Annotated in this window: 50 protein-coding genes, 1 tRNA gene, 1 other RNA gene and 2 pseudogenes; 23 read left to right on the forward strand and 31 right to left on the reverse strand. The window is 39.6% G+C overall.

The window, feature by feature from the left end; translation table 11 throughout:
- Positions 1–501: 501 nt before the first annotated feature.
- The 5 genes from ACFILA_RS05740 to ACFILA_RS05760 all read right to left on the reverse strand — a co-directional run bounded on the left by ACFILA_RS05740 (position 502) and on the right by ACFILA_RS05760 (position 2,649).
- The gene (locus tag ACFILA_RS05740; protein WP_375631469.1) at positions 502–660 is read right to left on the reverse strand and encodes a hypothetical protein; all 159 of its coding nucleotides are present in this window, start codon (positions 658–660) and stop codon (positions 502–504) included.
- A 13-nt stretch (positions 661–673) separates the two neighbouring features.
- Positions 674–955, reverse strand: coding sequence for a DNA gyrase inhibitor YacG (gene yacG, locus ACFILA_RS05745; protein ID WP_273790829.1), 282 nt, complete (start codon positions 953–955; stop codon positions 674–676).
- 21 nt (positions 956–976) lie between these two features.
- Entirely contained in the window at positions 977–1,690 is a 714-nt protein-coding gene (locus tag ACFILA_RS05750; RefSeq protein WP_273790830.1) for a Maf family nucleotide pyrophosphatase, read from the reverse strand.
- A 307-nt stretch (positions 1,691–1,997) separates the two neighbouring features.
- Complete coding sequence (gene infA, locus ACFILA_RS05755) at positions 1,998–2,216, reverse strand: translation initiation factor IF-1 (RefSeq protein WP_004857577.1); 219 nt, start codon at positions 2,214–2,216, stop codon at positions 1,998–2,000.
- Positions 2,217–2,463: 247 nt separating this feature from the next.
- Complete coding sequence (locus ACFILA_RS05760; RefSeq protein WP_375637696.1) at positions 2,464–2,649, reverse strand: hypothetical protein; 186 nt, start codon at positions 2,647–2,649, stop codon at positions 2,464–2,466.
- Between the two features lie 1,338 nt (positions 2,650–3,987).
- Here ACFILA_RS05760 and ACFILA_RS05765 point away from each other — a divergent pair.
- On the forward strand, positions 3,988–4,359 hold the full coding sequence (locus tag ACFILA_RS05765) for a helix-turn-helix domain-containing protein (RefSeq protein ID WP_375637695.1): 372 nt from the start codon (positions 3,988–3,990) through the stop codon (positions 4,357–4,359).
- Between the two features lie 416 nt (positions 4,360–4,775).
- Here the strand turns inward: ACFILA_RS05765 and ACFILA_RS05770 are convergent, their stop codons facing one another.
- Positions 4,776–4,907, reverse strand: coding sequence for a hypothetical protein (locus tag ACFILA_RS05770; RefSeq protein WP_375660805.1), 132 nt, complete (start codon positions 4,905–4,907; stop codon positions 4,776–4,778).
- Between the two features lie 415 nt (positions 4,908–5,322).
- Between ACFILA_RS05770 and ACFILA_RS05775 the strand changes: the two genes are divergently transcribed.
- Positions 5,323–5,727: a hypothetical protein gene (locus ACFILA_RS05775; RefSeq protein ID WP_375660806.1), complete on the forward strand. Its 405-nt coding sequence runs from the start codon at positions 5,323–5,325 to the stop codon at positions 5,725–5,727.
- A 692-nt stretch (positions 5,728–6,419) separates the two neighbouring features.
- Here ACFILA_RS05775 and ACFILA_RS05780 read toward each other — a convergent pair.
- Positions 6,420–6,995 (reverse strand): disulfide bond formation protein B, encoded by a 576-nt coding sequence (locus tag ACFILA_RS05780; protein WP_375631463.1) that lies wholly within the window; start codon positions 6,993–6,995, stop codon positions 6,420–6,422.
- A gap of 10 nt (positions 6,996–7,005) precedes the next feature.
- Positions 7,006–7,158: a DUF5993 family protein gene (locus ACFILA_RS05785; RefSeq protein WP_273790835.1), complete on the reverse strand. Its 153-nt coding sequence runs from the start codon at positions 7,156–7,158 to the stop codon at positions 7,006–7,008.
- 825 nt (positions 7,159–7,983) lie between these two features.
- Here ACFILA_RS05785 and purE point away from each other — a divergent pair.
- The 8 genes from purE (at position 7,984) to ACFILA_RS05825 (ending at position 13,867) form a co-directional block, all read left to right on the forward strand.
- Positions 7,984–8,481: a 5-(carboxyamino)imidazole ribonucleotide mutase gene (gene purE / locus ACFILA_RS05790; RefSeq protein WP_273790836.1), complete on the forward strand. Its 498-nt coding sequence runs from the start codon at positions 7,984–7,986 to the stop codon at positions 8,479–8,481.
- Position 8,482: 1 nt separating this feature from the next.
- Complete coding sequence (locus ACFILA_RS05795) at positions 8,483–9,757, forward strand: 5-(carboxyamino)imidazole ribonucleotide synthase (protein WP_375660807.1); 1,275 nt, start codon at positions 8,483–8,485, stop codon at positions 9,755–9,757.
- 1,167 nt (positions 9,758–10,924) lie between these two features.
- Positions 10,925–11,299 carry a hypothetical protein gene (locus tag ACFILA_RS05800; RefSeq protein WP_273790838.1) on the forward strand — a complete coding sequence of 125 codons (375 nt, stop codon included), beginning with the start codon at positions 10,925–10,927 and terminating at the stop codon, positions 11,297–11,299.
- The gene (locus ACFILA_RS05805; protein WP_273790839.1) at positions 11,292–11,465 is read left to right on the forward strand and encodes a hypothetical protein; all 174 of its coding nucleotides are present in this window, start codon (positions 11,292–11,294) and stop codon (positions 11,463–11,465) included. The genes ACFILA_RS05800 and ACFILA_RS05805 overlap by 8 nt, the downstream gene beginning before the upstream one ends.
- A 776-nt stretch (positions 11,466–12,241) precedes the next feature.
- Positions 12,242–12,367, forward strand: coding sequence for a type B 50S ribosomal protein L36 (gene ykgO / locus ACFILA_RS05810; protein WP_004863016.1), 126 nt, complete (start codon positions 12,242–12,244; stop codon positions 12,365–12,367).
- A gap of 157 nt (positions 12,368–12,524) precedes the next feature.
- Positions 12,525–13,310, forward strand: coding sequence for a tetratricopeptide repeat protein (locus ACFILA_RS05815; protein WP_375660808.1), 786 nt, complete (start codon positions 12,525–12,527; stop codon positions 13,308–13,310).
- Positions 13,311–13,449: 139 nt separating this feature from the next.
- Positions 13,450–13,590 (forward strand): hypothetical protein, encoded by a 141-nt coding sequence (locus ACFILA_RS05820; RefSeq protein ID WP_375660809.1) that lies wholly within the window; start codon positions 13,450–13,452, stop codon positions 13,588–13,590.
- A gap of 136 nt (positions 13,591–13,726) precedes the next feature.
- A complete protein-coding gene (locus tag ACFILA_RS05825; RefSeq protein ID WP_375660809.1) occupies positions 13,727–13,867 on the forward strand; it encodes a hypothetical protein in 141 nt (46 codons plus the stop codon).
- Positions 13,868–14,730: 863 nt separating this feature from the next.
- Here the strand turns inward: ACFILA_RS05825 and ACFILA_RS05830 are convergent.
- Positions 14,731–16,431, reverse strand: coding sequence for a DNA polymerase (locus tag ACFILA_RS05830; protein WP_375660810.1), 1,701 nt, complete (start codon positions 16,429–16,431; stop codon positions 14,731–14,733).
- Between the two features lie 119 nt (positions 16,432–16,550).
- Between ACFILA_RS05830 and ACFILA_RS05835 the strand changes: the two genes are divergently transcribed.
- The 4 genes from ACFILA_RS05835 (at position 16,551) to ACFILA_RS05850 (ending at position 19,129) form a co-directional block, all read left to right on the forward strand.
- Entirely contained in the window at positions 16,551–16,835 is a 285-nt protein-coding gene (locus tag ACFILA_RS05835) for a hypothetical protein (protein ID WP_375660811.1), read from the forward strand.
- A 138-nt stretch (positions 16,836–16,973) separates the two neighbouring features.
- Positions 16,974–17,134, forward strand: a non-coding RNA gene (gene ssrS, locus ACFILA_RS05840) — 6S RNA.
- 549 nt (positions 17,135–17,683) lie between these two features.
- Entirely contained in the window at positions 17,684–18,289 is a 606-nt protein-coding gene (locus ACFILA_RS05845; RefSeq protein ID WP_375660829.1) for a 5-formyltetrahydrofolate cyclo-ligase, read from the forward strand.
- A gap of 18 nt (positions 18,290–18,307) precedes the next feature.
- Positions 18,308–19,129, forward strand: coding sequence for a TIGR00282 family metallophosphoesterase (locus tag ACFILA_RS05850; protein WP_273790841.1), 822 nt, complete (start codon positions 18,308–18,310; stop codon positions 19,127–19,129).
- Positions 19,130–19,496: 367 nt separating this feature from the next.
- Here the strand turns inward: ACFILA_RS05850 and ACFILA_RS05855 are convergent, their stop codons facing one another.
- The 8 genes from ACFILA_RS05855 to ACFILA_RS05890 form a co-directional block, all read right to left on the reverse strand.
- Entirely contained in the window at positions 19,497–19,961 is a 465-nt protein-coding gene (locus ACFILA_RS05855) for a helix-turn-helix domain-containing protein (protein ID WP_375660812.1), read from the reverse strand.
- A 172-nt stretch (positions 19,962–20,133) separates the two neighbouring features.
- On the reverse strand, positions 20,134–20,490 hold the full coding sequence (locus ACFILA_RS05860; protein WP_375660813.1) for a helix-turn-helix domain-containing protein: 357 nt from the start codon (positions 20,488–20,490) through the stop codon (positions 20,134–20,136).
- A 279-nt stretch (positions 20,491–20,769) separates the two neighbouring features.
- Complete coding sequence (locus ACFILA_RS05865; RefSeq protein WP_375660814.1) at positions 20,770–21,354, reverse strand: helix-turn-helix domain-containing protein; 585 nt, start codon at positions 21,352–21,354, stop codon at positions 20,770–20,772.
- Between the two features lie 634 nt (positions 21,355–21,988).
- Positions 21,989–23,896: a Ti-type conjugative transfer system protein TraG gene (gene traG / locus ACFILA_RS05870; protein ID WP_375660815.1), complete on the reverse strand. Its 1,908-nt coding sequence runs from the start codon at positions 23,894–23,896 to the stop codon at positions 21,989–21,991.
- 773 nt (positions 23,897–24,669) lie between these two features.
- A complete protein-coding gene (locus ACFILA_RS05875) occupies positions 24,670–24,936 on the reverse strand; it encodes a hypothetical protein (protein WP_375660816.1) in 267 nt (88 codons plus the stop codon).
- A 111-nt stretch (positions 24,937–25,047) separates the two neighbouring features.
- Positions 25,048–25,191: a hypothetical protein gene (locus ACFILA_RS05880; protein WP_375660830.1), complete on the reverse strand. Its 144-nt coding sequence runs from the start codon at positions 25,189–25,191 to the stop codon at positions 25,048–25,050.
- 666 nt (positions 25,192–25,857) lie between these two features.
- Entirely contained in the window at positions 25,858–27,153 is a 1,296-nt protein-coding gene (gene murA, locus ACFILA_RS05885) for a UDP-N-acetylglucosamine 1-carboxyvinyltransferase (RefSeq protein ID WP_273790844.1), read from the reverse strand.
- A 176-nt stretch (positions 27,154–27,329) separates the two neighbouring features.
- Positions 27,330–27,482, reverse strand: a complete 153-nt coding sequence (locus ACFILA_RS05890) for a hypothetical protein (RefSeq protein WP_273790845.1) — start codon at positions 27,480–27,482, stop codon at positions 27,330–27,332.
- Between the two features lie 176 nt (positions 27,483–27,658).
- Here ACFILA_RS05890 and ACFILA_RS05895 point away from each other — a divergent pair.
- Positions 27,659–27,733: transfer RNA gene (locus ACFILA_RS05895), tRNA-Thr, on the forward strand.
- 2 nt (positions 27,734–27,735) lie between these two features.
- Here ACFILA_RS05895 and ACFILA_RS05900 read toward each other — a convergent pair.
- Entirely contained in the window at positions 27,736–27,897 is a 162-nt protein-coding gene (locus ACFILA_RS05900; RefSeq protein WP_375631455.1) for a hypothetical protein, read from the reverse strand.
- A gap of 1,550 nt (positions 27,898–29,447) precedes the next feature.
- Between ACFILA_RS05900 and ACFILA_RS05905 the strand changes: the two genes are divergently transcribed.
- The 3 genes and pseudogenes from ACFILA_RS05905 to ACFILA_RS05915 all read left to right on the forward strand — a co-directional run.
- The gene (locus ACFILA_RS05905; protein ID WP_273790847.1) at positions 29,448–30,185 is read left to right on the forward strand and encodes a hypothetical protein; all 738 of its coding nucleotides are present in this window, start codon (positions 29,448–29,450) and stop codon (positions 30,183–30,185) included.
- 311 nt (positions 30,186–30,496) lie between these two features.
- On the forward strand, positions 30,497–30,811 hold the full coding sequence (locus tag ACFILA_RS05910; RefSeq protein WP_375660817.1) for a hypothetical protein: 315 nt from the start codon (positions 30,497–30,499) through the stop codon (positions 30,809–30,811).
- Between the two features lie 946 nt (positions 30,812–31,757).
- A pseudogene (locus tag ACFILA_RS05915) lies at positions 31,758–31,994 on the forward strand (DnaJ domain-containing protein); the annotation flags it as partial.
- 763 nt (positions 31,995–32,757) lie between these two features.
- On the opposite strand, the gene ACFILA_RS05920 reads toward ACFILA_RS05915, so the two are convergent.
- On the reverse strand, positions 32,758–33,522 hold the full coding sequence (locus ACFILA_RS05920; RefSeq protein ID WP_273790849.1) for a lambda exonuclease family protein: 765 nt from the start codon (positions 33,520–33,522) through the stop codon (positions 32,758–32,760).
- 328 nt (positions 33,523–33,850) lie between these two features.
- Here ACFILA_RS05920 and ACFILA_RS05925 point away from each other — a divergent pair, with 328 nt between their 5' ends.
- Positions 33,851–34,081: a hypothetical protein gene (locus tag ACFILA_RS05925; protein ID WP_375660818.1), complete on the forward strand. Its 231-nt coding sequence runs from the start codon at positions 33,851–33,853 to the stop codon at positions 34,079–34,081.
- On the opposite strand, the gene ACFILA_RS05930 is transcribed toward ACFILA_RS05925, so the two are convergent.
- The 4 genes from ACFILA_RS05930 to ACFILA_RS05945 all read right to left on the reverse strand — a co-directional run bounded on the left by ACFILA_RS05930 (position 34,076) and on the right by ACFILA_RS05945 (position 35,657).
- Positions 34,076–34,258, reverse strand: a complete 183-nt coding sequence (locus ACFILA_RS05930; RefSeq protein ID WP_375660819.1) for a hypothetical protein — start codon at positions 34,256–34,258, stop codon at positions 34,076–34,078. The two genes, ACFILA_RS05925 and ACFILA_RS05930, sit on opposite strands and share 6 nt — an antisense overlap.
- A gap of 188 nt (positions 34,259–34,446) precedes the next feature.
- Positions 34,447–34,635, reverse strand: a complete 189-nt coding sequence (locus tag ACFILA_RS05935; protein ID WP_273790850.1) for a hypothetical protein — start codon at positions 34,633–34,635, stop codon at positions 34,447–34,449.
- A 2-nt stretch (positions 34,636–34,637) separates the two neighbouring features.
- Positions 34,638–35,027, reverse strand: a complete 390-nt coding sequence (locus ACFILA_RS05940; protein WP_375660820.1) for a hypothetical protein — start codon at positions 35,025–35,027, stop codon at positions 34,638–34,640.
- A 312-nt stretch (positions 35,028–35,339) separates the two neighbouring features.
- Positions 35,340–35,657: an XRE family transcriptional regulator gene (locus ACFILA_RS05945; RefSeq protein WP_273790852.1), complete on the reverse strand. Its 318-nt coding sequence runs from the start codon at positions 35,655–35,657 to the stop codon at positions 35,340–35,342.
- Between the two features lie 416 nt (positions 35,658–36,073).
- On the opposite strand from ACFILA_RS05945, the gene ACFILA_RS05950 reads away from it, so the two are divergent.
- On the forward strand, positions 36,074–37,144 hold the full coding sequence (locus tag ACFILA_RS05950; protein ID WP_375643494.1) for a YdaU family protein: 1,071 nt from the start codon (positions 36,074–36,076) through the stop codon (positions 37,142–37,144).
- A 125-nt stretch (positions 37,145–37,269) separates the two neighbouring features.
- Here ACFILA_RS05950 and ACFILA_RS05955 read toward each other — a convergent pair whose 3' ends face one another.
- A complete protein-coding gene (locus ACFILA_RS05955; protein WP_375660821.1) occupies positions 37,270–37,428 on the reverse strand; it encodes a hypothetical protein in 159 nt (52 codons plus the stop codon).
- 109 nt (positions 37,429–37,537) lie between these two features.
- On the opposite strand from ACFILA_RS05955, the gene ACFILA_RS05960 reads away from it, so the two are divergent.
- Both ACFILA_RS05960 and ACFILA_RS05965 read left to right on the forward strand, forming a co-directional pair.
- Positions 37,538–37,846 (forward strand): hypothetical protein, encoded by a 309-nt coding sequence (locus tag ACFILA_RS05960; protein ID WP_375660831.1) that lies wholly within the window; start codon positions 37,538–37,540, stop codon positions 37,844–37,846.
- A 101-nt stretch (positions 37,847–37,947) separates the two neighbouring features.
- Positions 37,948–40,317: pseudogene (locus tag ACFILA_RS05965) on the forward strand (toprim domain-containing protein); the annotation flags it as partial.
- On the opposite strand, the gene ACFILA_RS05970 reads toward ACFILA_RS05965, so the two are convergent.
- Genes ACFILA_RS05970 through ACFILA_RS05995 form a run of 6 tightly spaced genes read right to left on the reverse strand, consistent with a single transcriptional unit; the run spans position 40,311 to position 42,676 of the window.
- Positions 40,311–40,883, reverse strand: coding sequence for a hypothetical protein (locus ACFILA_RS05970; RefSeq protein ID WP_375660822.1), 573 nt, complete (start codon positions 40,881–40,883; stop codon positions 40,311–40,313). The pseudogene ACFILA_RS05965 and the gene ACFILA_RS05970 sit on opposite strands and share 7 nt — an antisense overlap.
- Positions 40,862–41,545, reverse strand: a complete 684-nt coding sequence (locus ACFILA_RS05975; protein ID WP_375660823.1) for a hypothetical protein — start codon at positions 41,543–41,545, stop codon at positions 40,862–40,864. Before ACFILA_RS05975 ends, ACFILA_RS05970 begins: the two co-directional genes overlap by 22 nt.
- A 56-nt stretch (positions 41,546–41,601) precedes the next feature.
- The gene (locus ACFILA_RS05980) at positions 41,602–41,727 is read right to left on the reverse strand and encodes a hypothetical protein (RefSeq protein ID WP_375660824.1); all 126 of its coding nucleotides are present in this window, start codon (positions 41,725–41,727) and stop codon (positions 41,602–41,604) included.
- A 58-nt stretch (positions 41,728–41,785) separates the two neighbouring features.
- Complete coding sequence (locus ACFILA_RS05985; RefSeq protein WP_375660825.1) at positions 41,786–42,109, reverse strand: hypothetical protein; 324 nt, start codon at positions 42,107–42,109, stop codon at positions 41,786–41,788.
- Positions 42,110–42,133: 24 nt separating this feature from the next.
- Complete coding sequence (locus ACFILA_RS05990; RefSeq protein ID WP_375660826.1) at positions 42,134–42,295, reverse strand: hypothetical protein; 162 nt, start codon at positions 42,293–42,295, stop codon at positions 42,134–42,136.
- Positions 42,296–42,352: 57 nt separating this feature from the next.
- Positions 42,353–42,676, reverse strand: coding sequence for a hypothetical protein (locus ACFILA_RS05995; protein ID WP_375660827.1), 324 nt, complete (start codon positions 42,674–42,676; stop codon positions 42,353–42,355).
- A gap of 301 nt (positions 42,677–42,977) precedes the next feature.
- Here ACFILA_RS05995 and ACFILA_RS06000 point away from each other — a divergent pair, with 301 nt between their 5' ends.
- Positions 42,978–43,547, forward strand: a complete 570-nt coding sequence (locus ACFILA_RS06000) for a hypothetical protein (RefSeq protein WP_273790862.1) — start codon at positions 42,978–42,980, stop codon at positions 43,545–43,547.
- 2,191 nt (positions 43,548–45,738) lie between these two features.
- On the opposite strand, the gene ACFILA_RS06005 is transcribed toward ACFILA_RS06000, so the two are convergent.
- A partial coding sequence (locus tag ACFILA_RS06005; RefSeq protein ID WP_375660828.1) for a hypothetical protein occupies positions 45,739–45,997 on the reverse strand: 259 nt, incomplete at its 5' end.

Below are 45,997 nucleotides of genomic sequence, written 5' to 3' on the forward strand. Positions count from 1 at the left end.
CAACAACTTTCACGCAACAAAGCACCAACAAGCGATTTTTTATTGCCCCACCTCTTTGCACCAAAACACGCACCCCTTCTTTTTCGTTAGCAATACTGATTGAACTATCAATTTTTTCTTACACCCTAAAAGCACCAACAACTTTCACGCAACAAAGCACCAACAAGCGATTTTTTATTGCCCCACCTCTTTGCACCAAAACACGCACCCCTCTTTTTCCTTAGCAATACTGATTAGATGACCAATTTTTTCTCACACCCTAAAGGCACCAACAACTTTCACGCAACAAAGCACCAACAAGCGATTTTTTATTGCCCCGTCTCTTTGCACCAAAACACGCCCCCCTTCTTTTTCGTTAGCAATACTGATTAGATGATCAATTTTTTCTCACACCCTAAAAGCATCAACGACTTTCACGCAACAAAGCACTATCGACCTTCCTGTAACAAGGCAATTTATAATTATCCATGGAAACCACTGGGGATAAGTCTTAGATATGTATTAAAACTTCCATCGTTGATTGAACTTAATCTGCGTCTTTGCGAATGACGACAATAACCAAGCCGTTAATCCAGCTCTTGAATCCATTGATATAGGATAATCCCGCGCGCCTTCCTTTAGCTCCCACACAAAAAAACGCTCTGAGCGTCCTCTTCTCAAGAGGAAGACCCCTTTATTCTTCTTCATCACTTTTCTGTGGAGGAGGCGGTAAAATATAAGAGCCTGAAAGCCAACGATTAAGATCAATGGCTCGGCACCGTGTGGAACAAAAAGGATATGAAGATTTTTGTGACATTTGACCACAAATAGGACAAGGATGCGGAGGACGGGTCTCTTTTTGCAAATTTAGCTCTTTTTGTTCTTGGCGCACCTTTGTCTTCTGCTCGTTCATTAACTTTTCTTCTGTTCCTTTTTTTTCATTTTTTTTCTCTTTTTGTTGCTTTTCACCTTGCATTGAACTTGCCTTACAGTTTTTCTAATGCGTTTCTTCAGCCCAGTGAGTGAAAAGTGGATAGTGATAAGCGATCAAGAGATCGGCTGTTTCAGCCAAAGGCAATCCCACAACATTAGAATAAGACCCCCTGATATAGACAACAAAAGCACCGGCTTTTCCTTGGATAGCGTAGCCACCCGCTTTCCCTTGCCATTCTCCTGAAGCAAGGTAAGCCTTCATCATGGCAGAGGTTAAGCGTCTAAAACGGACACGACTTTCAACCAATTTTACGGTTATTTTTCCATGTTCATTGAGCGCACAAATGGCGCCATAGACCTTATGCGAACGCCCAGAAAGGTATCGTAAACATTCATAAGCCTCATCCTCGCTTTCTGGTTTGGGGAGAATGGTCCGCCCCACAGCCACCACCGTATCAGCCGCTAAGATAATCATTTTCTGTCCAGGTAATTTTTCTTGACCATTCTGCAACTCGTCTTGACCATTCTGACTGTACCAGCGCAAAATCTCTTGGGCTTTCAGCGCTTTTTCTTTTGCCAAACGTTTGGCAAGCTTTGCAGGATGTTCTTTTAATTTTGGTGTTTCATCAATATCACTTGCATAAACCTGCTGCGGATCAATCCCTATTTGTGCCAAGAGCGCTAAACGCCTTGGCGAAGCGGAGGCAAGCACCAAATGAATTTCTTCTGTAAGAGTATCTGCCAAACGTTTTTCCCCCCACTCTCTTATATTTCTCATTTCCACCCCTTCACAATTGACTTCCCTCTCACCCCCCTTTTTAAGCACCCCCTTTTTAAGCACTCCCTTTTAAGCGCCCCTTTTAAAGCACTCCCTTTTAAGCACTCCCTTTTAAGCACCCCCTTTTAAGCGCCCCCTTTTAAGCACCATTAATCTCCTTATCCTTTTTTTGCATTGATTTTACAGTTTTTCAAGGACCTTCAAATACTTCCCTTTTCTCACTCATGAAAAGCAAACTAAAAAACTGTTAAAAAATAATAGAAATAATATGATAGCTTTTAGAAAAAAGCACAAGCCACCCACGAGGCTACTTATAGCGATATGTAATACGCCCTTTTGTCAAATCATAAGGTGTCATTTCCACCATGATTTTATCACCGGCCAACACCCGTATACGATTTTTCCGCATTCTACCAGCGGTATGGGCAATAATTTCATGATCATTTTCCAGTTTCACACGAAACATCGCGTTAGGTAAGAGTTCAGTAACGATACCAGAAAATTCTAAAACTTCTTCTTTTGACATAAACAAACATTTCCTTTACAGTGCACATATTTTGTTAAGCTGCGCGTTATTTCCAGCGTTCATACCCTATTTTCTTAAGTTTGTGAATAAAAATTCCACAAAAAGGGAAAGGTTTTTCAAGTTTACTCTCTCATGTTCTCAAAAAACATCACCTCACACCTTAAGAATCAAAACTTTCTCTCCACCAATTTTACCCGCTAATTTCCTTCAATTTTTATGATGATTTTGGTTTCAGTATGACAAGAAATTACGCTAATTTTTCCCCTAAAGCATTTTCCCAATACCTCTGACTAATCCCTCCACAACTTACAAACAATCCTCCTCCCTCCAACTTTTCCTCACCTTCCGCCTTCCACACCTTAAACATGCGCCCTTCAGATAAACACCACTCCCCACACCAAAAGCCCCCTCCTTTTTTCAAAACCTTGTCCATTCTTCACACACCATTCACAACATGCTTCACCGCCCCCCTCCACACTCTATGTATTCCCGTACACCCTTGCCCCATTTTCCCTCTCTCCACACATTTCCTCTAAGCCACTCCTTTCATTTATGTTGCTCTCCCTACCTTCGAAAACACGATCCCCATACATTGCGTATCATTAACCACAACGCCCCTAACAACATAAAGCCTTTCCTTTTTCACGAATATACGTTTTCACGCTTTTACAGATTCACAGAATAAAGCCAAATGAAACTTCCACCCCACGCCACTCTATAAACAATAGTATTAACCCAGCTTCTTGCCTAGCCAATCTCCCCCAAGCACTTCAGATCACCCACCCTCAAACGAGCTTATTTCATCAAACGCGACAAAAAAATCCAGCCTAAAATATTCATCACACTCTAAAAAAACACGTTGATAAATTGATATGCCGGATATCACCACCCCTATAAGCTCCCCTTCTAATCATGATTTCGGAGCCGCGTGAGAGGGACAAAACAAGCCGTTAAGTTCTTGGGTCAAGGACGCCGTTAGGCGCCATGTAATGGTCTCCTTGACCTTAAGAACCTAGGATTGTTAGTCCCCTCATTAAACGCGGGTCTGATCTCATGATTTTGGTGAGCGTTCCGGAGAGTTTGAGAGGCGGAAAGCCTCTCATTAAAAAATAAAGTTTATAAATAAAAACTATTTTTATTTGCCAATCTTCTGAAATTACTTTATCACTTAAAGTGTAAGTTTGGTCGTATACGCAACGACCAATAGGGAGCTAAAAGCCCGAAAGCTTAATACATAAATTTATCCCGCATTGCGAGTATCCCGGAATTCCGGGAGATTTTGCTATGTCCAGGTGCGTTTCCGCACTAAAAGCAAAAAGCTGATTTAGGTTCAGTATTTCAGACTCCCGGAATACCAATGCGAGGGCGCTCGCAACCGGAGGGGGGCTTGAAGTGCAAACTAAAAATCCAAATTTTATCGATATTTTGATAGCAAAAAAACGCGATTTATAATCCATATTTCGCACTTTTTTAAAAAGTACCCAATCTTATAGTCTTTGAGATTATTTTGATTTTTCTTGCCAATCTCCTGAAATTACTTTATTGATAAGCACGTGTTTTTGATCGTCCACGCAACGATCAAATAGGGAGCTAAAAGCCCGAAAGCTTAATACATAAATTTATCCCGCATTGCGGGTATCCCGGAATTCCGGGAGATTTTGCTATGTCCAGGTGCGTTTCCGCACTAAAAGCAAAAAGCTGATTAAGCTCAGTACTTTTAGACTCCCGGAATACCAATGCGAGGGCGCTCGCAACCGGAGGGGGGCTTGAAGTGCAAACCAAAAATCCAAATTTTATCGACATTTTGATAGGCAAAAGAATTCGTCAAAGAAGAATTGCCATGAGGCTTTCTCAAAAAGCATTAGGAAACTATTTAGGCGTCAGTTTCCAACAAATCCAAAAATATGAAAAAGGCTTCAATCGTGTAAGCGCAGGATGTTTACTCAAAATCGCCCAAAAACTACAAGTTCCCATGAGCTTTTTTTATGCAGACATTGTGACAAAAGAAGATGTCTCAGTAGAAAAAAATGCCTCACACTATGATCAAGAAACATACAGCGAAAAAGAACATTCACTTTTGAAAAATTTTAGAGAGCTCCAGCCGAAAAAACAAAAAGCAATCTTATGGTTGATTTCTGATTAAGCAAAAGCGCACACAAAGCATAAATCCTCCGCATCATTTTACATTTTACGGATCAACGTTTTGATGCTTCTCCACATTTACAGAAAGCAGCCAAATGAAACTTTCAAATTCCCCTCGCACCACTTTGTAAACATAGGTTTGTCAACAATACAGCTTCTTGCCTAGCCAATCTCCCCCAAGCACTTCAGATCACAACACCACAAAGGATAATGTTGCATCAAACGCGACAGATACGTCCTATTTTAAAATATTCTTGCCCCTTCGCTATCCTAAAGTAAGATCACACAAAGCACCGGTCAATCTCACTTCAAAAGCAACTTTCCCCACCCCCACACCCTCTCTCCTCTCTGGTCAACACACCCGCCTCTTCATCCCAACTTCCCCTCCCTCGCTTCATCCCAACTTCCCCCTTCCCTTCATAAACTCTTCACCCCCACACCCTCTCTCCTCTCTCCTCTCTCCTCAACAACCCACCTCTTCACCCCCACACCCTCCTCTCTCGTCAACACCCCCGCCTCTTCATCCCCCACACCCTCCTCTCTCGTCAACACCCCCGCCTCTTCATCCCCCCCAATCTTCTCTCCACATTCCATACCATGATAAAATCATACACCACGCATAAAGTCCCAGCTTCCTTTTTTACATATTTCCGTTTTTACGCTTTTACGCATTTACAGAAAGCAGAAAATCTGTAAAAAATGCATTACACAATAACGTATTCAACAACTGTCATTAAAATCTCGCCTCCCTTTTCATCTAAATCCCCCCTATTTTCACTTAAATCATAGATATAAACTGCCCTATTATTTGTATTGACCAGCATAAAATTTTTTGACAAATTCTAGCCATCAAAAGGGGTTGTAAGAAGCATTTTACGACTTTTAAAAGAATTTTTATTTACATCCAGTGCTTTTTGTAACGTAGAAGAGTACATTTAATTAATTGACTATAAGAAAGTTTGAGATGAGAGAAGCTTTTCGTTTTTCTCATTCAACATTCGCAACGATAACTTATCCTTATAAGTCAATATTTTTTCGTAATACAAAACGCACCAAAAGGAATAGACTTGCGTTGCATATTCACACGCTTATTTTAAAGAAAGATCTCTCAACGCTCATCACACCCATTTTGCAAAACGCCGCCCGTAAAGGAATGGTTAAAGCCCCCATGAAGTGTATAAAATCCATTCAGCCCCCTTATCTTTACGCTTATGGAGAAACAAGTTTACGCTTATGGAAAAACGAGGCTGGCATCATCACAAAAACTCTGCCAGCTCCCAATGTTGCAGACAGCCTTCGGTTCAAGAGACTCTTCATTAAAGGCATGCCTTTCTTGTACAGTTTTGCCCTACATGCCCCCCGCTTATGATGTACAAGCAAGTAATTTTAATTGATTTAATATAAGAGAACTGGTGATGAGAAATTTTTATTATATTCAGCGAAGTGCTTTATGTTAAGAATGGTTATTTATCATTATAAATCAATATATTAATAAAAAAAGAGGCATCATCAAGACGCTTACCTTTTTCTCAAAAAAGGCTTCACACTGAAAGAAAACATCTAAAAGTTAGATAAAAAAAAAAGGTTTGCCTCTAATAAACAAACCTCTCCAGAAAATTATTCACATAACTTTCAAAATTTTAAATTAATCCCTCTAGAAGCAATAAAAACGCTTTAGAAGCACCAAAATGAATACAAAAACTTATTTAACACAATGTTACGAAAAATCAAGAACAAAAATTTTTTATCGTTAATGCTCTAAAAAACGAGGCTTCTTAACCCACGTGGCTCAGCAGTCCGGGGCTTCTCTACAAACGCCTCCAAGCCAATCAATCCCTTCATCTCTCTCAAAAGACAGCATAAAAGGTGCACAGTACAAGTCTTCGCTAAAAAAAATATCAATCGCCAGCGCTCATAAAAGCCAGCGTTAGTATAAAAGATCAGATTATCGAACAATCTTGCTAAAATGTCTTCCCAATAAATAAAAAAGAAGCGGATTTTTAAATATTCCGCCTCTTTAACAATAAAAATTACGATGAGGATTATTAAACAAATTCGAAACTATGAAGGGAACCAACTTGATAACAACTCATACCTTACAGGATCATCGGCACATTGCCCACCACCACATTCCAGTATGGTAGAAATCAAATTTGCCGCAATCAAAAATACAAATAAGAAACTTGCTGCTTTACTCAAGACTGGAAAAGGAGAAAATTCTTTGAACTTGTGTGCCAATTCGCCTAAAATCATGACAAATGAGACAGCAAAGATACAAAGGACAGAAATAATGAAAGCCCAAGTATAAAAATGCAATCCAAAGAACGTTGAACCGTATCCTAAATCATCGGGTGTGATATGCAAAAACACTTGTCGTGCTGCCACAGCACTGGTTACCATACAACCGAGAATAACCATACCATAATGGGTATTTTTCACCTTATGGTGAATATTGAGCAAGAACCCACAACCTGCCAGTATCAATCCAACGCGCTGCAGCAAACAAAGGGGACAAGGTAACTCAAACTTTACCAATTGATAATAAAAAGCCACCACCAAGACAATGGATAACCCAAAGAGTCCTAGCGTATTCATAAAGATGACGAAGTGAGGGTTTTTTTGTTCAACATGTTCCATGGCTATTCTCTCAAAAAGATAAATTTAAAGTAGAAGTTGCGTGATGATTGAAAGTGAGAAGAATGACAACGAATAAAATTGCCCACAAAGCATAACTTATATTTTTTTTACCACACATAGTCGTTACAGCAGTACCTAAAGCGATTAAAAATGGAAGAAACATAGCTTTTAAATCTCCTTTACATCCGTTGTTTAACTCTTATTTATTTCAGCGTTCACCATATTACAAAATTGGGCAAAAAAGAGACCATGGATTTATTATTCACAATTCGTCATTCGCGATTGATATTGCCATTATATTTAAGGGAAAAAACGATATAATCGCTAAGAAACAGATCGCAACAAAAGCGTTAAAAGCACAAAAGCGTTGATTATTCGCTTCCCCTTAATATCAGCCATTGTTAAATATATATTGACAATTATAAAGATTATATCCCCCCACTCACAAAAGAATCACTTGAACAACAAAATAAATAGGCTTTGAAATCGAGAGATATACATCTCTTTATTTCTCAAAAGAATATCCTTATTTCTCAAAAGAATATCCTCACTTTGCAACGCATTTCCGCCATAAAAATCTCTTTTTCTCATAAGCAATGTTTCAAATTGCAACAGATTTTATATCATATGGTGATCTTGTTTATTTTAGCAAATAAAAAGTAAGACATTTTTTTAAAAAACTTATAATCAATGTATTTTTCCCAATATATTTTTCCCTTTTACAATGCCGCAAGCTTAACAGCCTCATGGATCCAACACCACCCCTTAACACCTCTCCTCAAAATTCATCTCCCCCCAAAAAAAGAAGTGCTTCATGCCTTCAATACTTTAGTTTTTCATCTCTTGGTCTCCCCCTTTAAATTTTTAGCTTTCCACCTTATTTGAAAAATAACTGTTTCTCTGTCATCAATTGGCTTTGCAAAGAGAATATAAAACTTTAAAAAAATAATGATAAAGAATCGCATTGAACCTTTGAAAAGGATAGTGAATGATGAAAAAATCATGTGATGTCGCGATTTTAATGGGGAGCCAATCGGATTGGCAAACGATGTGCCATAGTGCAGATATTTTGACGAGTCTTGGTATTTCTCATAGTTCGCATATTGTCTCAGCACACCGAACTCCTGAACGCCTTTATCAATTTGCAAAAGAAGCAAAAGAAGCAGGGTTTAAAGTTTTAATTGCCGGAGCGGGGGGTGCAGCGCATCTTCCAGGTATGTTAGCAGCCCTTACTCCTCTTCCTGTTTTTGGCGTTCCAGTGCATTCTCATTCTCTTTCTGGTCAAGATTCTTTGCTTTCAATCGTGCAAATGCCAGCAGGGATACCCGTTGGCACATTAGCAATTGGCAAAGCAGGCGCAATTAATGCAGCACTTTTAGCCGCAGCCGTTATGGCCGTTTATGACCATGATCTCGCCCAACGATTAGAAGATTGGCGTCAACAACAAACAGCCAATGTTGCCCAAACGCCTGTAACGGAGGTTTAAAATGGCACCGTTTTTCAACGCCCCCTCAGCCAACACTACTCCCTCAGCCAACACTGCCCCTTCAGCCAACGCCGCCCCCTCAGCCAACACTACCCTCTCCTCCAACGCCACCCCTTCAGCCAACGCCACCCCTTCAGCCAACGCCACCCTCTCCTCCAACGCTACTCCCTCAGCCAACACCACTCCCTCCACCATGTTACCTCCAGGCAGCGTCATTGGTTTAATCGGGGGCGGACAATTAGCACGGATGCTCGCCATAGCGGCCGCAGAATTAGGATTTCGAACCGTTATTTTTTGCCCTGAGGCCGATTGCCCAGCCGCTCAAACAGCAAACAACCATATTGTTTCCTCCTATGACGATACATCAGCTTTAGATCATTTTATTTCTCAATGTGATGTTGTCAGCTATGAATTTGAAAATCTTTCTCTTCAAACGGTTCAATATGTAGAAAAGAGTAAGCCTGTTTATCCTTCTTCCAAAGCATTAGAGATCACACAAGATCGACTTTTTGAGAAGCAATTTTTGCGTGATCAAGGGATTGGCACCGCGTCATGGCACGCTATTGACAATTCTTCTTCTCTTCTTTCCGCTCTTGATACTTTAGGCGGACGTGGTCTTTTAAAGACGCGTCGTTTTGGTTATGACGGAAAAAACCAGATCAAGCTTGATCACCCCAATGAACAAACCCTTGACGAAGCCTTAAGGACTTTTCAGGAACAGCCTTGTATTTTGGAAGAAATAGTTCCTTTTTTATCGGAAATTTCGGTTCTTTCTGCCCGCACAAAACAAGGGGAACATATTTTTTATGATTGCCCTGAAAACCAACACAAACACGGAATTCTTCATAAATCCTTTGTTCCATCCCATATTCCACTTGACGTGCAAAAAGCAGCTCAAGAAATCAGCTTAACAGTCATGGATGCCCTCGATTATGTTGGTGTTCTTTGTATTGAGTTTTTTGTCTTAACGGATGGTCATCTTTTAGTGAATGAATTAGCGCCGCGTGTCCATAATTCTGGTCATTGGACACAAAAGGCATGCATAACTTCACAATTTGAACAGCATATCCGTGCTATTTGCGGACTTCCCTTAGGCAGTCCCTATCGCCATAGCGATTGCCAAATGACCAATCTTCTTGGTAACAATTTTAGCACGTTAAAATATTTTCTAAAGCAAGAGCACACCTCGATCCATTTATATGGCAAAAGCACTGTTCACCCCCACCGCAAAATGGGGCACGTCATCCAATTATTGGGACCAGCCAACAAATCTTAAGCCCACATACATACAAATGCTTTTTCACACTATCCCCCAATGAACTGAAAAAACAAAGCTTCACCCCACACCGATATCCAGCGGCTTCAACAGCGCCCCTAACCTTTTAATTCGCCCTGAAAGGGCGTGAAGCCCTCCTACAAGCTCCTTCTCTTCCATGCCCCCACCCTCAAAGATACAAAACCACACCAATCAACAATCCAACAGCTCCTCCTCCTTTTCTCAAAAAAGTCCCCCCACGACTAAAAGCAATTCGCCAGCCCCCAAGTTCATCACCCCTCCACCTTCCACCGCATAAATATTCCCCCATAACATACGCTGCCCCTTCATTTTTCTTTTAATGCCAATCTTTAGGCCTTTTAATTCCAACCTTTAGAGGATAAACTTACCTCTTGCAGCCTATAGAGAGCATTCTAACAATGCGTTCTCATTGCCTCTAGTCTCCCTTCTTGTGTTCATTCTTTCACAAAAGTGCCAAGCGCCGCTCCGCACCACCCCTTGAGTTTCATGTCAAAGATATAATTACAGTACTAAGCTTATCCATCATAGCAATATCCTCTCTCCCCTCATAAGGCGATATTACCTGTGTCGTATTTTCTAGAGCTTGAAGCGTCTCTCCTTATTTCATTTCGCAATAAAGCTTAAAATAGCAGATAAACATACAACTACACACCGAAAGAAAACCGTAAATTTAGCTTACACTCTAAAACAACAACCGTTTAAAATATCACTCACTTTAATATCTGTAATATTTGTCACCTTCGTTATGTCTATCGCCTTCGTTCTTTCCCCTATAAAATTACGTTATTCAAATTTGAGCGCCTAACCGCGCTCAAGGACGAAGATTCCTGTGCCGATCTGTCAACAATCAAGCTTTTCTTAAGTAAATTCAACCGGCTAAACACTTCAATATTAAATGCCTCTTCGCCTGTAGTTTAGTGATAAAATATAATTGTACTCACAAAACGAATCTTTTATACAGCGGCACGAAAAATTGTACATGCCTCATAATAATAAAGGGAAGATGCGCTACAGACGTAGCAAGTCATTCGTATTATCATTTTAACAAGTACAGAAATCTTTTTTCATTTCATAAAAATAGTCTGAGAAACTGAGTTATTCGCTTTATCAAAAAACAAAACCCTCAAGAAACAAACGAATATCAACATGACAAAACCAAACCTATCAAATGCATCACCAAAAGAACAAAATGATACATCTTCTCAATGGGACTTAGTCCTCGATATCCAAAAAGAAGTTAAGGAAACATTAAAGGCTGGTGTTGTTTCACTGAGAGAGTTTATATTCATAATTTTTATAAGCGTCTGTTTATACATTTTCCTCTCAATATTAGGCAGTGCGGATAAACCTCAGATGAATGTAGCAACTGCAATCGGGCTGATATGCGCATTAATTCTGTACGGTTCGATACCAATCTTTTTGGTGCTACGGATCATAGTAAAGAAGAAACTGAAAAAAGTAATGAAACAACTAGACGAAGCGGTTGCTAATCAAAATACAATAAGGAGAGAAAATGACTGAAGCTATAATATTAGGACGCATTCTAGGGATCATTGTCGGTTGTGCAATAATAACATTATCCGTTTGGCTTGTTTATTCTACCATTAAATATCGAAAACTGTACCGTAAAGCGCTTACAGGACTAAACTTAGCAATTCAAAAATGGAATAAAGAAATTAATAAATAAAAAAAATCGTGAAAAACGTGGTATTAAAATACCATAATTCTTATTTTCATATTTCTAGACGTATTTAATGTGATTCCCAGTTATTGAAGGCCCATATTGAGGGTATGAGATTTTTCATAAGGGGACGTTTGAAACTATAGGCACGGCGTACACAAATACAAGAAACAATTCCAACGGCGCCCCCTCTTCCCCCACTTCAAGCATTTCAGCCGGCGCACGTACCTGACAGGGCTTCACGAGCCCCCACAAACAAGCCTCTTGCGTTTTAAGAAGCCCCCGCCCTTAACGACAAAAAAACCACACCAACTTCAACAATCCAACGGCTCAACAGCGCTCCTGATCTTTCAACACTCCCTAACAGAGCTTATTTGTTTAAAGCTGAAAAGGCTTTTACTTTTTTCCACTCTTTGTGCTTTTTTGTGTCCTTTTTTTACGAGAAAATTTTTACCTTCAAGGCAACCATTAACACACCCTAAGGAATTTGTAAGGGATATACCCTTGACAAGAATAAGACTTCTTGTTAAATCTCTCCTACTTTTTTTGCAATTTTCACTTATCGTTGTGCTAATGAAGTGGTTAGTGCGTACCTTAAGAGTGCGCTTTTCTTTTTGTGATCACAGTGAAAAAGTGTATCGTGTGATGTTATAATGCAAGTACGATATCGCAATGCAATGCTCATAGAGTAAGCAGTCTATTGGGGTTGTGGTATTATATTTTAGTGTTGTATTATAGTATTATAGTGTTGTGTTACGTAAACTATTTAAACGGTGAATATGATGAAAATTAAAAATTCGCTTAAAGCACTAAAAGAGCGCCACCGTAACAATCGTTTGGTGCGTCGTAAGGGTCGTGTTTATATTCTGAATAAAACGAACCCACGTTTTAGAGCACGTCAGGGCTAATTCTTTTAGGGCTAATTTCTTTAAGGTCAATGTTTTTATGCCTACTTTGATTGTAGGCTTAAAAATTTTTTCTTGCGTTTTTTTGGTTATAAGTCCGTTGATTACAAGTCTAGTATTTGATAATATTTGGTGATTTATCTTTTGGGGGCTTGTTTTTATGGATTCTTTTATTTTTTTTAAAGCCTTTCGATTTTTTCAGCTGCGTTTTTTCTGTATTTTTCAGCGCGCGTTTTTTCTTTTTTTTGTTGGCGTTTTTTGTTTTGTTCCCTCGAGCTATGGGCAAAGTCCTCCTTCTCTTCCTGAAGATCGGCCTTCTCCACAATCGCTTTTACCGTTAGATGATCTTATTCCCAATTCTCCTCCCCCTTCCTCAACGCCCTCCGATTCTGATTCCTCGGCGGTTATTCTTGAAGATCTTGACAAAGAGCAGCTTTCCCATGTTGACAGAGTTAAGCAACGCAAAGAAGCAGAAATTTCACGTTTACTCAAAGAATTGAAATATTGTGCTGATGTTGCTAAAGCGAAAAAGATCAGTCAACAACTTCAACATTTATGGTCCCAATCGGGGAGTGAGACGATTGATCTTTTAATGTCATGGGCTGAAAATGCACTCAACAGCGATGATTATGGACTTGCGCTTGATTATATTGACAATGCTCTTGCACTTTTACCTACTCATTCTGAAGCTTGGGTAAGGCGTGCTTGGATTCACATTCAACTAAACGATTTCAAGCTTGCCCTGCTTGATCTCAACCATGCTCTTGAACTTGAGCCGCGCAATTATAGTGCTTTTTTTGAACTTGGCGTTGTCATGGAAGCAACGGAGCGTCCAAAACTTGCTCTTAAAGCTTATGAAACAGCATTGGATTACTATCCACAAATGCGCAGAATTCAAAAGCGCGTGCAAGCTCTGTTAGACGAACAATCACCCCAAGCTCTTTAAAACCATTCAAGAACGAGACACTTTACGGCATGCTTTCAAACCTAGATAAGACGCAAGCCTGCTTCACATTCCACTCAATAAACTAAAAGCCCCCTGCTTATAACCACACCCCCACACACACAATTGACAGTGCCTTTTTTTGAAACTTAGCCAGCAACAGAGCGTCCAAAACTTGGCTCTTAAGATTGATGAAACAGCATTGGATTACACTCCACAAATGCGCAGGATTCAAAAGCGCGTGCAAGCTCTGTTAGACGAACAATCACCCCAAGCTCTTTAAAACCATTCAAGAACAAGACACTTTACGGCATCCTTTCAAACCTAGATAAGACGCAAGCCGGCTTCACATTCCACTCAATAAACTAAAAGCCCCCTGCTTATAACCACCCCCCACACACAATTGACAGTGCCTTTTTTTGAAACTTAGCCAGCAACAGAGCGTCCAAAACTTGGCTCTTAAGATTGATGAAACAGCATTGGATTACACTCCACAAATGCGCAGGATTCAAAAGCGCGTGCAAGCTCTGTTAGACGAACAATCACCCCAAGCTCTTTAAAACCATTCAAGAACGAGACACTTTACGGCATCCTTTCAAACCTAGATAAGACGCAAGCCGGCTTCACATTCCACTCAATAAACTGCCCCTGCTTATAACCACACCCCCACACACACAATTGACAGTGCCTTTTTTTGAATTTGGACTTTTTTTGTATTACAGGCAGCGTCCAAACATTTCCAATATACTTCCTTCAGAATTTCTTCTCATAGCAAGCAAACGCTTCACGCTTGAGTCCTCTTCAGCCGTTTCTTCTTTTCACACCTTCCATCATGGATAAAAAAAATTTGTAAACACGATCCTCAAAAAATACTTTTTTAAAAAAGCTTACAACATCGCTTAGCGCCTCTGATAAACTATCATCATCTGTTTTTTATTTTTAAGCTTCAACCATAGCAGCACATACCGTATCGGCTCTCCTCCAACCCTCAAAGTTGATAAAACAGCCCTGAAATACTCCCCACGAGGCAAAAACTTCAAAGAAGCAATATCAATTGAACAAACATTCTTGAATAAGAAATATTCCCTTCAAAGCTCCCCGAAACATTCCCCCCGAAACATAAAAATCAAGCGATTGCCAATGCATATCCTCCCCACACCTTAAAGCACGAAGTCTCTTAACCCACTTCGGACTGTAAACAATCCGAATTCTAGTAGACTTCACTTGGTTTCCCACATATGGGATTTTCTTAAACTTAAGGACATTGACCACACACATAAAAACATTGAACCTATCAAGGATAGCAACCTTATATTGCCAGTAAATAACAGTATGTTACGCCATAACAGGATAAAATTTGATACCATCACGCCTTTCTATGCACGTTTTCATCTCCCAGTATACTCACTTTTCCTATTTTCCTTTAAATTGAAACAAATCTTTCTATTGGGTATAGACCACCAACACCCATTTTAAAATCTGTCATTTTAACGCTTTTACCAAGTTGAAAATCATCCAATGACTTGATATGAGGCGTTAATTTGTCAGAAGGTATATATGGGCAAACTGCTTGAAAAGTATTATCTTCAAATTGCAAACAATACCGACGACGAGCTAAATATTTAGCTGCTATAATTTTCTTTTTATTTTCTAATTTCCAAGCCCCTATTTTAGAGGGATGAATATCTAATTTTTTAGCATTTTCAGTTTTGAAACAATGGATACTATCAGTGTCACAATAGATAAAATTTTCAAGTCCAATTTTGTAAATAGACTCAATTAAAAACATACGAGCATAGCTTCCAGCAAATAAAGAAATTGGCAAATAACCACATTTTTGGAATATTGTTTCACCCCAAATAAATCTAAGAACATCATTTTCAAATTCGATATATCTTTTAAATCTATGAGGACGTTCAGCCATTTTTCCACATAATGAATTAAGAAACATTTTTCCTATTCTGCTGATTGTTTTATCTGAAGAATTTTTCAATTCAAAAAATTCATCAATATAATCAGTAAAAAGGTCATCTCTTGCTTGAAAGAGATAACCATCTAATAATTCCAAATTTTGGTAGTGATAAGATTGTTTAAACAATTCAAATTCTTGTAATGTTAACATGAATATTTTTTTATGTTCACATTCGTGTTCAGATAAAATTTGTAAATATTCAACACCCCCAGATGATGATTGTCTGTTATTATTTAAAATAGGTATTTTGTTTTCTCTTAATTCTGCTGAATTTATATAAAATCTTTGAAGACCTAGAGGGTGTAAGTCATTAGTTTCAATTTTACCTTTTTTATAAAGAGGTGCCCCTATAGGTAATTGTTTTAACATCATAGCAGGGCCCATACTATTGACATCATAAATTTCAATTTCTTTATTTATGAATTTACCCATATATCTATTAAAAAAACAAAAACCACCGTCATTTGCTTTTCTAAAAATATAATCATCACCTTCTTCTAAAGATGGGAATAAATATGTTTCTACTTTAATTTTTGTAAATTTTTTAAACATTTTTTCTGACCATACAGCTTTAGCATCAGCTGCAAAAGTCATTTTATTTCTTCCCCATTGGAGTCTTTTTTTGAGAGCAATGGCTAATCCCTTGCTTTCATTCACACAGCAATCGATATCATTTTGATGAATAATAACATCATCAATGCACTCAAAGAGAGAAGATTCACTTTGTTTTAAATCGGTAAAAGCTGTTATTATGTCTTGCAAAGGAACTAAAAATAACTCTAATGAATCGAATAGATAAACTCTTTTTGATTTATTTGATTGAAATGAAAATTCCGATCTAAGAACTCTATCATTTTGCGAGATAAAATCATAAAATTTAGGTGTTATAAGATCATTTTGATTAAAATGACACCATGATCGAATAATAGCATAATCATAGTTTAGGTTATAAGCATAAAATCTTGTACTGTTTTCTATTTTTTTCACAAATTCTAAAAAAAGTCTAACAGGATCACCATCGTTTATTGTAAAAACAGTGATATCTGTTAGATCTTCAACATTAACAATTGAAACCATATAGGGCTTAACAGGTTCTTTAATTGTCGCCTTGAAAGTAAAAGTATATAATTTTCTAAAGTTGATAAGTCTCATGTTTCCTCCCTTTTTAGATTTTATCACCTCTTTATTGTGTTTGCTTCATTCTAAAGACAAAAAATATTTATCTTTTACTATATTTCGCTCTTCACGAACACTCTCATAGCCTTCACCCCATGATTGGAGATACCTTTTTACACTTAGAAAATCATAGAAACGAAAAGCGTTCACAATTTGCCCTCAAAGTTGATAAAACAGCACTGAAATATTCCCTACAAGGAAAAAACTTCAAAGACGCAATATCAGTTAAACAAACATCCTTAAATAAAAAATATTTCCCCTTCAAAGCTCCCCAAAGTATTCCCACAAAACATAAAAATCAAGCGATTGCCAATAAACCGTTCTGCGTCACTCAACTACCCGCCCCCACTCATATTTTTTGCTTTTTTTACTTTGAATAAGCCATCCATCATACAGCTATTTTCAACAACCACCACCAGCAAGGTTATAAAAACTCTCCTGAAAAACTTTATGAAAAAGAAGAGATCGAGGTTATTTTATCTCTAGCAGAAACTCTGAAATTGTTTTATATTAAGGAGGGTGTTCTGCGCTTCTCGACAGGAAATAACGTATTCCTGAGACCTTAATGATCTCCAAGGGAGCTGTCCCTGATCAAGCCCGTGGGCTTTTTCATATGGCGCCCACCTATTTGTATAGGTTCCCGGGATCAGCTTTTTCCATCGGCTGTTGTGGATCACCCTTTATTTGTATAACTTTTTTGCATAAAAATTTTTCCAGCTAAAATTGAGAGCGTCCTTTTACATAAGACCAATGACGATACTCTCTTTTCAAGAAATAAAAATGACGAGGGGCTTTATTTTATAAAACAGACAGCACTGACAAAATAATCCCCTCTGTGAATCTGCTTCATCCCTTCGCACGCAAGCAACGCAAAAGCGGCTTGTTGCACCAAGATACCCCCTAAAGAGCACACACTTTTTTTCATGCTTTTTTTCATGAGCACAGCTCTTGTCCTAACAGAGATTTACAAAACGCCAACAATGGATAAAATATCAGCATCTTATAAAACAATTGACGAGACAATGACACAAAATCCCCTCTGTGAATCTGCTTCACCCCTTCGCACGCAAGCAACGCAAAAGCGGCTTGTTGCACCAAGATACCCCCTAAAGAGCACACACTTTTTTTCATGCTTTTTTTCATGAGCACAGCTCTTGTCCTAACAGAGATTTACAAAACGCCAACAATGGATAAAATATCAGCATCTTATAAAACAATTGACGAGACAATGACACAAAATCCCCTCTGTGAATCTGCTTCATCCCTTCGCACACAGCAACGCAAAAGCGGTTTATCGCGTCGTGATGCTCTTTTAACAGAAGAGCGTGCACTCTTTTCGCAACGTGCTTGTTGCCACTTTATTGAATACCTTGAAAAGAAGGGAACCGATTTTTCACGCCTCATTTTAGCAGGCTATTGGCCCATTAAATCGGAAATTGACCCGCGTCCTTTACTGGATGCTGTAGCGTTACGCGGTGGGCATTTAGCCTTACCAGCAGTTCTTGATTCCACCACCATGATTTTCCGTGCATTTTCGCCCAGCACGATTTTAGAGCCCATGCGTTTTGGCACCTTTGGTCCCAGTGCAGACAATAGCGTTGTTGTCCCCAATAATATTATTGTTCCGCTTTCTGCGTTTGATCGTCACTGTCACCGTCTTGGCTATGGAGGAGGATACTATGACCGTGCTGTTGAAGCTCTTGAAAAACAAGGGCATCAAATGACATTATGGGGCATAGGGTTTTCATGTCAGGAGGTTTTCTCTATTCCCGCAGCAGAACATGATCTACAGGTACAAGGAATTTTTACAGAAAAAGGTTTCTTAAAATGTTAAAGTGTGATTAAAGCGCCTATGCGTTTTTTATTTTTAGGTGACATTGTTGGTAGCACAGGCTGTAAAGCTGTTTTTGAACACCTTCCTCAACTGATTGAGAAATGGCAGCTTGATTTTGTTGTGGTAAATGGTGAAAATGCCTCTGGTGGTTTTGGTCTTAAGCAAGAGACATATCAAGATCTTTTGATGACCGGTGTTGATGTTGTCACCACGGGCAATCATGCTTTTTCTCACAAAGAAGCATTGCAGTATGCCCATGAGAGTGATCGTTTTTTACGCCCTGCCAATTTTTCGAAAGAAACTCCCGGAAAAGGTGCTGGTGTTTTTACGGCAAAAAATGGCGCCCGTGTTCTTGTCGCCAATCTGTTGGGCAACGTTTTTATGCCGTGCAAAGTAGAAGATCCATTTGAAACAGCGGAAAATATTCTTCTTGCCTGTTCGTTGATGGAGCAAGCCGATACGATTATTTTTGACTTTCACGCAGAAACGACAAGCGAGAAGCAATGTTTAGGCCATTTTCTTGATGGTCGTGTGAGTGTTATCGTTGGCACACATACGCACATTCCCACGGCTGACGCGCAGATCTTAGAAGGTGGGAGCGCCTATTTAACAGATGCAGGCATGTGTGGAGATTATAACTCCTCTCTTGGAATGGATAAAGAAGAACCCTTACACCGTTTTCTTTATAAGACGAAGCAAGACCGTTTTGAACCGGCGTGTGGTCCCGCCACCCTTTGTGGTTTAGCGGTTGAGATTTCAGATCGCACCGGTTTAGCAGAAAAGGTCTCAGCGGTACGGATTGGTCCTCATTTAAAGCCTGAAGTTCCGGATTTTTGGTAGCTTCTTTTAAGCCGCCCCTTTGATGATCGCTCTCCACTGTGCGCCCTTTGGATGATTGCTCTCCAAGATTTCCTTTTGAGAACTCTATTTGGCAAGATGATTTTTCAAGCCCTTCCCAAATCCTAAAAACACCCCGCCCTCCAATTTGCCTAATACAGCAACTTTTCTAGCACAAATAAGTCACTCTTTTTAAAAGGATAAAAGATAAAGGATAAAAATTTTCGTGATTTTTAAAATGATGAGAAGGAGGTTTTATTTGGACATTTCTGCGGGGGGGGGGGAGGAGAAATGTTAACCCCCTTCTCTAGAAAAAGCTTTATATAATAATTTATTATTTAGCAAGAGCCTCTTTAATTTTTTTTTGATTCTAACGAAAATTTAATCTTAAAATTGCTTTCTGCTTTTTAGGTTTGAGCTCTCTAAAACTTTTCAAAAGGATATGCTCTTCTTTACTTCCGATTCTTTCATCACAGTAATACAAAGCATTTTCTTTTGTTGAGAGATCAGCGTAAAAAAAGGCAATAGGAACATTGAGAATATCGGCAATTTCTTGTAAACGCCCAGCTCCTATACGATTAGAGCCTTTTTCATATTTTTGGATTTGTTGAAAAGTCACACCTAACTGACTGCCTAATTTCTTTTGCGACATTCCGATCATTGTTCTTTTAAAGCGAATTTTTCTGCCTATCGAAATGTCGTTAAAGTGTGGATTTTTAGCTTTCACTTCAAGCTCCCCTACCGGTTGCGAGCGCCTCTTATGCGTATTCCGGGAGTCAAAAACACTGAGTTCAGTCAGCTTTTTTGCTTTTAGTGCTAGAGCGCACTTGGACATGGCAAAAACTCCCGGAATCTCGCGATACTTATAAAGCAGGCTAATGTTTCATCTTGGATTTTCAGGCTTTGGGTTCCACCATTCAACCACACTGTACGACGAGAACCCTGGTGCTTGTTCATAAAATAATTTCTGGAGACCAGCAATAAAATTTAAAACAGTGTTTCTTATCTCATGAGACAATCAAACACAAAAATGCCTTCTGTTTCTTAGGTTTGAGCTCTCTAAAACTTTTCAAAAGGATATGCTCTTCTTTACTTGAAATCCTTTCATCACAGCAATACAAGACATTTTCTTTTGTTGAGAGATCGGAGTAGAAAAAAGAAATAGGAACATTGAGAATATCAGCAATTTCTTGTAAACGCCCAGCTCCTATACGATTAGAGCCTTTTTCATATTTTTGGATTTGTTGAAAAGTCACACCTAACTGACTGCCTAATTTCTTTTGCGACATTCCGATCATTGTTCTTTTAAAGCGAATTTTTCTGCCTATCGAAATGTCGTTAAAGTGTGGATTTTTAGCTTTCACTTCAAGCTCCCCTGCCGGTTGCGAGCGCCCTCGCATTGGTATTCCGGGAGTCTGAAAGTACTGAGTTCAGTCAGCTTTTTTTGCTTTTAGTGCTCATCGCACCTGGACATGGCAAAAACTCCCGGAATCCTGGGAAACCCACAAGAGTAGGCTAATCTTATGTACTGAACTTTAGGGCTTTCAGACCCTACTGATCGTTGCGTAGACGACCAAAGTTACAGTGTTATTTATAAAGTAATTTCATGAAATTAGCAATAAATTTAAAACAGTGTTTTTATCTCATGAGACAATCAAACACAAAATTGCTTTCTGCTTTTTAGGTTTAAGCTCTCTAAAACTTTTCAAAAGGATATGCTCTTCTTTACTTGAAATCCTTTCATCACAGCAATACAAGACATTTTCTTTTGTTGAGAGATCGGAGTAGAAAAAAGAAATAGGAACATTGAGAATATCAGCAATTTCTTGTAAACGCCCAGCTCCTATACGATTAGAGCCTTTTTCATATTTTTGGATTTGTTGAAAAGTCACACCTAACTGACTGCCTAATTTCTTTTGCGACATTCCGATCATTGTTCTTTTAAAGCGAATTTTTCTGCCTATCGAAATGTCGTTAAAGTGTGGATTTTTAGCTTTCACTTCAAGCTCCCCTGCCGGTTGCGAGCGCCCTCGCATTGGTATTCCGGGAGTTGAAAGAGCTGAAACTTGACTCAGCCTTTTGCTTTTAGTGCTAGAGAGCACCTGGACATAACAAAAGCTCCCGGAAATCCGGGATATCCATAAAGCTGGATAAATACGTGTCTCAAGTTTAGGGTCTTTCATTCCCTGTTGATCGCTGCGTAGACGACCAAAACATTCTCTTACCAATAAAGTAATTTCATGAAATTAGCAATAAAATTTAAAAACAGTCTTTATTTGTATTTTTATCAGAGGCAGATAACCTCTCATTTTTGATTAAATTATGTGTGAACGAAGTGAGCTCTATTTATTGAAATAAGTATAAGATCATTATCAGGAGATGCTAGACGTAGTAAAAACCTTTCATAGGCATCATGAGCAAACAAGCAAAGAAATATCATGATGATACCATCAATGACCATTGCTGTTTGGTGTTCATAGGGAGCAACTCTCGCTGTGTATCCGAAAAAAAGAAAAAATAGGAATAAAGCCAAGCCACCAGCAAAGAAGTTTAAGAAGGCAAAAACTGGTTTACGAATGAATAATAAAATAAGGAAGATTGCGTAAAGCAACCTTTTAAATATCACAGCCAATATTCTACGTATTATCTTGAACACCCCCACGCATTATAATTGATAAGATACTCTTTTTATGTCTTGATTTTTTTGGTGTTTGTATTCTTAGCAGAAATATCGTTTATGACTTTCTCCCATTTTCAAGCCACTGTACTATAAAAATGTACTATAAAAATAATTTATCTCTAATTATATCATCCAAAAATACAACAATATTTTATTCATTTTAACTAAAAACAAGTGCTTTATTAAGAAGAAAAGCTATTTTCATTAGTAAGAGCTGTTAAATCCTTACGTCTAAAATAGATAGAGCGTCCACAACGGATAGGGAGCTCTCCTTGCACGAGAATAATCTGTTCGTCTTTTCGCATTTCTTGTATTATTTCATGTGGATATATTAAGGGTCTTTGTCGCAAACTTAAATGCTCTGTTCCTTCTATACCTGATGTTCCCAGAGTTATGCTTGAATCTTTCACTTCAATGGTCATTTGACCACATGCCTTAGATATATTTTCAGCAGTTTTAATATCTTTTATTGCGGCATAGCTTACAAAAGCACAATTTTCAAACCACGTCATAACGCCTAACGAACCGAAATAACGTTCTATTTGCTCTACAGACTCGTAAAAAAGCATGAGAGATATGCCATATTTGCGTCCACGATCACGTGCTTCTTCTAAAATGTTCATATATCTTAAAAGATCAGCATTATCTAAAATAAAGAGCACTCTTTTTGCATAATTACCATTAGCAGCCTCCATAGCTCTGAGAAAAGAGCCAACAAGGACACGCCCAACACCTGGATAAGATTTTAAAATTTTTGAGGGGATATTTAGAAAAATATCAATATTTCCCTTTGTTATATCGGTAGTTTTAAAGTCATAACCACTGATAAGATCTGCATAATTAGAGAGGGAAAGCCATTGTATATCTTTTGCAGCAGTAGAATAGACATCTGAGAAAGTTTGCGCCGCCATATTTGTAAAAACGCCAAGGGTTTCACGAATAAATTGGGATGAAGAATTTGATCGTATAGATTGCAATTTTCCAATCACGGACGGTTCTGGCATTGACATGATCGTATGAAGGGTTTTTAAGTTTTTTTCCTGTAATGTGTATTCATCAGAAAAGACCACATGCGCAAGTATTCCTGTTAACAAATTATGTGCGTGTGATACAAAGAATTGGTCTGTCGAAGTTGATTTGTAGTTTTCAGAAAGAAGGAGTCTAGCAACTTCAACCACACCCGCTTCTCTTTCATAAAAGGGGAGATTTTCATCTAACAGCCAATCTAAAGGATTAAAAGTTTCTGTTAAAGAACCATGGGGGTCAAGAACGTATACTTTTCTGTTTGACAGCTGCCTTGTTTTTTTTACCATTGGAGCGATTTCAGTTGAAGGGTCAAAAACGACCAGTGGACCGGAATATTTGAGACAAGTTGGAATAACATTACTGGTTGTTTTATAACCACCAGAACCAGCAAAAAATAACATATGAGTTGAATCAAAATTAAGTTTGTATGTCAACAATGGCTGTCTACCACCTTTTCCCCATGTTGTTTTGTCTTTAGGATTAAAAGGGACATCTTTAACAATATCTTTGTCGACTCTATAGCGCTCTCCTATGACGACTTCACCATCACGAGGAAAAATCTCTTCAATCTTTTTCATACTCATCCATTGAACACCACCAAAGATCGTATTTTTTGAAATTTTCAAAGGTGAAGCTTTAGGTAATGATAGTTTTATCGTGTAACCAAGGATAACAATGCCAACAATAACACCCCCTAAAACCATCCTATCAAAGAAAGGAAAAACATCCGCCCATGTCATATTATTTTGACCTACATAGGGACTAAGTCTGATATATTCATTTGCACTATAATAAGTTGCAAACAAACCAAAGATGATCATGGACGAAATAGTGATATTTTTTCTGGTATGCCTTTTTTGTAATAAGATGAATGAAGAACATGAAAGTGCAATAAGGATTAAAATATCCAGTGGCTTTGATCTTACAAACCAATAAGCATCAGGCGTCGTTCCATTTTCTGTAATGTTATTGATGGTTATATTGACCAAAAAAGCTACAATGATTGAAAAGATGAGTGGCAATGCTAAAAATATAATCTGTTTTTTGTCTAATTTATTGACCATTTTCCCCCCTGCATACCAGAAAAAGCTTCTCTTCCTATTTTTTTCGAAGTTTTTATATTTTTTGAATTTTTATCAAGTTTTGAAACGTAAAGCAAACCATCTTAAGATGAAAGACTTATCTGCCTCTCTAAGACAGGCTTTTATAAAAAGCTCTCCTAAACTAATTTTTTCAAAAATTTTTCCAAAGTTTCTTTGATGCTTCACGCGCTATTTAAATTTCTTACTTAACTCTTTTACGACACTGTATACGCTTCTTAACAGAAAAAAAACCCAATAACAATACGCATTAGTGTTCACTGAAAAAAAGCGCGGTTTATCATGTTGTGCCGTAAAACATCGTTGTTCAGAGCCCTGATATAAGGCATGTAAAACTTCACATATTTAAGTGTTTTTAGAGTGTGTAATAAATGGGCGTGACTTGCCCCGTAGAGCCTTGTAAAGTGGACTACATGAATGGTCAGGAGTAGGTCAAACCGCGCCAACAGAATCCGAACTTTTTACAAAACAGACCTTAAGTCAAGAATATGCATCCTTTAGAGCGGGAGAAAAACAAAGACAAGAAAAAGCACGCAAATCAGGCGTCATGACAAGCCCTCCTACTCTGTTTTATGAGATGCATTTGCCTCTAGTCCATGGAGTGCTTTATCGGCACCCCATTAACAATGCCATCCTCAGCTTTTAAAGAATGAAGCTACTTTTTTGTTATGGTCGTCTTTTATAGGTTTTCCATGTTCATTTTTTCATCAATTAAAGAGATTACATCGCCCTTTTCATCAATACCCGTGCCCAAGAGTTCTACTAAACTTCCATGGATTGCGAGATTTTAAAGGATTACACTCCGGATTCTTGTCATGTACTATACACCATTCTATGTAAGCAGGGCCATTCTGAAAATCTTCAGGATCATTATAAAGAACTTTTTTTTCAAGTTGATTTGCACCAGACTTTTTCCATGTACCTGCAATCGTTTGAGGCAATTGAGCTTGATAACATCCAATCATAATCAATAAAGCACTCAATAATTTAAAAGTCTTCTTCATTTCAATTTCCTTGAATACTATAAAAGTACATAAATTATTTTATTACCATATTTTTATATTAAAAAACAATAAATACTTTGAATATTTACTATCATTTTGAATATAAATTATTTAATACATTGCTTTGACAATGATAATACAAAGAACACAAATACGAGAGAAACAACAAGCACGAAAATACAAATCCGTCGCCATAACGGGAGCCCCTTGCAAATTCTCTGTTCCAAATTCTCTGTTGCAAATTCTCTGTTCCATGAGACAGTTTCCCTCTCGCCCATGGAGTGCTTTATCGGCACCCTCAAGCGATTGAGTTCTTGAACATGCATAAAACGATTTTCGAAAACCGTCTCTGTAATTTCGTGCGGTTCCCTCAACCCCGTGTTATAAGCGCCGTAAACGACACTGAGAACAATAATCTCTACCCCCTTGTTAGAGGGGCAAAATTCTTCAAAAAAGACAACCATTACGAAAAGAAAAAAGCCGCCACAAAAGCCATCCCCTTGACATACCCTTGAAAGGTGGAGGTTTGAAAGAGCTATTTAGAAAACCATCAAGAATATACGGCTCCAAAATTCCACAAACAAGAGAGTAAATCATTAAAAATGCGCCAGCAAAGCCCAAGCCTAACAAGCCAAGCCCAGCCTAACAAGCCAAGCCCAGCCGCCCCTAAAAAAGCCAAGCATTGTGCTAAAACACCCCCACACAAAGCGCAACCTTAAAGCATGGCCCGCCCAACACAACAGCTCCCCCCAAGCCCAAGCCCAGCCCCACAAGCCAAGCCCAGCCGCCCCTAAAAGCCAAGCATTGTGCTAAAACACCCCCACACAAAGCGCAACCTTAAAGCATGGCCCGCCCACACAACAGCCACCCCCCCCCAAGCAACCTCTCAAAGCCATTCTTTTGGGCATATCTTTGAAAGCTTTACACTGTGATACGTTGGATTTTTGCGCCACAACGGACTAATTTTTCTTCTAATCTCTCAAATCCACGATCAAGATGATAGACACGATTGACGATTGTTTCCCCCTTTGCCGCCAACGCTGCAATCACAAGAGAAACAGAAGCACGCAAATCCGTCGCCATAACGGGAGCCCCTTGCAAATTCTCTGTTCCATAGACGGTTGCCGTCTGCCCATCAAGCTTTATCTGTGCTCCTAAGCGATTGAGTTCTTGAACATGCATAAAACGATTTTCGAAAACCGTCTCTGTAATATGCGCGGTTCCTTCAGCCCGTGTCATGAGCGCCATGAATTGGGCTTGGAGATCGGTTGGAAAAGCAGGATAAGGTCCTGTTTTAATATCAACGGGCATAATTTTGGTGTTCTTTGGATTTCGCTTAACATGAATTCCTTGAGGTTCTATTTGAATCTCGAGTCCTGTTTTTTGGAGCACCTTAAGCACTTTTGTGAGATGATTAGGATTTGCATTTTTAAGAAAGACATCTCCTCCTGTCATAGCAACAGCCATTGCATATGTCCCCGCTTCGATTCGATCAGCAATAACGCGTATTTTTGTCCCTTTAAGTTTTTTCACCCCTTCAATTGTAAGCGTTGTTGTTCCTTCACCGGTTATTTGAGCCCCCATAGCATTCAGGGTTCGAATAAGGTTTGTCACTTCTGGCTCACAAGCCGCATTCTCAAGAACGGTTGTTCCCTTTGCCGTTGTCGCCGCCATCAGCAGCACATGGGTTCCCCCAACAGTGACTTTAGGGAAACGATAGTGAGCACCTTTTAAGCCCCTTGGCGCTTTTGCATGAACATATCCATTTTCGATCGAAATCTGTGCGCCTAAAGTTTTGAGTCCTTCAAGGATAAAATCGACAGGTCTTGTTCCAATAGCACATCCTCCAGGAAGCGAAACATAAGCCTCTGCGCATCGTGCAAGCAGAGGTCCGATAACCCAAAAGCTTGCACGCATTTTTTTCACCAGTTCGTATGGCGCCCGTGTTGTGGCTATTTTTTGCGCCGTAAAATGAATTGTTCTTGAATTCACACATTCATCGTTAAACTCTTGTCCATCAACGGCATATCCCACACCATGATTATTGAGAATACGAATAAGCAATTCGACATCGGCCAGATGAGGAATATTTTCTAAAGTAAGCGTTTCTTCTGTCAAAAGCGCCGCAATCATAAGAGGCAAGGCAGCATTTTTTGCTCCTGATATAGGAATTGTTCCTTTAAGTTTTTCTCCCCCAACAATTTGAATAGAATCCATAGTGTTTTCCCTCTTTTCCTTTGTGCCTGCCCTTCCAAAGGATTGTCCCCCTTCGGGAAGTTATGCTTTATTAATCGTTTTAGAACGCATTCTAAATATGAGAACAAATTATTGAGAAGTTTGGTTGCAAAGCTTCACTAAAAAACATTTTTTTGCATTTTAGAGCTTTTTGCATTTTAGAGCTCTGTTTGTGCTCTTTTTCGGCATTGTTCTTTTCGACGTTTCAGGTTTTGACGCAATTGTTGCGCCAATCTTTCTTGACGTCGTTTTGCTTTTTCATCTTGATGATTCATTTCATTTTGTTTTTGTTTTTGATACATTTGTGTCATTGCGCAACCTTTTAAACAGTGTTGAGCTTCTATCCAAGCAACTCATAACCTTAAATATTTAAGCATATAAGAAACATATGTCATGACATAAGATACGTTTTCTTGCAAGAATATACAAATGTTCTCTTGCCTATTTTCTGACAATATGGCACAAGACAGCGCAAAGATTGAAAAGGGCTGCGGTAGCTCAGTGGTAGAGCACTCCCTTGGTAAGGGAGAGGTCGAGAGTTCAATCCTCTCTCGCAGCACCATTTTATTCTTCTTTTGCCTCTCTCTTCTTTCCCCTATAAGCCTTCTCTATAAGCCTCAATTTTTTCCCCCAGCCTCCATTGGCTTCATCACATCCTCCATCCTTTAAACCATGCGCTTCAATGGCGTCAAAATCAATGGCTTCAATGACGCACTTAATCTCCAAAATGCTTTATGAGCGGCTTTTGAAATTGACACACCCCAAAGAATAGCCCCCCTCCCATTGGCTTCCCCCTTTTTCCTTCCTGTAAGACACCCCCCTTATCCTTCTCTTTGCCAAACCTCACTGTTGCATCTTCTTAACACTTGAGACGGTATAGGCTTTTTTATTTCTTGAATATTTTTCCCCACAAGCTCACCCCACTTATAATATGCAGACAAACGATTTTACTTGTTTCAATATAAGAGCGTTTGAATAAGAAGGTTTGAAATAAGAACATCTCACACTATTTCGGGCTCTCATTGAAATTCAAATTAAATCTCAATAATGAATTATTATAAACTCATTGTTTGAACATATCCCATTGATACCTTTATCCGCCCCAAAACGAATAATCTTATCTTTCTAGCCTCTCTATCCACCTCAAGCAACACAAGTATTCCCTCTAAAAATTAGAATAAGCTTCATCGATCCTATTCGTCATTTACAACAAATCTAACAGAGCCATTTCCAGAACCTCCTCTCAACTCAATTCCTTCCCCATTCTCCCCACCCCTTACCAAAAGAAAAAAACCAAACAGTGATAAAGCCCCCCCTCAATAAAGCTTTCAATAAGTCACCCCACGCTCCCATATGGCAAACATCTCATATGACAGACATCCCCATATACTAGGCATCCCATATACCAGAAAATTGATAGCCCGCCGTTTCAAAGAAGATCCCTCATTACCAATTTTATACACTATGATTTTCCACGTGCTCTAAGCCATCCCTCTTTCAAGACGCTCTTTTTTATACGAATACTTTAATTTATACGGATAGCGTTATTCCTCTTGCAGAAGAACCCTAAGAGCGAAGAATTCTCTTCCCCTCTATTCTATTGAAATCAAACACCCCTCTTCGCTTACAGTTCACAAGGCTTACAGTTCACAAGCAGAAAGATCCGTATGGCATAAAACTTTTCAAGAAAAGCCTACCTTTTATGAAAAGTCCCCCCCACAGTGAATGAGATTATGAATCATCCCAAGAGCTAAAGCCCATGTCGCAATCTTGAGAACGAGCTCAAGATGATACCAACTTACTTTTTCATAAAGTAAAGATGAGGTGTGTAATATTTATAATCTACGAGGTTTTATCGTTACCTCTCACGATACCATTTACAAGCCCCAGCATGAAGTTCACGAACGCCGGTATGAAATGGGCATGAAATGAGTATAAAAAGAGCTTGGAGCAAGATGTCTCTTTAAAACAAGCGCATGACTATGCACAACAAGTATATTTCGTTTAGAGCATTTTGGATATTCCCCACTCCCGCCCTAGAACAAACATTTTGGTGACAGGACCTCCCTTATATTTTCTACTGTCCTTGTCTCCTCTGTCCTTGTCTTCTTCAGCGAATAAAACCCCGCATGTGCGGGGTTTTATCCTGTACTACACCCTTATTTAGATACAGTATGATCACTATCGCTGTTTTCATTAAATACATTTTTTACATATATTTTCAACACAAAAATAACACATATTGATTTATTCAACAAAAATCATTAAACGTTAAAATGATGAAATTATTATTCAAAACGTACGTCATAATATTTATAACGTTTTTTTCTGTATCCCTATTATTGGGTTGTACTCAAGTAAGCGATCTCGCTGAATACGATAGGCTTTACCAAAAATATGTCCATGAAAATTACACTCCTTTAGCATATTCTCAGAAATTAGAAAAAGCAAAAAAAGAGGTAGAATATTTAAAAGCGTATATGGAATGGACTGTAGACATACCCCATGACAAAAGTCAATTTTGGAGGCATTTAATAACATTGCCCAGTAATCCTCCAGAATTCAATATTTTTAAACATTATCACATATTGCTTGTTTTTTGTGGACGTTTTTTTGATTTATGGCAAGGTGATAAAACAATGCCCACACTTACCTTTAACGACTTACCAACAAGACTTAGGGCTTTTAAAGCTAACGGGATGAAATACAGGAAAAATTGGGATTATATAGAAAATATTTTCCTCAACGCAAAGTTTGAAACAAACTTTGATGATCCAATGTTTGCGTACGCAGAAAAATTTTTGGATTCCCCTAATGGCATTAGTCGAAAAGAACAAACTCTCCAGACAGAGCTGCTCATAATAGGCAATGAACTCACTCGTTTTAGAAACACAGCAACAATGTGCGTTATGGCTAGAGAGGTATACCTTGCCATGATGCCCAAAGAAAATGTAAAACCGCCCGTAAGATATAGCACTTTTGAAAAATGGAAGCAGTATTTAAAAAATCTTTAAACGGATAATAAAACGCCTTTCAAAATACTTCTAAAGAACCATTAAGCCCTCTCACAATGACTATAATCAATCACAAAAAGGGTATAAAAAAAATGTTAATTAAACAGTCTTTATTGAGAAACGTCTTAATTATCGCCCTTTTAACAACGCATCTTTTTTATTCTTCAAAGGGATATACTCATTCGAATGAACTATTCTCTTCAAAAGAGATTACAGAAAGAGAGAGATTGTTCCGCATTTTCCTCGTTAATGGAAGTAGTTGATGGTCAGAAAAATTCTACCAAATTCTCTGGATAGAAAAAACATTTTTTTTGGAAAACAAGTGGCGGTTATCGCAACCTCTCTATGAAAAACATGTCAATATAATAAAAAAATGGCAGAATATAATCAAAAAACGACATCATGTATTTAATACTCTGTGTAGCCTTATAGAATTAGAAATAGATGCAATGCGACATGTGAATGAAGCAAAACACTCTAATGAGCATACCCGTCTCTCAAACAGTATGAAACACATAGAGACATATCAAGAGCGTATAGCTAAAAACAAGAAAGAACTTGAGAAACTTGATCATGAAATTGAGATCTTATACAGAGTTATCATAGAGTATACAAAATTACCATAAACTTTGATCTATTCATTCCATAACTTTATGAAAAGTGCTTCTCAAAGGGTATTCTGCATTTTCAAGCATTTTGAACTATCTATCGCCATCTTTAGATACAAAGTGCCAAAGTACATACAATTTGTTTTATTTTACCAACATAAAAATAACATATATTGATTTATTCAATAGAAATTACTTATCAAAGCTCGTTAGAAACAAAAGACAATAAATACCCTATGTTTAAACACTTTATTTTATTTGCTATAGCAATAAGCGCTGTTTTTATTCACGCATCATACAACCCGTGGATGTAGAAAAGACGAATTTTTTGTTGGGAATACTTCTCCGATCAATTGTATTTCCAAAGAATATATAAAACAAAAAATAGAAAAGAAGATATTGGAAAAAGAACGCGAAAGATAATGGTTAGAGCTTGAAAAATTTGCTGTTATTGCTTGTCCAAGTAGAGAGTTTCCTGTTTACCCTGTTTTTTCTATTATCGATTGTATTTCAGAGGAAGAACTCAAACAAAATCGTTTTAATAAAGATAAAATCAATATAATGTACTTATTCATGCAATGGTTTATCGTAGGATTCATCATAACAACGATAACGTCCGTTCCCATTAGTTTACTTTGGCGTTTTAGATTTAAGGTTCCTGCCTGTTTATTTACAATAATGACAACCTTGGCTATTATTGCCGTCCCTTTATATTTGATTTATCGTCTCTCTTTTAATCTATTTTTTTAAAAAATATTTCTAAAATATTAAAAACACCCTGCATTTTTAAGCGTTTTGAACTGTATCTCCTCTCATTTAGAGACAATAGCCCCAAGTACAGCCATGCCATTCAATACAATTTTCACCATACTTTAAACATAAGATAATACCCATTGATATATTCAACAAAAATCAGTTAAGCTATCCTATAAAAATAAGAGCAATACACAAGTAGCAGTATTTAATGATATTAAATGAAGACGATTATTATGGAATTCTTGATGTAAGCTACGCATGCAACGATAAACAGATAAAATCTGCTTTTCGTAAATTAGCTCTGCAATACCATCCTGATCATAATCCTAGTACCGAAGCTGAACAAAAATTCAGAAAAATTCTTGAAGCCTATGAAGTTCTTAAAGATCCTCGAAAGAAAGCTGCTTACAATCAGTTCTACCATAAAACCTTTGAAAACAATCACAAGACCTCTGAAAGAAGTAGAAACCAAGAGAACAGAATAAGAGATAATATAAATATAAATAATATCAAGCGTGTAATTTTCATTACTTGTGGAATAACGCCTCTAATTTATGGTACAATTTCACTCTTTACGTAGAATATACCACTAGGAATAATAAGTATAGGGTTATTAATTCTCATCAGTATAAAAGGATATTTGGTAAAGATTGGTAAATTGATATTCTGGCTCATACTCATACAACAATTTTTAATGTTTACCAGATTTATATTGAAAATTATCTCATGAAAATGCTTTTGAAGAGTATTAAGAGCGACCCACAGTGAATTCATAAAATGTGGTCATTTTTGATTTTCTATAACAAGGTAATGTAGAGAAACATAAAGATTATAATATCTCTATCCGTTCTTTCCCTATTCTCCCGTTTTCCCCACCCCTTTATTTTCTTCCACAATCCGCCCGCCACCCTTTCCCCCAACAAGCCCACTTGACTCCACACAGACTTTTTCTCATGCTCCTACATTCTTTTCCCCATATCGGCTAAAAAACTCCCCCCCCTTAATCTTCCCCCTTATCTCCCCCCCTTAACACGCAACACAAAAGCTCCCAGCCCCCTCGGATCTCGACGTCTAAACATCTGTCTCACTTCTCCCGTAAAACATCTCCTTCCATTTTCCAGCATGCTTTACCTATCACTCCAAGCTCCCTACTTGCGTGCCCAGAAAACACAAAAAACCGGCTCTTTTCTCCCTCTGCTCTTTCCTTTTTATAGAACTTTGCCTCTCCTCAACGCTGCACACGATCCCTTTCTTGCCCGCCTCATTCTTGTTTTGCCCTCCAGCAGACGCTTTGTCTTCATTCCAAGCACCCTTTCTTCCCCCTCCTTCAAAGCAATTTCTGTCCTTAGATGAAAACCTGTCCCAACACTCTTAATTTGCTGTACCATCTTCTCCAAAGCCTCATTAAAACGGCTAATTTCATTTTCAAGCTTGCAAATATACGCTTCATCACGATAAGCCCGTTTAATCAAAGGAGGCATATCCGGCCAATAGAGCATTAAATCCACCCATTCGCGTTGAGAAATCCATAATCCCCCTTGACATTGTGCTTTATGTTCTGCTGGAAAATTCTTTTGCATGAAATGAGGGATCAAAATTTCAGGTTTTTTTGTTTTAATTTCTAATAAGCCATTTTTTCCCACAAAAGCATCGGGGGAAAATCCTTGTCCGCGATCATCAGCCAAAACAAAGCCAATACATTCAGGTTCTGTATGTGTAAGTTCCCCATAAAGCTGTCGTGCGATTGGTTCTAATTCTGTTCCACGTCGCTGAGAAAGCGTTGTTCCTTCCTCAACGGTTTTTCCTGTAATTCTTTCTCCCGCCAATTTCATCATCACACTCTGATAGCGTGAAGTTTTTTGCCCCTGTTTTTTTTGTGCCATAACCATCTCAAACAAAGAAGCTGTAATCAAACCATTACGCACTTTCTGCCATTCTTCTGTTCCTTGAATACAATCGATAATAATTGGCATGACCTTTCTCCCCTTCATCTTTAAAGTGTTTTTTGCAATATATCCTCTTTGAAACATTCATATTTTTAAAGCCTGTGTCCCTCACACGGACTAAAGGCGACAACATCCTTCAATGCATCCTTCAATATTGTGCCGCTGAAAACACAAAAACTGCTGCCCCCCTCAACATCCCCCCTCCGCAATTTCTCATATATAGGCTCTTTTTTTCATGCCCCCCTTTCCCATGTCGGCTAAGAAAACCCCCGCAAAGCTCCCCCCTAAGCTCCCCTAAGCTTCCCCTAAGCTTCCCTCCAAGAACGAAAGCATAACGCACACCATTGTCACCGCAATGAAAAAGCACTTGGACCCTTTCATTGCGGCGCTCCCCCAGCACGCACCACAAAAAACTCCCAGCCCCCCCGTTTGTCCCAATACGTCTAAACAAGCTTTAACGACCTCCCCCGTCAAACACCTTCTTCCATTTTCCAGCATGCTTTACGTATCATTCCAAGCTCCCTACTTGCGTGCCCCGAAAACACAAAAACCGGCTCTTTTCCCCCTTGAACGTGCTTTTTTATAGGTTGGAACCTGTCTGTACTGCTGCTTCTCTTCCCCCTAAGCCTTCATTTTTATTTTCCAGCATGCTTTCCGTGTCACTCCAAGTCACTGAATGACGACCTTGCCCCACCATTGCCTTATCCCCCAATGAACCAGCCAACAACTGCCCCCCCACACACAAGCGCCCGCAATTTCTCATATATAGGCTCTTTTCTTCATGCCCCCCTTTCCCATGTCGGCTAAAAAAACCCCCGCAAAGCTCCCCCCTAAGCTCCCTTAAGTCCCCCCTAAGCTTCCCTTCCAAGAACGAAAGCATAATGCACACCATTGTCACCGCAATGAAAAAGCACTTGGACCCTTTCATTGCGACTTCCTTTTTTAACCCTGCTATTGCACGACGGAAAAATCATGGCGGCAATATTCTTCCTCCAATTTTTTTGCCATAGACTGAGCCACCTCTTGCGATATAAAAAGTATAGCGTTGTGTTTTTGTGGTTCGAGTCTGATTAAATTTCGCATATTTCCAGCATAATAAAGTGGAATCCCTTGATAAGAAGTCTTGAGATAACTTGGCATGTTTACCACCAATAATCTGTCAAGACATCACATGGGCGTAAACGATGTTGTTTTTCATAAGAGCCATAGAGATTATCTTCATAATCGCAAGCCGCTCTTTCATTTAAACAAGCATGATAAGCTTCACTATTCAAAATGAAGGGCTGCAATTGTGTATTTTCTTCATTCATTTCATGATTTTCGACATAAAAATCAGCGATTTGTTCCGTAACATCTTCAGCATGAGAAGTTGTCAGATCGAGTCGTAAAACTCTATAAACAGTTTCACATTCTTCAATCAGTTCGAGCACCTCTTCGATTTCGTCGATTGGTCCTTCATAAGTACCAGGATTTTCCTCTTCGCATAAAACGATAATGATTTCATCCTCTTTAACGAATGAAATATTTTTCATGATTTCCCCCTTTAGATAGTTGATAAAGCATAGCCTTGTCTTGACAAGACTAAATATAGCGTTAGTCTTATCTCCTCTATAGGAGAGATGTCAACCATTTTATCCTTCATAAAAGATATATTTTAAATATCTACGGGGTTCAAATGACATATGTAAATAAAAATCTATTATTCTTTGTTCCTCTCATGCCCCTTTGTTGTTCTCTATTTGTTCTTACAAAATTGCAATTATAAACACACAGGAGAGATAAAATGAGTGACATAATATTAATAAAATACTGGAGTCGCCTTGATTCAAAAGCACAGAAGGAAGTTATTTTGAAGCTTCGTCAATTGGCCGCCGCAAAAGAGTCAAAATCGCCTGTCTCTCTTGCGGAGAGAGTTTCGAAATAAGCTCTATAAATTCTTTATCTTCAGGGCTAGCCCCTTTACCATAAAGAATATAATTCATACTGATATTAATTTCGTGACAAATTCGCGAGAGAGATTCGATTGTTGGTTCTTTTCCTTCAGAAAGAATAGAATGAAGGTACCCCGCGCCTTTACCGGCAGCGAGGGAGATAGATCTTTTTGACCGCCCACTTTTTTCCAAAGCGATTCTTAATCTTTGACGCCAACCATCGATATTCATAATTTCACCATATAGCGCGTCTTTTTAAAAAAACACGTCCTTTTTATAAAACGAGCTTGCATTATCCTCTAAAAAGGATAAAATTAAGGAAACAAATTTTACTTTTTCGGGGGAAATTTTTTTATTTTTGGATCATAAAAACACTTTAACCACCCTACAGGATATAAAAGACCACTCTCCAAAGCTTCTGCCCAAAAGCAAGTACGTTGAGAATGTGTGGTATTCTTTATTTTTTCCATCACCGCAATCTTAAATCGTAAGTTTGCATGCTCTTCAAGCACAGCCAATCATTTATAAGCGTCGTAAAGAAGCCTCTAGTCATCATCGAACAGAGCCAAAAGCAACACAAGTTAAATCCTTATTTGAGCTTTTATCATCAATAAAAATGTATAAAAAAGAAGAAAGTAGATTGCAGTATGAAACACGCTAATCAACAAGAAACTCCTCATTATGAATCGTCTAGGCTTCCATATGTTTGTTGGTATCAAAATGACTTTCTAGGAGGTGTACGTGGGATGCGCGCACACGAAATTGGAATCTATACGATTCTTCTCAATGAAATGTATGCCCGTGGACGACCTTTAGAAATATCGAAAGAACGTTTAGCGCGTCTTTGTGGTTGTGACAAGCGAACTTTTGTTAATGTTTTAGAAATGCTCATCCAAGAGGGTAAGATTTTAAATTTAGCCAATGGATTATGGAACAAGCGTTGCGAAAATATTTTTCAAGAGCGTGAAAAATTGCTTGAACAAAAATCCTTTGCGGGTCGTTCTTCGGCAAAAAAACGCAAAAAAATCAATGCAGAGATGCAACAACTGCTTAACGAAAGTCCAAAAGATGCTGCACAAAGCTCAGAAGCTCAAAAGACAGAAGAAAAGGAAACACCTTACGGTGTTTTAGAAAAGAAAATTTTGTTTGATGAGACAGAGCCTTGTTTTTCCTTCGAAGAGAACTTTGAACAAAGCGATCATCCATCCCCCTCATCGGCTCTTGATTCACCTCTCTCTTCCCCTCCACAAGAAGAAGCGGAGCAAAAAAACGCCCCCTCTTTAAACGCTCCCCAAGCCGAGTTTACCTCCGCCCCTATCGCGCAAATTGTCACGGGGGAAAAAACAAAATCCGCCACCACTCTTCCCCCCAGCAATCTTTCTGCCTCCATCCCGCTTTGCACCAACAAAAAAACCACTTCCTCAGTTGCCAAAGGGCACCGTCTTCCTGAGCATTGGCAAGCAGACATCAAGGCGGCAGTTTCAGAAGGTTTGAGTGAAAGCCAAGCCCATTGGCAAGAAAAGAAGTTTCGCGACTATTGGCAAGCCAAGAGCGGCAAAGAAGCTCTCAAAGTAGACTGGCAAGCCACATGGCGCAACTGGTTTCGCCGTGAGATCGAACGGCAAGAACAGCAAAAACAGGGAAGCTCCTCATCTTTCATCTCTGAGAACAACGACACCCTTTACCGCAGTTTGATCAACTATAATGACAATTTTTGACATCACAAAAACAACGTATTTTTCAAGCACGCGCGGGGATAAAAATGTTTCAAAACCACAACAGCATCGGACAAAATAACACAGAACAAAACAAAGGGCGGCAAAACAACACTTGGATAGGCGATTCACACAGCAAAACGCGTCAACATCGACCATTTTGCTCTCATCACAAAAGCCGTTTTCCCCACACAAGGACATCCACAGGCACCCCAACACAAGGCACTCCAGCAGGACACTCCAGCATGCACCACACCCTCACAGGCATCCGCCCCACCTTCTTGCATCCTTCCTCCTTTCCCCTTCCTCCTTTTTCTCAAGGCACCACTTCCCATGCTCTTGGCAAACAAACACCAACACAGCCATTTCAGAAAAACTCAATGAAAAGCAAACTCTTTGGCAACAAACCCACCCCCTCCACACAGACACCCCAACACATGCCACCCCAACAGGACACTCCAGCATGCACCACACCCTCAAAACAGGCATACCCACCCCGCCCTTCTTGCATCCTTCCTTCTTCACCCCCTTCCTCCTTTTTCTCAAGGCACCACTTCCCATGCTCTTAGCAAACAAACACCAACACAGCCATTTCAAAAAGGTTTGAGTGAGAGTCAAGCCCTTTGGCAAGCCAAGAGGTTTCGCGACTATTGGCAAAAAAAGAGCGGCAAAGAAGCTCTCAAAGTAAACTGGCAAGCCCCATAGCACCACGGGACTTTACGATCAGATCGAATGGTGAGAACAGCAAAAACAGAGTCCTCACCTCCCACATCTTGAGAAAAACGACAATAATATCACGAATGATCATGAGCACAATTTTTGAAATCAAACAAAAACTTATCTCACAAGCCGATAAAATAGTAGAAATGCTTCTTCCCCAAGGGCACAAACGAGGCAACAATTGGATTGTAGGCAACACACGTGGTGAAGCGGGTCAAAGTTTATCGATTTGCTTAAGTGGTAGTAAAGCAGGACTTTGGTATGATTTTGCAGAAAGCACAGGAGGAGATCTTTTAGACCTTTGGTGTGAAGTCAAAGGCATTAGCCTCTCTCAAGCCTTAGAAGAAGCACGCGCGACTCTCAATTTGACACGCCCCAAACCCTTTATGGCGCCCCATCGTTCCTATCGCCGTCCACCGGTTCCTACAGGGCAGAGCCCGCAGAATCTTGTAAAAACCTATCTCCATGAAGAACGCCGCATTCCTCTAGAGATTATAAAGCGTTACCGCATAGGAGAAAATGGCGAAAAAATCATTTTCCCCTTTTATAAACCCGACGGCACCCTTGCTTTAGTCAAAGAACGGCTTGCGCAAACGGGAGCAAAAACCAAACCAACAGCCTCCCAATGTGAACCGATTTTATTTGGTTGGCAAGCCCTTTACCCCACAAACCACCCCTCCACGCACACATCCCAGCAGGCAACCCAGCACACATCCCAGCAGGCATTCCAAAACACACCTCAGCAGGTACCCTCAACCAACCCCACCTCCACAAAGGCACCCCAAAACACCGCCACAATCAACCCCGCCTCCACGCAGGCATCCCCGCACACATCCCAACAGGCAACCCAGCACGCACCTCAGCAGGCACCCCAAAACACACCCCAGCAGGTACCCTCAACCAACCCCGCCTCCACGCAGGCATCCCAAAACACCGCATCAACCAACCCCACCTCCACGCAGGCATCCCAAAACACCGCCTCAACCAACCCCACCTCCACACAGGCACCCCAAAACACACCCCAGCAGGTACCCTCAACCAACCCCGCCTCAACCAACCACGCCTCCACGCACACATCCCAACAGGCAACCCAGCACGCACCTCAGCAGGCACCCCAAAACACCGCCACAACCAACCCCACCTCCACACAGGCGCCCCAAAACACCGCCTCAACCAACCACGCCTCCACGCACACACCTCAGCAGGCACCCACGCACGCGCCCCAACAGGCGCCATTCCCCAATTTTTCTTCAACAAACCGTACCATTGTTATCACTGAAGGAGAAATTGATGCGCTATCCTTAGCCGCCTATGGATATCCGGCGGTTTCTGTTCCCTTTGGAGGAGGCAGTGGAGGAAAACACAACTGGATTGAAAATGAATTTGATCATTTAGAATCTTTTGAAACGATTTTTTTAGCCACCGATATGGATCCGCCCGGAGAAGAAGCAGCCCGTGAGATTGCCAGCAGGCTTGGACGCCACCGTTGCTACCGTGTCCGTTTACCCCTTAAAGATGCCAATGACTGTTTAACCGCAGGGATCGATAAAGCCACCATAAAAGCTGCCTTTTCCTCAGCACAAAGCTTTGCACCAGAAGGTTTACGGCGCGCCTCAGACTATAAAGATCAAGTGATTGGGCTTTTTTGGCCAGAGCCTGAAAAACATCTTGGTTATACGGTTCCCTATCCTAAACTGAAGGACAAATTGCATTTCCGCCCAGCAGAATTAACGCTCTGGAGTGGTGCGAGTGGTGCAGGTAAAAGCCAATTATTATCAGACTGTATTCCCCATTGGATTGCACAAAAGAGTCGCCTTTGCTTAGCTTCTCTAGAAATGAAAGGAGAACAATCACTTCGCCGTTTAACCAAACAAACGGGCGGCTTAGAACAGCCTACAAAAGAGACAATTGAACGGATTCTTCATTTTTTAGACGAAGGGCTTATTCTTTATGAGCATGTTGGCAAATCGAGCGTAGATACCTTGCTTGAAGTCTTTGACTATTGCCGTGCGCGCTATGGCTGCGATCAATTTATCATCGACAGTTTGATGCGGCTTGGCATTGCCTCTGATGATTATGCAAGACAAGAACAAGCGGTTTATAAAATGGTTGATTGGGCTGTTTTAAACAATGTGCATATTCACCTTGTCGCCCATGCTCGCAAAGGCGGTCTGGATAAAGATATCCCCAGCACAGAAGACATTAAAGGCGCCTCAGAAATTGGTGCCAATGCCTTTAACATCATCACCATTTGGCGCAATCGGTCGTTGGAAGATAAAATCTTTGCCGCCTCTCTAGCACAAGAAAAAGCAGATTTAGCAAAACGCCCAGGCGTTATTATGAATATTGCCAAACAACGTTCTGGTGATTTTGAAGGCAAAATAGGGCTTTGGTTTGATCCCCAAACCTACCGCTATCGCTGTTCTTTTGAACAATCATTCCCTCGACGTTATCTGTAATACCCCATAAACCCCACTCTCTTAAAAAACGCCACCGCCTTCACACGCGCACGCCTTGCTCCCACAGAAACAACAGGAAGGATCAATCCACAAATAATGAAAAACACCCAATCCTTCGCAAACCAAAGCCAGCTCAACCCCATATACTCTGCTCCCAAAGGCAAACAAAAAAAGATCGCTCCAGCAATGGCGCAAAACACCAACCCCTTCAATAACCACAAACAACGCGTCACCACTCCATTTTGTCGCCCCCTCATATGCAAAATCAAGAACCACTCCAACAGTACAGCAAACACGATCCCCATCAAGGACAATAGTCCCCACGGTATGTCCATACTCTCCATCCCCAAAAGAGCTAAAAAAAGGACGACTCCTAAAATACCGTAAAACAGCACTTCCTTCAAAAAGAGGAAAACACCAAAAATACAATAAAACGCCGCCCGCCACCACGGAATATCGAAGCGCTTGGAAAGCCTATAAGTACAAATAACGACAACAATAAAAAGGTAGGAAACCACCAACAACAGCAAAAAAACACCCCCTACCTCAAGAACCAAGCCCATAGAACACGCGCACACCTTGCTCCCTCACAAACAAAAGGAAGGGTAAATCCAAAAATGAATAAAAACACCCAATCCTTCGAGAACCAAAGCCAGCTCAACCCTAGATTCTCTGCTCCCAGACGGGTAAAACAAAGGAGAGTACCCAAAATGCAGGAAAACAGCACAAAATTCAAAACACGCAACGACCTCTGTAACACCGTATCACCTTGCTCGCGTATAAAGAACCCCAAGAGCACTTTCAACAATACAGACAAGAGCAAAACCTTTAAGAATACCGCCCTTATGCTATCCATATCTCTGACACCCACAGCAGCAAACCACAGGATAAAGCCCATCATGCAACAAAACATAACCGCCTTTAAGAACACTTGCCAAGCAACAGGCATGCTCTTGACGCCCAGATGCACCAAACCAAGGACAGTTGCAAAAATGCAAGAAAACACCGCCCCCTTCAAGAGCAGCTCCCCGTCAACAGCGCGCCTGCCCACGCCCACATAAATAAAACCAAGGTAGGTGGCAACAACGCCATAAAGCACCACCCATCTCCAAAACATCCCCCCTGTAACAGAGCGACGCTTTGCTCCCACATAAATAAAAATCAAGGCCAGAGCAAAAAAGCAGAAAACCCCCAACAACAGCCAAAACATCACATCGTTCGACATCAAATACCCCTCACAGAAAGAACATCAAAGACCAAGCCCGTGGGACAGAAAAATGCTCATTTTTTTAAGCCCCCCAACAGTACACGCACACACCGTACCCCCTCCAGAGCAAAAAAAGGAAAAAGTCCAACAACGCCGCCAAACACCAGAAACTTCAAAAACATGTCCCGCGCAACCACCATACGCCCCGCTCCTTTATTAAGTAAAAATCAGAGACCATGCCAAAAATGCAGCAAAAGATCAATCCTTTGCAAAGAATGAAAGCCTAAACCCAAGACGTTTTGCCCCTAGACAAATAAGCCCAAGGATAAGACCAAAGACAACGCCAAAAAGAATGTAAAAGACCCACTTGTTTGAGAACCACAACCAAGTCAAACCAAAGTGCTCAGCTTGCGCATAAACAAACTTAGAGGTCACGCCAACAAAGAATGCAAGCACCCCACCCTTAAAAAAGTCCTTCCTTGTAAACCCGAAAAACCTTATTCCCGCATAAATAGAAACAAAGGCGAGAACCAAAGGACAGAAAAGTGCCAACCACTGCAAAAACATCAAATCGTTCGACATCAAATACCCCTCACAGAAAGAACATCAAAGACCACGCCCGTGGGGAAGAGAAATGCTCATTTTTTTTAAGCACCACCCCAACAGTACACGCACACACCGTACCCCCTCCAGAGCAAAAAAAGAAACAAGTCCAATAATGCCCGCAAACACCAACCCCTTCAAAAACATGTCCCGTGCAACCACCATACGCCCCGCTCCTTTATAAGTAAAAATCAGAGACCATGCCAAAAATGCAGCAAAACATCAATCCTTTGCAAAGAATGAAAGCCTAAACCCAAGACGCTTTGCCCCTAGACAAATAAGCCCAAGGATAAGACCAAAGACAACGCCAAAAAGAATGTGGAAGACCAACTTGTTTGAGAACCACACCTGAGCCAAACCAAAGTGCTCAGCTTGCCCATAAACAAACTTAGAGACAGCGATAATAATGAAGCTCAACGCCAAATTTTTTAAAAAAGCCTTCCTTGTAACCCCGAAAAACCTCATTGCCGCATAAATAGAAACAAAGACAAGAGCAACAAAGCAGAAAAACCCCAACCACAGCAAAAAAACCAAATCGTTCGGCATCAATATCCCCCACAGCAGTAAAATTAAAGGTAACGCCCATCATGCAAAAAAATGCCAATCCTTTCAAGAAGCAAATCCACGCGAGACAACACACTTTTCCCCCATACAGTCTCCCCTATAAACCCCTCTCCTATAAAACAATGACAACACCCACAGAAAGCGACCCCTCACCCTTTTTTTGAAACTTCCCCTCACGCAAAAAGCAGACATAAAAACGTATCCCTCAACAAGCATACAACAGCACAATCCCGTTTCTTTGCATAAACATAAAGAAGCAAACGATAATTTTTAAGGAGATGCTATGACCCATAAGCAGAAAAAAAATATGCAAACCTGCCCGCTTGATCATCAAAATCAAGAAAAGCACATTGGTCATTTAAAGACGCAAGAAATCCCTGTTGAAACGCGTAATCCTTATTTTAAACCCAATCATCGAGAAAGTTCCAGCAACCCGCGCACCATCAATGCCATTGCCAATGCACAAAGCCATCCCATTGCACTTTTATATGCGAAAGGACATCTCAGCAAAGCCCAATATAAAGCGGCAGAACGTTTTTATTTTTACTGGCGTCAAAGCCAAGCCGATCTCCACATGAGCCTTGACTACACCCGTGAAAAGGTTTCCTGTAGCCAAGGGTACATACACCCCATTGAACGTCAAATAGAAGCCTCCAATCATTTAAGAACAATCAAAGTTCAACTGGGTATTCTTGGCTATTCACTGCTTGAACGCGTTATCGGCCATGGACAAGCGATAAAAGAATTAAGTTCTTCAAAACGCAAACAAAACTCCCTTGCCGATCATTTACGAGATTGTTTAGACTTGCTCGCATTTCATTGGGGATATGCAAACCATAAACATTTTGAATAATCCCCCTCCTCGCCATTTTAAGCGGCCTCCCATGTTGCCCCCGCCCCTCTAAAGAAACCTCCCCCACACAGGCTCAAGCATTGAGCAGCTCTCGCCCCCATTTTCATTACCTTGCCCCCCACACCCAAAAGGACAATACTTCACCCCCCACACATACTTAAGATACACCCCACACTCTTAAAAACAAAAAGCCTTCCCCATATCAGTCCTATAATCATGAGGGGCTCTTAATTCGTTTTTGATTGAAGAATATTATCAAGATGCTTGCATGCATCATAATATTTTTAAATATAGTTTAATTAATATCGAGTCTTAAAACAAATATTCAATTGAAAAAAGTATTAAGTTTTAATGCAAAATGACAAAATTTTTTGTAAAAAGTATTTTTTATATTGCTATTTTTTCAATTCTCTGCTAATTATAATGCGGTAGGTTCTTTAAGTATGATTTTTTGTATTTAGTACGGCCTTTTGAATTTATTCTTTTTTGACACGTCCTGCGAGTCAATGTTAAAATTCTCCTGCTCTTTGGTCCTCTAATTGCGACGGAGGACTTTTTTTTATAACTGTACTTTTTTATGACTGTATTGTCTTAAATCACTTCCTTATGAGCTTTGTTATATTCCTCCATAAGGTCTACCCGCAAAATAGATCATTCTTTTGTCAAATTGACTTGCGTTTCATTCTCAAAGAACAAAGATTCTTAACTCAATCTGATTTACAAACAGCTTGGATACACTTCTCTCTTGGCTTCCATTCACTCTTGGCTTCCATTCACTCTTGGCTTCCATTCAGGGATTTTCAGCTAAACTCAAGGCGCAACAGAAGCTTGCTCTGTCTTAAAGATTCACCACGCCCTTAAAAAAACACTTAAAACATATCCAAAGAAGCCTGCTTCATATCACCAAACTTCAAATGACAGTGTTTTACGACATAACAGAATGACTTAACTACTGGATAACTTTCTTTATCGCATAGTCCACCAACAGGTTGATGTATCACGGTAATAGTTTGATTTATAATAATAATTTCCAGTTATCCATATAAAATTTAAGAGACCCGGATATCATAGGGATTCTCTCATTTTAAATTTATTTCATGTTGCATCAATCAACACCTTGTCTTTTCCACATTACAAACATGAGAGACATATGAAATAAAACACTAGCAAGATAAAGAATCAAAATGCCTCTTATGAACACGCTCAAGAGCCAAAGGCTGTCATCACATGAGGCGCGAATAGTATGATAGTGCAGGCTTTCCCCTTATGAGATTTTAAAGAAGGGCTTATCCACTTCGCAAGAGATTTCTCCATTATCCCATTCATCAATATCCCCATTCATCAACATCCCCATTCATCAACATCCCCATTCATCAACATCATTGTGATGATAAGACAACATAATGTTTTTTAAACAAGTACGTAAATGTGCAACACAAATATATTCTATTTAGAACATTCTGTTTTACATGATTCGCGTAAAACCCCATTAAAAACAAAATCTCTATGAGAAAAAATCTAAAGCGTGAGGATAAAAACATGAAGCAAGCGTGATTCCATTCAGCTATTGCTCTTTAACCGTCAAACCAAATAAAAATAGATCCGGCCAAATAAAAATAGATCCAGAAAGTATGTTAATCTTCCTACCTTAAGAGATAAGCTAAGAATATAGACAACATCTCTCCTAACATTCCCCTTTTTCTAGCATCGCGTAAGAATCAAAAGTTATACAGCTTATTTTGTCATATTATAAAGCACTGTTTTTTTAAGGCGGTATTGAAGCAGTTAAAACAATTGAAGTGTTTAGCCAACGCCATTAGCAAAGCTAAAAAAAACAAACTGTTGAAAAGCCGTGCATATCTTGTGTAAACACAAAAAAAACAAGAAAAAGGCACAAAAATATCTTAATTTTTATAAAAATGCTCAGCGTCTTTTACGATTGTATTGACGAACAACCCTTATCACATAATCATCTTAAATATTGAGAATAAAGAATGAATAGCCCTCGCAAATACAGCAACCTATCAATAAAAATATAAAAACAAATCTTTTGGTTATCTCTGTTTCTTATGGAATATGCCTTTCCCTATGGATGCACTTTAGCCTCCAAAGAGTGCGTTCAATCCATGGAAAGGATGCACTCCAGCCCTTAAAGAGTGCATCCTTCCCCTCAACGGAAACTGCCGAACCCTCATAAAGGCAGTATCCAATCCATGAGAGGATGCACTCTAGCCCTCAAAAAGAGTGCATCCTTCCCCTCAACGGAAACTGCCGAACCCTCATAAGGCAGTATCCAATCCATGAGAGGATGCACTCTAGCCCTCAAAAAGAGTGCATCCTTCCCCTCAACGGAAACTGCCGAACCCTCATAAGGCAGTATCCAATCCATAAGAGGATGCACTCTAGCCCTCAAAAAGAGTGCATCCTTCCCCTCAACGGAAACTGCCAAA

Origin of the sequence: Bartonella sp. CL71SXKL (assembly GCF_042194935.1) — a bacterium.
GTDB lineage: Bacteria > Pseudomonadota > Alphaproteobacteria > Rhizobiales > Rhizobiaceae > Bartonella.

Excerpts from the sequence above, each read along its gene's own strand:
- yacG (WP_273790829.1), bottom strand. The coding sequence starts at position 955 with ATGCAAGGTGAAAAGCAACAAAAAGAGAAAAAAAATGAAAAAAAAGGA.
- ACFILA_RS05750 (WP_273790830.1), bottom strand. The coding sequence starts at position 1,690 with ATGAGAAATATAAGAGAGTGGGGGGAAAAACGTTTGGCAGATACTCTT.
- infA (WP_004857577.1), bottom strand. The coding sequence starts at position 2,216 with ATGTCAAAAGAAGAAGTTTTAGAATTTTCTGGTATCGTTACTGAACTC.
- ACFILA_RS05760 (WP_375637696.1), bottom strand. The coding sequence starts at position 2,649 with ATGGACAAGGTTTTGAAAAAAGGAGGGGGCTTTTGGTGTGGGGAGTGG.
- ACFILA_RS05775 (WP_375660806.1), top strand. The coding sequence starts at position 5,323 with ATGAGAGAAGCTTTTCGTTTTTCTCATTCAACATTCGCAACGATAACT.
- ACFILA_RS05780 (WP_375631463.1), bottom strand. The coding sequence starts at position 6,995 with ATGGAACATGTTGAACAAAAAAACCCTCACTTCGTCATCTTTATGAAT.
- ACFILA_RS05785 (WP_273790835.1), bottom strand. The coding sequence starts at position 7,158 with ATGTTTCTTCCATTTTTAATCGCTTTAGGTACTGCTGTAACGACTATG.
- purE (WP_273790836.1), top strand. The coding sequence starts at position 7,984 with ATGATGAAAAAATCATGTGATGTCGCGATTTTAATGGGGAGCCAATCG.
- ACFILA_RS05795 (WP_375660807.1), top strand. The coding sequence starts at position 8,483 with ATGGCACCGTTTTTCAACGCCCCCTCAGCCAACACTACTCCCTCAGCC.
- ACFILA_RS05800 (WP_273790838.1), top strand. The coding sequence starts at position 10,925 with ATGACAAAACCAAACCTATCAAATGCATCACCAAAAGAACAAAATGAT.
- ACFILA_RS05805 (WP_273790839.1), top strand. The coding sequence starts at position 11,292 with ATGACTGAAGCTATAATATTAGGACGCATTCTAGGGATCATTGTCGGT.
- ykgO (WP_004863016.1), top strand. The coding sequence starts at position 12,242 with ATGAAAATTAAAAATTCGCTTAAAGCACTAAAAGAGCGCCACCGTAAC.
- ACFILA_RS05815 (WP_375660808.1), top strand. The coding sequence starts at position 12,525 with ATGGATTCTTTTATTTTTTTTAAAGCCTTTCGATTTTTTCAGCTGCGT.
- ACFILA_RS05830 (WP_375660810.1), bottom strand. The coding sequence starts at position 16,431 with ATGAGACTTATCAACTTTAGAAAATTATATACTTTTACTTTCAAGGCG.
- ACFILA_RS05835 (WP_375660811.1), top strand. The coding sequence starts at position 16,551 with ATGATTGGAGATACCTTTTTACACTTAGAAAATCATAGAAACGAAAAG.
- ACFILA_RS05845 (WP_375660829.1), top strand. The coding sequence starts at position 17,684 with ATGACACAAAATCCCCTCTGTGAATCTGCTTCATCCCTTCGCACACAG.
- ACFILA_RS05850 (WP_273790841.1), top strand. The coding sequence starts at position 18,308 with ATGCGTTTTTTATTTTTAGGTGACATTGTTGGTAGCACAGGCTGTAAA.
- ACFILA_RS05855 (WP_375660812.1), bottom strand. The coding sequence starts at position 19,961 with ATGTCCAAGTGCGCTCTAGCACTAAAAGCAAAAAAGCTGACTGAACTC.
- traG (WP_375660815.1), bottom strand. The coding sequence starts at position 23,896 with ATGGTCAATAAATTAGACAAAAAACAGATTATATTTTTAGCATTGCCA.
- ACFILA_RS05875 (WP_375660816.1), bottom strand. The coding sequence starts at position 24,936 with ATGAAGAAGACTTTTAAATTATTGAGTGCTTTATTGATTATGATTGGA.
- ACFILA_RS05880 (WP_375660830.1), bottom strand. The coding sequence starts at position 25,191 with ATGGAACAGAGAATTTGCAACAGAGAATTTGGAACAGAGAATTTGCAA.
- murA (WP_273790844.1), bottom strand. The coding sequence starts at position 27,153 with ATGGATTCTATTCAAATTGTTGGGGGAGAAAAACTTAAAGGAACAATT.
- ACFILA_RS05890 (WP_273790845.1), bottom strand. The coding sequence starts at position 27,482 with ATGACACAAATGTATCAAAAACAAAAACAAAATGAAATGAATCATCAA.
- ACFILA_RS05905 (WP_273790847.1), top strand. The coding sequence starts at position 29,448 with ATGATGAAATTATTATTCAAAACGTACGTCATAATATTTATAACGTTT.
- ACFILA_RS05920 (WP_273790849.1), bottom strand. The coding sequence starts at position 33,522 with ATGCCAATTATTATCGATTGTATTCAAGGAACAGAAGAATGGCAGAAA.
- ACFILA_RS05925 (WP_375660818.1), top strand. The coding sequence starts at position 33,851 with ATGAAAAAGCACTTGGACCCTTTCATTGCGGCGCTCCCCCAGCACGCA.
- ACFILA_RS05930 (WP_375660819.1), bottom strand. The coding sequence starts at position 34,258 with ATGAGAAATTGCGGGCGCTTGTGTGTGGGGGGGCAGTTGTTGGCTGGT.
- ACFILA_RS05935 (WP_273790850.1), bottom strand. The coding sequence starts at position 34,635 with ATGCCAAGTTATCTCAAGACTTCTTATCAAGGGATTCCACTTTATTAT.
- ACFILA_RS05940 (WP_375660820.1), bottom strand. The coding sequence starts at position 35,027 with ATGAAAAATATTTCATTCGTTAAAGAGGATGAAATCATTATCGTTTTA.
- ACFILA_RS05945 (WP_273790852.1), bottom strand. The coding sequence starts at position 35,657 with ATGAATATCGATGGTTGGCGTCAAAGATTAAGAATCGCTTTGGAAAAA.
- ACFILA_RS05950 (WP_375643494.1), top strand. The coding sequence starts at position 36,074 with ATGAAACACGCTAATCAACAAGAAACTCCTCATTATGAATCGTCTAGG.
- ACFILA_RS05955 (WP_375660821.1), bottom strand. The coding sequence starts at position 37,428 with ATGCAAGAAGGTGGGGCGGATGCCTGTGAGGGTGTGGTGCATGCTGGA.
- ACFILA_RS05970 (WP_375660822.1), bottom strand. The coding sequence starts at position 40,883 with ATGGGCTTGGTTCTTGAGGTAGGGGGTGTTTTTTTGCTGTTGTTGGTG.
- ACFILA_RS05975 (WP_375660823.1), bottom strand. The coding sequence starts at position 41,545 with ATGTCGAACGATGTGATGTTTTGGCTGTTGTTGGGGGTTTTCTGCTTT.
- ACFILA_RS05980 (WP_375660824.1), bottom strand. The coding sequence starts at position 41,727 with ATGGTGGTTGCGCGGGACATGTTTTTGAAGTTTCTGGTGTTTGGCGGC.
- ACFILA_RS05985 (WP_375660825.1), bottom strand. The coding sequence starts at position 42,109 with ATGTCGAACGATTTGATGTTTTTGCAGTGGTTGGCACTTTTCTGTCCT.
- ACFILA_RS05990 (WP_375660826.1), bottom strand. The coding sequence starts at position 42,295 with ATGGTGGTTGCACGGGACATGTTTTTGAAGGGGTTGGTGTTTGCGGGC.
- ACFILA_RS05995 (WP_375660827.1), bottom strand. The coding sequence starts at position 42,676 with ATGCCGAACGATTTGGTTTTTTTGCTGTGGTTGGGGTTTTTCTGCTTT.
- ACFILA_RS06000 (WP_273790862.1), top strand. The coding sequence starts at position 42,978 with ATGACCCATAAGCAGAAAAAAAATATGCAAACCTGCCCGCTTGATCAT.